This window comes from Tropicimonas aquimaris, from assembly GCF_042676185.1.
GTDB classification, from domain to species: Bacteria; Pseudomonadota; Alphaproteobacteria; order Rhodobacterales; family Rhodobacteraceae; genus Tropicimonas; species Tropicimonas aquimaris.
Window position 1 is genome coordinate 1 of the sequence record NZ_JBHTJT010000035.1, and the last position, 56,392, is coordinate 56,392.

48 protein-coding genes and 2 tRNA genes are annotated in these 56,392 nt (G+C 66.0%); 23 read left to right on the forward strand and 27 right to left on the reverse strand.

Features of this window, described 5'->3' with window-relative positions:
* Positions 1–176: 176 nt before the first annotated feature.
* Complete coding sequence (gene mgrA / locus ACFQ2S_RS16095) at positions 177–1,208, forward strand: L-glyceraldehyde 3-phosphate reductase (protein ID WP_386075992.1); 1,032 nt, start codon at positions 177–179, stop codon at positions 1,206–1,208.
* A gap of 9 nt (positions 1,209–1,217) precedes the next feature.
* Here the strand turns inward: mgrA and ACFQ2S_RS16100 are convergent, their stop codons facing one another.
* Both ACFQ2S_RS16100 and ACFQ2S_RS16105 read right to left on the reverse strand, forming a co-directional pair.
* Positions 1,218–1,883: an SOS response-associated peptidase gene (locus tag ACFQ2S_RS16100; RefSeq protein WP_386075994.1), complete on the reverse strand. Its 666-nt coding sequence runs from the start codon at positions 1,881–1,883 to the stop codon at positions 1,218–1,220.
* A gap of 111 nt (positions 1,884–1,994) precedes the next feature.
* On the reverse strand, positions 1,995–3,593 hold the full coding sequence (locus ACFQ2S_RS16105; protein ID WP_386075996.1) for a bifunctional metallophosphatase/5'-nucleotidase: 1,599 nt from the start codon (positions 3,591–3,593) through the stop codon (positions 1,995–1,997).
* Positions 3,594–3,740: 147 nt separating this feature from the next.
* On the opposite strand from ACFQ2S_RS16105, the gene ACFQ2S_RS16110 reads away from it, so the two are divergent.
* The 3 genes from ACFQ2S_RS16110 (at position 3,741) to ACFQ2S_RS16120 (ending at position 5,578) form a co-directional block, all read left to right on the forward strand.
* Positions 3,741–4,079 carry a DUF952 domain-containing protein gene (locus ACFQ2S_RS16110; RefSeq protein ID WP_386075998.1) on the forward strand — a complete coding sequence of 113 codons (339 nt, stop codon included), beginning with the start codon at positions 3,741–3,743 and terminating at the stop codon, positions 4,077–4,079.
* A complete protein-coding gene (locus tag ACFQ2S_RS16115; RefSeq protein WP_386076000.1) occupies positions 4,076–5,116 on the forward strand; it encodes a quinone-dependent dihydroorotate dehydrogenase in 1,041 nt (346 codons plus the stop codon). Before ACFQ2S_RS16110 ends, ACFQ2S_RS16115 begins: the two co-directional genes overlap by 4 nt.
* 132 nt (positions 5,117–5,248) lie before the next feature.
* The gene (locus tag ACFQ2S_RS16120; RefSeq protein ID WP_386076002.1) at positions 5,249–5,578 is read left to right on the forward strand and encodes a nuclear transport factor 2 family protein; all 330 of its coding nucleotides are present in this window, start codon (positions 5,249–5,251) and stop codon (positions 5,576–5,578) included.
* Positions 5,579–5,596: 18 nt separating this feature from the next.
* On the opposite strand, the gene ACFQ2S_RS16125 is transcribed toward ACFQ2S_RS16120, so the two are convergent.
* The 3 genes from ACFQ2S_RS16125 to ACFQ2S_RS16135 are packed head-to-tail and all read right to left on the reverse strand — an operon-like array spanning position 5,597 to position 7,843.
* Positions 5,597–6,928, reverse strand: a complete 1,332-nt coding sequence (locus ACFQ2S_RS16125; RefSeq protein ID WP_386076003.1) for an MATE family efflux transporter — start codon at positions 6,926–6,928, stop codon at positions 5,597–5,599.
* Positions 6,921–7,430: a PaaI family thioesterase gene (locus ACFQ2S_RS16130; RefSeq protein WP_386076005.1), complete on the reverse strand. Its 510-nt coding sequence runs from the start codon at positions 7,428–7,430 to the stop codon at positions 6,921–6,923. Before ACFQ2S_RS16130 ends, ACFQ2S_RS16125 begins: the two co-directional genes overlap by 8 nt.
* Entirely contained in the window at positions 7,427–7,843 is a 417-nt protein-coding gene (locus ACFQ2S_RS16135) for a PaaI family thioesterase (RefSeq protein WP_386076007.1), read from the reverse strand. The genes ACFQ2S_RS16130 and ACFQ2S_RS16135 overlap by 4 nt, the downstream gene beginning before the upstream one ends.
* Before the next feature lie 187 nt (positions 7,844–8,030).
* Between ACFQ2S_RS16135 and ACFQ2S_RS16140 the strand changes: the two genes are divergently transcribed.
* The 7 genes from ACFQ2S_RS16140 (at position 8,031) to ACFQ2S_RS16170 (ending at position 15,392) form a co-directional block, all read left to right on the forward strand.
* Positions 8,031–8,369 (forward strand): MerR family transcriptional regulator, encoded by a 339-nt coding sequence (locus ACFQ2S_RS16140; RefSeq protein ID WP_386076064.1) that lies wholly within the window; start codon positions 8,031–8,033, stop codon positions 8,367–8,369.
* A gap of 217 nt (positions 8,370–8,586) precedes the next feature.
* Entirely contained in the window at positions 8,587–8,985 is a 399-nt protein-coding gene (locus ACFQ2S_RS16145) for a MerR family transcriptional regulator (protein ID WP_089235460.1), read from the forward strand.
* 33 nt (positions 8,986–9,018) lie between these two features.
* Complete coding sequence (locus tag ACFQ2S_RS16150) at positions 9,019–10,797, forward strand: acyl-CoA dehydrogenase C-terminal domain-containing protein (protein WP_386076009.1); 1,779 nt, start codon at positions 9,019–9,021, stop codon at positions 10,795–10,797.
* 16 nt (positions 10,798–10,813) lie between these two features.
* The gene (locus tag ACFQ2S_RS16155; protein ID WP_089235423.1) at positions 10,814–11,026 is read left to right on the forward strand and encodes a hypothetical protein; all 213 of its coding nucleotides are present in this window, start codon (positions 10,814–10,816) and stop codon (positions 11,024–11,026) included.
* A gap of 262 nt (positions 11,027–11,288) precedes the next feature.
* Positions 11,289–11,924, forward strand: a complete 636-nt coding sequence (locus tag ACFQ2S_RS16160; protein WP_386076010.1) for a glutathione S-transferase family protein — start codon at positions 11,289–11,291, stop codon at positions 11,922–11,924.
* Between the two features lie 15 nt (positions 11,925–11,939).
* Entirely contained in the window at positions 11,940–13,151 is a 1,212-nt protein-coding gene (locus ACFQ2S_RS16165) for an acetyl-CoA C-acetyltransferase (protein ID WP_386076012.1), read from the forward strand.
* Positions 13,152–13,193: 42 nt separating this feature from the next.
* Positions 13,194–15,392, forward strand: coding sequence for a 3-hydroxyacyl-CoA dehydrogenase NAD-binding domain-containing protein (locus ACFQ2S_RS16170; RefSeq protein ID WP_386076014.1), 2,199 nt, complete (start codon positions 13,194–13,196; stop codon positions 15,390–15,392).
* Positions 15,393–15,507: 115 nt separating this feature from the next.
* Here ACFQ2S_RS16170 and ACFQ2S_RS16175 read toward each other — a convergent pair whose 3' ends face one another.
* Positions 15,508–16,188, reverse strand: a complete 681-nt coding sequence (locus tag ACFQ2S_RS16175) for a Hint domain-containing protein (RefSeq protein WP_386076015.1) — start codon at positions 16,186–16,188, stop codon at positions 15,508–15,510.
* Between the two features lie 334 nt (positions 16,189–16,522).
* Between ACFQ2S_RS16175 and ACFQ2S_RS16180 the strand changes: the two genes are divergently transcribed.
* Positions 16,523–17,539 carry a hypothetical protein gene (locus ACFQ2S_RS16180; RefSeq protein WP_386076017.1) on the forward strand — a complete coding sequence of 339 codons (1,017 nt, stop codon included), beginning with the start codon at positions 16,523–16,525 and terminating at the stop codon, positions 17,537–17,539.
* 119 nt (positions 17,540–17,658) lie between these two features.
* Here the strand turns inward: ACFQ2S_RS16180 and ACFQ2S_RS16185 are convergent, their stop codons facing one another.
* The 6 genes from ACFQ2S_RS16185 to ACFQ2S_RS16210 form a co-directional block, all read right to left on the reverse strand.
* The gene (locus tag ACFQ2S_RS16185) at positions 17,659–18,699 is read right to left on the reverse strand and encodes an SPOR domain-containing protein (protein WP_386076019.1); all 1,041 of its coding nucleotides are present in this window, start codon (positions 18,697–18,699) and stop codon (positions 17,659–17,661) included.
* A gap of 94 nt (positions 18,700–18,793) precedes the next feature.
* The gene (upp, locus tag ACFQ2S_RS16190; RefSeq protein WP_089235430.1) at positions 18,794–19,426 is read right to left on the reverse strand and encodes a uracil phosphoribosyltransferase; all 633 of its coding nucleotides are present in this window, start codon (positions 19,424–19,426) and stop codon (positions 18,794–18,796) included.
* The gene (locus ACFQ2S_RS16195; protein WP_386076021.1) at positions 19,419–20,405 is read right to left on the reverse strand and encodes an adenosine deaminase; all 987 of its coding nucleotides are present in this window, start codon (positions 20,403–20,405) and stop codon (positions 19,419–19,421) included. Before ACFQ2S_RS16195 ends, upp begins: the two co-directional genes overlap by 8 nt.
* A complete protein-coding gene (locus tag ACFQ2S_RS16200) occupies positions 20,405–21,616 on the reverse strand; it encodes a phosphopentomutase (protein ID WP_386076023.1) in 1,212 nt (403 codons plus the stop codon). The genes ACFQ2S_RS16195 and ACFQ2S_RS16200 overlap by 1 nt, the downstream gene beginning before the upstream one ends.
* On the reverse strand, positions 21,613–22,923 hold the full coding sequence (locus ACFQ2S_RS16205) for a thymidine phosphorylase (protein ID WP_386076025.1): 1,311 nt from the start codon (positions 22,921–22,923) through the stop codon (positions 21,613–21,615). The genes ACFQ2S_RS16200 and ACFQ2S_RS16205 overlap by 4 nt, the downstream gene beginning before the upstream one ends.
* A 4-nt stretch (positions 22,924–22,927) precedes the next feature.
* A complete protein-coding gene (locus tag ACFQ2S_RS16210; protein WP_089235434.1) occupies positions 22,928–23,326 on the reverse strand; it encodes a cytidine deaminase in 399 nt (132 codons plus the stop codon).
* 174 nt (positions 23,327–23,500) lie between these two features.
* Between ACFQ2S_RS16210 and ACFQ2S_RS16215 the strand changes: the two genes are divergently transcribed.
* From ACFQ2S_RS16215 to ACFQ2S_RS16230, 4 genes are all read left to right on the forward strand, one after another.
* Positions 23,501–25,789: an NADP-dependent malic enzyme gene (locus ACFQ2S_RS16215; RefSeq protein WP_386076027.1), complete on the forward strand. Its 2,289-nt coding sequence runs from the start codon at positions 23,501–23,503 to the stop codon at positions 25,787–25,789.
* Positions 25,790–25,981: 192 nt separating this feature from the next.
* On the forward strand, positions 25,982–27,880 hold the full coding sequence (locus tag ACFQ2S_RS16220; RefSeq protein ID WP_386076029.1) for a propionyl-CoA synthetase: 1,899 nt from the start codon (positions 25,982–25,984) through the stop codon (positions 27,878–27,880).
* Between the two features lie 211 nt (positions 27,881–28,091).
* The gene (locus ACFQ2S_RS16225; RefSeq protein WP_386076031.1) at positions 28,092–29,090 is read left to right on the forward strand and encodes a hypothetical protein; all 999 of its coding nucleotides are present in this window, start codon (positions 28,092–28,094) and stop codon (positions 29,088–29,090) included.
* Complete coding sequence (locus tag ACFQ2S_RS16230) at positions 29,087–30,487, forward strand: sigma-54-dependent transcriptional regulator (protein WP_386076033.1); 1,401 nt, start codon at positions 29,087–29,089, stop codon at positions 30,485–30,487. The genes ACFQ2S_RS16225 and ACFQ2S_RS16230 overlap by 4 nt, the downstream gene beginning before the upstream one ends.
* On the opposite strand, the gene ACFQ2S_RS16235 is transcribed toward ACFQ2S_RS16230, so the two are convergent.
* The gene (locus ACFQ2S_RS16235) at positions 30,484–31,245 is read right to left on the reverse strand and encodes an NAD kinase (RefSeq protein WP_386076035.1); all 762 of its coding nucleotides are present in this window, start codon (positions 31,243–31,245) and stop codon (positions 30,484–30,486) included. The genes ACFQ2S_RS16230 and ACFQ2S_RS16235 overlap by 4 nt on opposite strands.
* Before the next feature lie 197 nt (positions 31,246–31,442).
* Here ACFQ2S_RS16235 and glyA point away from each other — a divergent pair, with 197 nt between their 5' ends.
* On the forward strand, positions 31,443–32,729 hold the full coding sequence (glyA, locus tag ACFQ2S_RS16240) for a serine hydroxymethyltransferase (protein ID WP_386076037.1): 1,287 nt from the start codon (positions 31,443–31,445) through the stop codon (positions 32,727–32,729).
* Positions 32,730–32,799: 70 nt separating this feature from the next.
* Positions 32,800–33,513, forward strand: coding sequence for a glutathione S-transferase family protein (locus ACFQ2S_RS16245; protein WP_386076038.1), 714 nt, complete (start codon positions 32,800–32,802; stop codon positions 33,511–33,513).
* Between the two features lie 5 nt (positions 33,514–33,518).
* Here the strand turns inward: ACFQ2S_RS16245 and ACFQ2S_RS16250 are convergent, their stop codons facing one another.
* The 7 genes from ACFQ2S_RS16250 to ACFQ2S_RS16280 form a co-directional block, all read right to left on the reverse strand.
* A complete protein-coding gene (locus ACFQ2S_RS16250; RefSeq protein ID WP_386076039.1) occupies positions 33,519–34,421 on the reverse strand; it encodes an EamA/RhaT family transporter in 903 nt (300 codons plus the stop codon).
* 493 nt (positions 34,422–34,914) lie between these two features.
* Positions 34,915–39,162, reverse strand: coding sequence for a DNA-directed RNA polymerase subunit beta' (rpoC, locus tag ACFQ2S_RS16255; protein WP_386076040.1), 4,248 nt, complete (start codon positions 39,160–39,162; stop codon positions 34,915–34,917).
* Between the two features lie 75 nt (positions 39,163–39,237).
* Complete coding sequence (gene rpoB, locus ACFQ2S_RS16260; RefSeq protein WP_386076041.1) at positions 39,238–43,374, reverse strand: DNA-directed RNA polymerase subunit beta; 4,137 nt, start codon at positions 43,372–43,374, stop codon at positions 39,238–39,240.
* Between the two features lie 237 nt (positions 43,375–43,611).
* Entirely contained in the window at positions 43,612–43,995 is a 384-nt protein-coding gene (rplL, locus tag ACFQ2S_RS16265) for a 50S ribosomal protein L7/L12 (protein WP_386076042.1), read from the reverse strand.
* A gap of 66 nt (positions 43,996–44,061) precedes the next feature.
* On the reverse strand, positions 44,062–44,580 hold the full coding sequence (rplJ, locus tag ACFQ2S_RS16270; protein ID WP_386076044.1) for a 50S ribosomal protein L10: 519 nt from the start codon (positions 44,578–44,580) through the stop codon (positions 44,062–44,064).
* Between the two features lie 306 nt (positions 44,581–44,886).
* On the reverse strand, positions 44,887–45,591 hold the full coding sequence (locus ACFQ2S_RS16275) for a L,D-transpeptidase (RefSeq protein WP_386076045.1): 705 nt from the start codon (positions 45,589–45,591) through the stop codon (positions 44,887–44,889).
* Between the two features lie 462 nt (positions 45,592–46,053).
* Positions 46,054–47,289, reverse strand: coding sequence for a lytic murein transglycosylase (locus ACFQ2S_RS16280; RefSeq protein WP_386076047.1), 1,236 nt, complete (start codon positions 47,287–47,289; stop codon positions 46,054–46,056).
* Positions 47,290–47,443: 154 nt separating this feature from the next.
* Between ACFQ2S_RS16280 and ACFQ2S_RS16285 the strand changes: the two genes are divergently transcribed.
* Together ACFQ2S_RS16285 and ACFQ2S_RS16290 are read left to right on the forward strand one after the other, a co-directional pair.
* Positions 47,444–47,818 (forward strand): rhodanese-like domain-containing protein, encoded by a 375-nt coding sequence (locus tag ACFQ2S_RS16285; protein ID WP_089235450.1) that lies wholly within the window; start codon positions 47,444–47,446, stop codon positions 47,816–47,818.
* Between the two features lie 94 nt (positions 47,819–47,912).
* On the forward strand, positions 47,913–48,209 hold the full coding sequence (locus tag ACFQ2S_RS16290) for an antibiotic biosynthesis monooxygenase family protein (RefSeq protein WP_386076048.1): 297 nt from the start codon (positions 47,913–47,915) through the stop codon (positions 48,207–48,209).
* A gap of 59 nt (positions 48,210–48,268) precedes the next feature.
* Here ACFQ2S_RS16290 and rplA read toward each other — a convergent pair whose 3' ends face one another.
* The 4 genes from rplA to secE all read right to left on the reverse strand — a co-directional run bounded on the left by rplA (position 48,269) and on the right by secE (position 50,508).
* Complete coding sequence (gene rplA / locus ACFQ2S_RS16295) at positions 48,269–48,970, reverse strand: 50S ribosomal protein L1 (RefSeq protein ID WP_386076049.1); 702 nt, start codon at positions 48,968–48,970, stop codon at positions 48,269–48,271.
* A 3-nt stretch (positions 48,971–48,973) separates the two neighbouring features.
* A complete protein-coding gene (gene rplK, locus ACFQ2S_RS16300) occupies positions 48,974–49,402 on the reverse strand; it encodes a 50S ribosomal protein L11 (protein WP_386076050.1) in 429 nt (142 codons plus the stop codon).
* Positions 49,403–49,565: 163 nt separating this feature from the next.
* Positions 49,566–50,099, reverse strand: a complete 534-nt coding sequence (gene nusG, locus ACFQ2S_RS16305; protein WP_386076052.1) for a transcription termination/antitermination protein NusG — start codon at positions 50,097–50,099, stop codon at positions 49,566–49,568.
* A gap of 217 nt (positions 50,100–50,316) precedes the next feature.
* Positions 50,317–50,508, reverse strand: a complete 192-nt coding sequence (gene secE, locus ACFQ2S_RS16310; RefSeq protein WP_386076054.1) for a preprotein translocase subunit SecE — start codon at positions 50,506–50,508, stop codon at positions 50,317–50,319.
* A 218-nt stretch (positions 50,509–50,726) separates the two neighbouring features.
* On the opposite strand from secE, the gene ACFQ2S_RS16315 reads away from it, so the two are divergent.
* Positions 50,727–52,016: a hypothetical protein gene (locus ACFQ2S_RS16315; RefSeq protein ID WP_386076056.1), complete on the forward strand. Its 1,290-nt coding sequence runs from the start codon at positions 50,727–50,729 to the stop codon at positions 52,014–52,016.
* A 378-nt stretch (positions 52,017–52,394) separates the two neighbouring features.
* On the opposite strand, the gene ACFQ2S_RS16320 is transcribed toward ACFQ2S_RS16315, so the two are convergent.
* Positions 52,395–52,470, reverse strand: a tRNA-Trp gene (locus ACFQ2S_RS16320).
* A gap of 224 nt (positions 52,471–52,694) precedes the next feature.
* Here ACFQ2S_RS16320 and ACFQ2S_RS16325 point away from each other — a divergent pair.
* Positions 52,695–53,489 (forward strand): class I SAM-dependent methyltransferase, encoded by a 795-nt coding sequence (locus ACFQ2S_RS16325; protein ID WP_386076058.1) that lies wholly within the window; start codon positions 52,695–52,697, stop codon positions 53,487–53,489.
* A 10-nt stretch (positions 53,490–53,499) separates the two neighbouring features.
* On the opposite strand, the gene ACFQ2S_RS16330 is transcribed toward ACFQ2S_RS16325, so the two are convergent.
* Together ACFQ2S_RS16330 and ACFQ2S_RS16335 are read right to left on the reverse strand one after the other, a co-directional pair.
* The gene (locus ACFQ2S_RS16330; RefSeq protein ID WP_386076060.1) at positions 53,500–54,390 is read right to left on the reverse strand and encodes a dienelactone hydrolase family protein; all 891 of its coding nucleotides are present in this window, start codon (positions 54,388–54,390) and stop codon (positions 53,500–53,502) included.
* A gap of 450 nt (positions 54,391–54,840) precedes the next feature.
* Positions 54,841–55,050: a hypothetical protein gene (locus tag ACFQ2S_RS16335; protein WP_386076062.1), complete on the reverse strand. Its 210-nt coding sequence runs from the start codon at positions 55,048–55,050 to the stop codon at positions 54,841–54,843.
* 1,015 nt (positions 55,051–56,065) lie between these two features.
* On the opposite strand from ACFQ2S_RS16335, the gene ACFQ2S_RS16340 reads away from it, so the two are divergent.
* Positions 56,066–56,142: transfer RNA gene (locus ACFQ2S_RS16340), tRNA-Met, on the forward strand.
* Positions 56,143–56,392: the final 250 nt, after the last annotated feature.

Below are 56,392 nucleotides of genomic sequence, written 5' to 3' on the forward strand. Positions count from 1 at the left end.
CTATAAACGATACAATACAAAAAACAGCCCCAGTTGGATAATGCCAACCGGGGCTGTTCACGTTTGGGACGCCGTCATCGCACTTCAGGACCAACTTGAAATCCTCCGATGTTTTCGCGAGGGTGCCGCGTGACAGGGTGCGAGTTTCCGCGCCAGCAATCCCGGGAGAGAGAGCCATGACCTATGTCGCCGCCGCCGACCGTTACGAGCGCATGAAATATCGTCGTTGTGGCCAGTCCGGTCTGATGCTGCCCGCGATCTCGCTCGGGCTCTGGCACAATTTCGGACATGACACGCCACACCAGACCAAGCGCGACATCTGCCGCACGGCCTTCGATCACGGGATCACCCATTTCGACCTCGCCAACAACTACGGCCCGCCGCCGGGCTCGGCCGAAGAAGCCTTCGGTGAGTTGCTGCGGACCGATTTCCGCGACCATCGGGACGAGATGATCATCTCCTCCAAGGCCGGCTACCGGATGTGGGACGGTCCCTATGGTGAGATGGGCAGCCGCAAATACCTGATCGCAAGCTGCGACCAGAGTCTGAAGCGGATGGGGCTCGACTATGTCGACATCTTCTATTCCCACCGTTTCGACCCCAACACGCCGCTTGAGGAGACCATGGGGGCGCTGGCCGACATCGTAAGTGCGGGAAAGGCGTTGTATGTCGGGATCTCGTCCTACAATTCGGCGCGGACGCGGGAAGCTGTGGCGATCCTGAAGGATCTCGGCGTGCCCTGCCTGATTCACCAGCCGAGCTATTCGATGCTCAACCGCTGGGTCGAGCGTGACGGGCTCCGGGAGACGCTGTCCGAGCTCGGCGTCGGCTCAATCGCCTTCTCGCCGCTGGCGCAGGGAATGCTGACCAACAAGTATCTCAAGGGCGTGCCCGAGGGGAGCCGCGCGACCAAGGGTGGCTCATTCCGGGACTGGTTCCTCACCGAGAGCGCGCTGCAGAGCATCCGCAACCTCAACGCGCTGGCGGAAAGCCGGGGGCAGACCCTGGCCCAGATGGCGATTGCCTGGGTGCTCCGGGGCGGCGGGATCACCACGGCGCTGATCGGGGCGAGCAAGCCCGAGCAGGTTGTGGATTGTGCGAAGGTGGTCGAGAACCTCGAGTTCACCGACGAGGAACTGGCCGAGATCGACCGCCTGTCCTCGGAAGAGGACATTAACATCTGGGCGCAATCCTCGGAAGGCGTCTGAGGCGTCGCGTCAGGCGGCGAGCGGGGCGATGAGCTCCGCTCCCCGTGCGCGGTTGGAATTGACGATCGGGTCGACGCGGTGCCAGGAGAGGCTGCCTTCGGGTGCCGGTCGCATGAGCCGCGCCGCGCCCTTGCCGGCCTCGCCGAGCCACATCGGCCAATCCGCCGGATCGAGGATCACCGGCATCCGGTGGTGGAGGCTCTCCATTCCGTTGCCCGCCTCGCAGGTCACGATGGCGAGCGTGGTCAGCCGATCGCCCTCCCGCTCCCAGTCCTGCCAGATCCCCGCCATCACCATCGGCACACCGCCGGCGCGGTGGATGTACCAGGGAAGGCGCTCGCCCTCGGGGCCTTTGGTCCATTCATAGAACCCGTCAGCCGGCACCAGGCAACGGCGCTCTCGCACGGCGGTGCGGAAGGCGGGTTTCTCGGCGATGGTTTCGGCGCGTGCATTGATCAGCAGCGGGCCGTCGGTCGGGCTTTTGTACCAATGGGGCAGGAAGCCCCACCGCATGGAGCGGAGCCGGCGCTGGCCACCGTCGGAGACCGCGACGTTGAGCTGGTTGGTCGGGCAGATGTTGTAGCGCGGCTCGTCCGGCAGGTCGTTGGAGGGCACGGCCCCGAAAAGTCGGGCCATGGCATCGACGGGCATGGTGTTCACGAGGCGTCCGCACATGGAGCGCACATTACCCGGTTTCGCCACCGGGGGGAACGGAACCGCCCCTTTGGAATGAAAGGAGCGGCGGGGGTGCCGCCGCTCCGTGTTTCCGACACAAGGATCGAAGGCTCAGTCGACTTCGGTGATGCGGCCGTCGAGATAGGGCGTGTAAGGGCCCTTCTCGGCGAGGTAGTCCGCCACAACGATCTCGAGACCGGGGCCGAAGTCATAGGCGTTCATGCCATTGTCGGCAAAGATCCGGTACCCGTCGCCGCCGGAGCGCATGTAGTTGTTGGACACGACGCCATAGACCTTCTCGGGGTCGAGAGGCGCCCAGGCGTCGCCTTCCATGACCTGCACCTCGAGCACGCGGCTGCCGGGCTCGGCTTCCTTGTCCCAGGAATATTTCAGGCCGGAGACCTGCGGGAAACGGCCGGCGCCTTCCTCGACCTGGCTGAGGCCGTTCTCCAACGCGGCGATCACGTCGGCGCCGGACAGTTCGAAGGTCGCGATGGTGTTCTGGAACGGAAGCACGGTCAGCACCTCGCCCATCGTCACCTCGCCGCTGTCGATCGAGGCCCGCAGGCCGCCGCCGTTCTGGATCGCGATCTGCACGCCCTGGTCGCGGACGCGGTCGAGCATGGCGTCGGCCACCAGGTTGCCCATCTGGCATTCCATGGCGCGGCAGTTCTCGCGGCTGCCGTCGATCATGTCGGCACTCTCTGCGACGACCTTCTGCTTGATCTCCTCGATCGGGCCGGCGAGTTCCTTCACCCGCGCGTCGATCTCGGCGTCCATCTCGACGGAATTGTCGATCAGGATCGTGTCGCCCGCGGCGTAGACGAGCTTGCCGTCGTCATCGAAGGTCGCCTCGAGATGGCCGAGGTATTTCGAATAGGCATAGGCCTGCACGACCGGCACCAGTGTGCCGTCCTCCTGGCTGACCCAGGTCGGGTAGGCGCCCTTGCGGCTGGGGTCGGAGGCCGAGAGATAGGTGTGCGAGTGGCCGCCGACGACGAGGTCGATCCCCGGCACAGCGCGAGCGATTTCGATGTCCTTGGGCAAGCCGACGTGGGTCAGCGCGATGATCTTGTTGACGCCCTCGGCTTCCAGCGCCGCGACATCGGCGGTGAGCGCAGCGATTTCGTCCTCGAAGCCGACATTGGGGCCGGGCGAGGCGGTCTCGGCGGTGTCGGTCGCCAGCGCGGAGACGAGGCCGATCTTTTCGCCGCCCACTTCGAGCACGACGGCGTTGCCGATCTTGTCCTTCAGCAGGTCTTCTTTCGTCAGGTCGAGGTTGCCGGAGATGATCGGGAAGCTGACCTTGTCGGCGAAGGCGGAGAGCGCCGCGGGGCCGTCGTCGAACTCGTGGTTGCCCACGGCCATGGCGTCGAAACCGATGGCTTCCATGAACTCGGCCTCGGCCGCGCCCTTGTAGGTGGTGTACATCAGCGAGCCCTGGAACTGGTCGCCCGCGTCGAGTGTCACGACGTTCTGGCCGTCAAGTTCGGCGCGCTTGCTGTCGATCAGGGTCTTGAGCCGCGCGACACCGCCGAAGCACGCGCCTTCCGCCTCGTCCTCGGCCGAGCAGGTCGAGTCGTACTTGTTGATCGGTTCGAGGCGGCTGTGCAGGTCGTTGATGTGAAGGATGTGCAGCGTGTAATCGGCGGCGGCTGGGCTGGCGAGCAGCGCGGTCGTGGCTACCGTGGTCAGAAAACGCGTGGGCATGAAGAATCTCCCTGTTGAAGTTTTGCTCAGATTGGACGGCCTTGACCGGCGGGTCAAATCCCAAGCGTGTGCGTGACGACAGGGAAAGGTGCCCTGCCCGGGCCGCCGATGCTTGACCGCGCGGCCCGCAGCGGGCAGAGGTCTCGCATGCTGGTATTCAAGATCTTCCGCCGTGCCGAGTGGGAATCCTTTCGCAGGGAAGGGCATACCCTGGGCGCGCCCGTCGACCTCGCCGACGGCTTCATCCACCTGTCCACCGCGAACCAGGTGGCGGAGACCGCGGCGAAACATTTCTCGACCGAGAGCGATCTCGTGCTGGTCGCGGTCGACACCGACCGGCTCGGACCGGAACTTCGCTGGGAGCCGTCGCGCGGCGGGGCGCTGTTCCCGCATCTCTACCGGGCGCTGAAAAGCGGCGACGTGGTCTGGGACAAGTCCCTGCCGCTGGGCGCCAGCGGACATATCTTTCCCGAGGGCGTGGTGTGAGCTGGTACGACGAGGCGGGCCTGCGCCTGATCCGGATGTTCGATCCCGAAACCGGCCACGGGCTGTCGCTGCGTGCGCTCAACGCGGGGCTGGTGCGGCTGCCGGGGCAGATCACATCGCCGCGGCTGCGGGTGCAACTGGCCGGGCTCGACCTGCCGAACCCGGTGGGGCTCGCGGCGGGGATGGACAAGAACGCTGTCGCGCTCGGTCCGCTCTCACGGGCGGGGTTCGGCTTCCTCGAGGTCGGGGCGACGACGCCGCGGCCGCAGCCGGGCAACCCGAAGCCGCGGCTCTTCCGCCTGCCGGAGGACCATGCCGTCATCAACCGGTTCGGCTTCAACAATGAGGGCATGGCGGCGATGGCGGCGCGGCTGGAGAAGCGGCCGCAGGGCACGGTGATCGGGCTGAACCTCGGGGCCAACAAGGACAGCGCCGACCGGGCGGCCGATTTCGCCACGGTGCTGGAGACCTGCGGGCCGATGCTCGATTTCGCGACCGTCAACGTCTCCTCGCCCAACACCGAGAATCTGCGGGACCTGCAGGGCAAGGAGGCGCTCGAGACGCTGTTGCGCGGCGTGCTCGGGGTGCGTGACGGGCTGGCGCGGCCGATCCCGATCTTCCTCAAGATCGCGCCGGACCTGACCGAGGCAGAGATCGCCGACATTGCGACCGTTGCGGGGCAGGTCGGCATCGACGGCATCGTCGCCACCAACACCACGCTCTCCCGCGAGGGGTTGCGCGGGGGCCATGCCGCCGAGACGGGCGGGCTGTCGGGCGCGCCGCTGTTCAAGAAATCCACTGCCGTTCTGGCGCGACTCCACGCGGAGACCGGCGGGGCGATCCCGCTGATCGGCGTCGGCGGCGTCGGCTCGGGCGCGCAGGCCTATGCCAAGATCCGCGCCGGGGCGACGGCGGTGCAGCTCTACACGGCGCTGGTCTATGGCGGGATCGGGCTGGTGGAGACGATCCTGCGCGATCTGGAGGCGCTGCTGGAACGCGACGGCTTTGCCACCGTCGCCGAGGCGGTGGGCGCCTGAGCCCCGCAGGGCGCATATCGGTCCGATACCTCACCTGTGCTATACTTCCCCCGTTGCCACGGCGACGGGCGCGCCCGTCCGTAACGAGTCTCCAACAAGAAGTCGGATCTGACTGGCAAGGGGAGGACCACCATGGCCATATTCGAGAAGATGGCTGCCGCGAGACGCGCTCGCGACGTGAAGGCTTATACCGATCTGATGGCGGAGGATTGCGTTTTCGTGCGGCACCAGAGCGGCACGACGATGAACAAGGCCGAGATCACCGATCTGCTGGACAACATGATGCAGAACGGCGGCAGTTTCGGGGAGGAGCGCTGCGTCTACGAGAACGACGACATCATGGTCGTCCACTCGATCAACGATTATCCCGACGGTTCTCGCGAGGCCGTTCTCGCGGCCTACAGCCTGAAGGACGGCAAGATCACACGGCTCGAGACAGGCGCCACGCCGCTCAAGGCCTGATCGCCGGGCGGGCCGCGGTCAGCCGACGACCGCGGTCCGCTCCAGCGCGCCGTAGCGGGTGCCGAGCGTCGCGCCGCGGGCAACGAAGGAGATCAGCAGCGCCATCCAGAGCCCGTGGTTGCCGAAGGCCGGCATCAGGACGGCCAGCGCGGCGCCGTAGATCGCCACCGAGACGATCATCATGTTGCGCATGTCCCGCGAGCGGGTGGCGCCGATGAAGATGCCGTCGAGCATCCACGCCGGCCCGCCGAGCAGCGGCGCGAGCGCCATCCAGGGCAGGTAGAGCCGCGCCGCCGCGCGCACGTCCTCGGCGGTGGTCATGGTGTCGATGATCGCGCCGCCGAAACCCGCGAAGGCGAGCGAAAGCACCACGCAGCTGCCGATGCCCCATTGGCTCGTCGCGATCGCGCTCCGGCGCAGCAGGTCGCGACGGCGCGCCCCGAGCGCCTGGGCGACCAGCGCCTCGGCGGCGAAGGCGAAGCCGTCCATCGCGTAGGCGGTGACCTCGAGAAATTGCAGCAACACCTGGTTGGCGGCCAGCTCCACGTCGCCCAGATCGGCACCGTAGAACAGGAACGAGACGAAGACGATCTGCAACAGCAGCGAGCGGATCAGGATGTCGGTGTTGACCGAGGCCATGTGGACCAGCCGTTCGCGGTCGAAGACCCGGGCGGGGTCGCGCCAGGAGGGGATCGCGAAGGCGTCGCGGCAGAGCCAGATGGCCAGCGCCATGCCCGACCATTCGGCGATGAAGGTCGCATAGGCCACGCCCTGGACGCCCCAGTCGAAGCCGAGCACGAAGAGGAAATCGAGCCCGATGTTGAGGCCGTTCATGGCGAGCTGGATTGCCAGAACAGAGCGCGTGCGCTCCTGCGCGATCAGCCAGCCGGTGAAGCCGAAGACGGCGATGGCGGCAGGCGAGGACCAGACGCGGATCGACATGTATTGCCGGGCCAGCGTCTCGACCTCCTCCGAGGCGGGCGAGATCATGAAGGCGCCGGCAAAGATCGGCTTTTGCAGCAGGATCAGGACAAGCCCCGCCGTCCAGGCGATCAGGATCGCACGGGTGAGGAGCGCCGCGACCTCGGCCGAATTGCCGGCGCCATGCGCCTGTCCCACCAGCCCGGTTGTGCCCATCCGCAGGAAACCGAAGATCCAGTAGATCGTGGTCAGGATGATCGCGCCGATGCCGACTGCGCCGATCGGGGCAGCTTCGCCGAGCTGGCCCACGACACCGGTGTCGACGATCCCGAGGATCGGCACGGTCGCGTTGGAGAGTACGATGGGCAGCGCCACCGCGAGGATGCGCCGGTGCGAGACCGGTCCCGTTCCGAGCGCCGCGTCAGTCACGGGTGGGCATCAGGAAGTGGCCGGTGGCCTGGGCGAAGAGGCGCGCGCGGTTGTCCTGCCAGGCTTCAACGTGGACGCTGGCGTAGCGGCGGCCGGAGCGGTTGACGCGGGCGCGGGCATAGGCATCGCGCGGCAGGCCGGTGCGCAGGTAGTCGACGGTCATGTCGATGGTCTTGGGCAGGCGCGGCATCCAGTCGGGCCCGATCTCGGCGAGGTCGACCGCGCCGGTCTCGATCTCTTCCCAGAGGATCGACCAGCCGAGGCCGACGATGGCAGTGACCTCCAGGAAGGACGCCGTCGCCCCGCCGTGCAGCGCCGGCAGCACCGGGTTGCCGATATGGGCGTCGCGATAGGGCAGGATCGCGGTGAGTTCGTCGCCCTTGCGGTCGAACTCGATCCCGAGAAACGAGATGTAGGGCACGCCTGCGACCAGCGCATGCAGCGCCCGGTCGCGCCGTTCCTTGATCACCTGGACCGGTTCCGGCCGTTTCGCGCCGCTCATGACCGCGCCTCCTTCCGCTGGAAGGTGAAGGCGCCGACCGAGGAGGCCACAGGCGAACCGTCCTCCTCGTCCGTCGCGGTGGCGCGGACGAAGGCCACGGTGCGGGTGGTGTGGTAGCAGAAAGCCTCGCAGGTGATCCGCTGGCCGGGCCGGGCGGGGCGCATGTAGTCGATCCGCAGGTCGAGCGTCGCGGTCACGCCGGAGCCGCCCTTGGCGGACATCACCGACGCGCCGCTCGTGGTGTCCATCAGGGCCGAGACCGCCCCGCCGTGGATTACCCCGGTCCGCGGATCGCCGATCAGCCGTTCGTCATAGGGCATGGATATGATCGCATGCCCCTCGCCAATCGCCTCCAGCTTCATCCCGAGGGCCTTCGAGAAGGGCAGGGCCTCGATGAAGGTCCGACTGCTCATGGTGCTGTCCATCGGCTCGCTCCGCATTGCGATTCCTCTTGCGCTTATCGAGTTCAGCGAGGCGTCGCGCAAGGGCGGGAATCCTGTTCTTCCCCCATTGAACATTGCTCACGGGAGGCTTACCCTTGGGTAAAGAGGCAGCAGGGAGTGGTTCGGGGTGCCTGGATCTAGGCTCAGTTTCAAGGAAATGTGCGCGAAGTTCGAGGTGACGCCCCGGACGTTGCGGTACTATGAGTACATCGAGCTTCTGCAACCGGAAAAGGACGGCCGCACGCGGTGGTATCACCCGCGCGAGGTGGCCCGGATGACGCTGATTCTGCGTGGGCGGAGGTTCGGGTTCAGCCTTGAGGAGATCCGCCAGTGGCTGCTCATCTACGAGGAACACGGAACCGGCCCGCAGCTCGATGCCTGGGTCGAACTCGCCGACCGGCAGCTTGCCGACCTGCGCCGACAGCAGGCGGAGTTGGCCGAAACCATCGCCGACCTTCAACAGCTTCGGGACCAGACGGCCGGCGTGAAGACATGATCGGACTGCAGCAGTCCGTCATGAGAACGGGCCCCGAAACCCTTTCGGCAAGCAAGACGAACACCCCTGCGGGGTCGGTTCGCCAGCCAGCCAATTCTTGAGAGATGAGGTGTGACGCAGCGTTTGGCTTACGCGCACGTCAAGCCTTGATGTAGGAAGACCCCGAACGCAAACCGGGGTCAAATTGGGAATCCGCGGACGGCGGAGAAAGATGACGATGACCGAAGACCTGATGACAATCCGGGAAATGTGCGACGCTTACGATGTAACGCCGCGCACGTTGCGTTTCTACGAGGCGAAGGAACTGCTGTTCCCGATCCGCCAGGGCACCAAGCGGCTTTTCACCCGCCGCGACCGCGCCCGGCTCAAGCTGATCCTGCGCGGCAAGCGCTTCGGTTTCAGCCTGGAGGAGATCCGGCAGCTTCTCGACCTCTACGACATTGGTGACCAGCAGGTCACCCAGCTCTCCAAGACCTATGAGCTGGCCACCGCACGCCTGGCCGACATGGAGCGTCAGCGCAGCGAGCTTGACGAGGCGATCGACGAGCTCAAATCCCAGTTGGACTGGGGCAAGCAGATGCTCGAGTCGCTGACCTCCAAGGAGGCGGCGGAGTAATCACTGTGATACCCCGAGGGAGGACACCGAGAAATGCCGAGCTACACGGCCCCTGTGAACGACATTCAATTTGTCCTGCACGCGCTGCTGAAGGCATCCGCGCAGGACATTCCCGGCTACGACGAGCTTGAGGCGGACTTCACCGCCGCCGTGCTCGAAGAGGCCGGAAAGATTGCCGGAAACGTGCTCGCACCGCTGAATGCCGTGGGCGACGCGGAGGGCTGTGTGCTCGAGAACGGTGTTGTCCGCACCCCCTCGGGGTTCAAGGACGCCTTCGAGCAGATGAAACAGGGCGGCTGGACCGCGCTGGACTGCGACCCCGAGTATGGCGGGCAGGGCATGCCCGTCCTCCTCGGAACCGCCGTCGGGGAGCTGTTCTCCGGCGCGAACCAGGCCTTCACGATGTACCAGGGCCTGACCCATGGCGCATATTCGGCGATCCATGCCCACGGCACCGATGCGCAGAAGGCCAAGTGGCTGCCGAAGATGGTCTCCTGTGAGTGGACCGGCACCATGAACCTGACCGAGCCGCATTGCGGCACGGACCTGGGCCTCATGCGCACCAAGGCTGTGCCGCAGGAGGACGGGTCCTACCGGATCTCGGGCCAGAAGATCTTCATCTCCGCCGGCGACCACGACATGTCGGAGAACGTCGTCCATCTCGTTCTCGCCAAAATCCCGGGTGGCCCTGAGGGCATCAAGGGCGTGTCGCTCTTCATCGTGCCGAAGTTCCTCGTCGATGACGAAGGCAACATCGGCGCCCGCAATGGCGTGTCCGTCGGCAAGCTCGAAGAGAAGATGGGCATCCACGGCAACTCGACCTGCGTCATGAACTACGACGAGGCCGAGGGCTACCTGCTGGGGCAGGAGCACAAGGGGATGCGGGCGATGTTCACCATGATGAACGAGGCCCGCCTCGGGGTGGCGATGCAAGGCATGGCTCAGGCCGAGGCCGCCTACCAGAACGCGGTGATCTACGCCAAGGACCGGTTGCAGGGTCGTGCCGTCACCGGCGCGGAGAACCCCGACGGGCCGGCCGATCCGCTGATCGTGCACCCCGATATCCGCCGCAACCTGCTTGACCAGAAGAGCTTCGTCGAGGGCGCGCGCGCCTTCATGCTCTGGGGTGCCTATCTGCTCGACAAGTCCCACCGCTCCGGCGATGCCGAGGCCGAGGGGCTGATCTCGCTGCTGACCCCGGTGCTCAAGGGCTTCCTGACCGACAGGGGGCTGGACATGACCGTGCAGGCCCAGCAGGTCTATGGCGGCCACGGCTACATCGAGGAATGGGGCATGTCGCAGTTCGTCCGCGACGCCCGCATCACCCAGATCTACGAAGGCGCCAACGGCGTCCAGGCGCTCGACCTCGTGGGCCGCAAGCTCGCCGCGGACGGCGGCAAACACGTGATGGGCTTCTTCGAGCTGGTGAAGGGTTTCATCAAGGAGAACGAGGGCGACGAGGCGTTGAAGAAGGATTTCCTGGAGCCGCTGAAGTCGGCCAGCAAGGATCTTCAGGCCGCGGGGATGTTCTTCATGCAGAACGGCATGAAGAACCCGAACGCCGCGCTCGCCGGGTCCTATGACTTCATGCACCTTTTCGGCCATGTCTGCCTTGGACTGATGTGGGCGCGCATGGCGAAGGCCGCGACCGAGGCACTCGCCTCGGGCGAGGGCAATGCGTCCTTCTACGAGACCAAGCTGGCCACCGGCCGCTACTACATGGCCCGCCAGCTTCCGGCCACGAAGATGCACCTCGCGCGCATCGAGAGTGGCGCTGCGCCGGTGATGGACCTGGCCGCCGAGGCCTTCTGAACCGGAAAGGACGCACATGCCCAAACGCCTGCACTTCACCCGCCGCCTGAATGTCGCCATGAGCGAGGATGCATACCGCACCCTCCGGCGCTTCTCCGAGGAGGCGGGGCTTTCGCAGGACGAGGCGCTGTGCTTCCTCTTCGAGCATTTCGGCAGCGTCACCGATGACGAGGCGCTGCCGCACCGGCTGCGTCTGTTCAAGGCGGAGCTGCCGGACAGAAAACGCTGACCAAGGAACATCGGATAGGGAGGAACGCCTTCGGCGAGGGTATTTTCGCCAAGAAGACCAAGGATTGCACCCTGCCCCCGGCCGGTTCACGGATCCGGGCCGCACTCGGGGCCTGCGGGGCAGGGCGTCTCCTTGGGCGGTCATCGGCTCCCAAGCCTGTACCGCCCGGTCAGGCTAGACCGAACGCGGTTAACGGCGCGTTTCCCGTTCTTCTTTTTGGTCCAAATACCCAAATCCGACGGCGCGGCCAGGAGAAACGTGCATGACGATCAGACTCTACTGCTTTGGTGAATCCGGCAACGCCTACAAGGCGGCGCTGACGCTGGAGCTGTCCGGGCTCGAGTGGGAGCCCGTCTACGTGGACTTCTTCCACGGCGAGACGCGGACGCCGGAGTACCGGGCGCTCAATCCCATGGGGGAGGTGCCGGTGATGGTGGACGGCGATCTGACGCTGACGCAGTCGGGCGTGATCCAGGATTACGTGGTCGGCAAGTCGGGCAAGCTCGGCTGGCGCGACGAGGCGGAGCGCCGGGAGATCCTGCGCTGGGTGCTGTTCGACAACCACAAGAATTCCGGTGTCGGCGGGCCGGTGCGGTTCAACATGAACTTCCTGCCCGAGGACAAGCGCAACGACGCCGTCAACGCCTACCTCGTCGCGCGGCACGGCTCCGCGATGAAGGTTCTGGACGGTTGCCTCGAGGGGCGGGACTGGCTGGTGGGCAATGGGCCCACGATCGCCGACATCGCCAATTGCGGCTACCTCTTCTATCCCGAGCCCTTCGGTTTCGACCGAAAGGCCTACCCCAACATCGACGCCTGGCTGGACCGCATCGCGGACCTGCCCGGCTGGAAACACCCCTACGACCTGATGCCCGGCTCCCCTGCGGACCGGGCCTGAGAGGAAGGATCAGACATGACCGAAGCCTATATCTACGACGCCGTGCGCAGCCCGCGCGGCAAGGGCCGGAAGGACGGGTCGCTTCACGAGGTGACGGCGGCGCGGCTTTCGGCGCAGATGCTCAACGCGATCAAGGAGCGCAACGGTCTCAAGGGCCATGCTGTGGAAGACGTGATCTGGGGCAACGCGACCCAGGTGATGGAGCAGGGCGGCTGCCTGGCGCGGACCGCCGTGCTGGCCTCCGACCTTGACGAGCGCATCCCCGGCCTCTCGATCAACCGGTTCTGCGCCAGCGGCATCGAGGCGGTGAACCTTGCCGCCAACCAGGTACGCGGCGGCGCGGGCGAGGGCTATATCGCCGGCGGGGTCGAGATGATGGGCCGCGTTGCGATGGGATCGGACGGGGCGGCGATCGCTGTCGACCCCTCCATCGCCATGGAGACCTATTTCGTGCCGCAGGGTATTTCGGCCGACATCATCGCGACCGAGTACGGCTTCACCCGCGATGACGCGGATGCGCTGGCGGTCGAAAGCCAGCGCCGCGCCAAGGCGGCCTGGGACGATGGGCGTTTCGCGAAGTCCATCGTGCCGGTGCGGGATCAGAACGGGCTGACCATTCTCGATCACGACGAGTACATGCGCCCCGGCACAGACATGCAGGCGCTCGGCGCGCTAAACCCCGCCTTCGAGCAGATGGGCAAGATGATGCCCGGCTTCGACAAGGTGGCGCTGATGAAATATCCGCACCTGGAGGAGATCCGGCACATCCACCACGCTGGCAATTCCTCGGGGATCGTGGACGGCTCGGCGGCGATCCTGATCGGCTCCAAGAAGTTCGGCAAGAAGCACGACCTGAAGCCGCGCGCGCGGATCCGCGCCACGGCCAAGATCGGCACCGACCCGACGATCATGCTCACCGGCCCGGTGCCGGCGACCGAGAAGATCCTGGCCGACAGCGGCATGAAGATCGGCGACATCGACCTGTTCGAGGTCAACGAGGCGTTCTCCTCGGTGGTGCTGCGCTTCCAGCAGGCCTTCGACGTCTCGCCCGAGGTCGTCAACGTCAACGGCGGCGCCATCGCCATGGGGCACCCGCTGGGAGCCACCGGCGCGATCATCATCGGCACGCTGCTCGACGAGCTGGAGCGCAGCGACAGGGAGGTCGGCCTCGCCACCCTCTGCGTCGCCTCCGGCATGGGCGCCGCGACGATCATCGAGCGGGTCTGACCCCGCGCAGCCGAAGCGATACAGGATCAAGGAACACGCGAGATGAGCGATTTTTCCATGACTATCGGCGCCGATGGCGTCGCGATCATCACCTGGGACACCCAGGGCAAGTCCATGAACGTGATGAGCGAGCAGGGGTTCATCGACCTCGACGCGCTGATCGACCAGGTGCTGGCCGACGAGGCCATCAAGGGCGCCGTCATCACCTCCGGCAAGGAGGGCAGCTTTGCCGGCGGGATGGACCTCAACGTCATCGCCCGGATGAAGGAAGCCGGCGGCGACGATCCGGCGGCGGCGATCTTTGCCGGGATCATGCAAATCCACACCATTCTGCGGAAGATCGAGCGCGCGGGCATGGACCCCAAGACCAATAAGGGCGGTAAGCCGATTGCGGCGGCGCTGCCTGGCACCGCGCTCGGCATCGGGCTGGAGATCCCGCTCTCCTGCCATCGCATCTTTGCCGCCGACAACCCGAAGGCCAAGATTGGCCTGCCGGAGATCATGGTCGGCATCTTCCCCGGCGCCGGCGGCACGACCCGCCTGGTGCGCAAGCTGGGCGCGATGGGCGCTTCGCCGCTGCTGCTGGAAGGCAAGCTGAACGACCCGAAGAAGGCGAAATCCGCCGGCGTGGTCGACGAAGTGGTGGCTCCCGAGGAACTGCTCGACAAGGCCCGGGAGTGGGTGCTGTCCGAGCCGAAGATCGTCAAGCCGTGGGACGAGAAGGGCTACAAGATGCCCGGCGGCGCGCCTTATCACCCGGCGGGTTTCATGACCTTCGTGGGGGCCTCCGCGATGGTGAACGGCAAGACGCAGGGGGTCTATCCGGCGGCCAAGGCGCTTCTGTCGGCGGTCTACGAGGGGGCGCTGGTACCCTTCGATACCGCGCTGAAGATCGAGGCCCGCTGGTTCACCAACGTGCTCCTGAACCCGTCGTCCTCGGCGATGATCCGGTCGCTCTTCATCAACAAGGAAGCGCTGGAGAAGGGGGCGAACCGCCCCGACCAGCCGGATCAGAAGGTCTCCAAGGTGGGCGTGCTCGGCGCGGGCATGATGGGTGCGGGCATCGCACTGGTCTCGGCGCAGGCCGGCATCGACGTGGTGCTGCTCGATCAGGACCAGGCCGCGGCCGACCGCGGCAAGGCCTATACCGAGAGCTATGCCGACAAGGGCATCAAGCGCGGCAAGACCACTCCGGAGAAGAAGCAGGCGCTGCTCGACCGGATCACAGCGACCACGGATTACAACGCGCTCGCAGGTTGCGACCTGATCATCGAGGCCGTGTTCGAGGATCCGGGCGTGAAGGCCGAGGTCACCGCCAAGGTCGAAGCGGTCGTCGGCGAGGACTGCATCTTTGCCACCAATACCTCGACCCTGCCGATCACCGAGTTGGCCAAGGCCAGCAAGCGGCCGGAGCAATACATCGGCATCCACTTCTTCTCGCCGGTCGAGCGGATGCTGCTGGTGGAGATCATCAAGGGCAAGGAAACCGGGGAGCGCGCTGTTGCCAAGGCGCTCGACTACGTGCGGCAGATCAAGAAGACGCCGATCGTGGTCAACGACGCCCGGTTCTTCTACGCCAACCGCTGCATCATCCCCTACATCAACGAGGGCATCCGCATGGTTGCCGAGGGGGTGAACCCGGCGCTGATCGAACATGCGGCGAAGCTAGTGGGCATGCCGCTGGGGCCGCTGCAGCTGGTGGACGAGACCTCCATCGACCTCGGCGTCAAGATCGCCAAGGCGACGCGGGCGGCGATGGGCGATGCCTATCCCGACGGCGCGGTGGACGAGGTGGTGTTCTGGATGGCCGACGAGGGCCGGCTGGGTCGCAAGGCCAAGGCGGGCTTTTACGAGTATGACGAGGCCGGCAAGCGACAGGGGCTGTGGAAAGGGCTTGAGGATAAATATCCCCGTGCCGAGGAGCAGCCCGAGTTGATCGAGGTGCAGCACCGGCTTCTGTTCATCCAGACGCTGGAAGCGGTCCGGGCGCTGGAAGAGGGCGTGCTGGAGGACATCCGCGAAGGCGATGTCGGCGCGATCCTTGGCTGGGGCTTCGCCCCCTGGTCCGGCGGCCCGTTCTCCTGGCTCGACATGCTGGGAACGCCCTACGCGGCGGCACGCACGGTGGAGCTGGCCGAGACGCATGGCGCGCGGTTCGCGACGCCGGCGCTGCTGGAAGAGATGGGCCGCAAGGGCCAGACCTTCTACGGCAGTTTCGGAGATGCGGCGCGCGCGGCCTGAGGGCCGCGCATATCAGGCACGAGAAACGGCGCGCCGATATGGCGCGCCGCTCCCCATGTGCGGTGTTGGCTGTCGCTGGGCTGCTCGATTGTCTTGCCGGGTAGGTTCTGGTGCCTCAGGCGTGGTGCGGGGATGGGGATCCGCGGAACCGGCCCTTGGCCAGATCCGCTTCCATGCCAGCGCCTGCCACGACCATCTGCGCGGTCTCCTTGGGCAGCACCTTGTAACGAGGTTTCGACGTTCCCCAGATCGCGTCTTCTATCGTCTCGGGCGTCGTTTGGCGGTCCGCAGGGCAGAGCGCAACGGCGTTGCCCTCGATATAGATCATCTGGTCTTCTTCGAAACTCAGGGTGACGAGCACCACCGGATCTTTCGGCAGTACGCGGCGGGCACCCTGCATCCGCATCATGTGGCTGGCGTCGATCAGGGCGAACGGGTCGCCAAGGACGCTCTCGGCCAGATCGCTTTCGATAACCAGTGCCTGGCCTTCCGGCACTAGCAGCCTGCGGCGGTTGCCTACCGCGCCCTCGGGAAGCGACAGGAGCGGCGCGACGGAGTGGATCGGCGACGGTTTCAGGGTGTGCTGGCGGCGGGTGATGCCGGTGACGGTCTGGATGCCATCATCGAAGGTGATCAGCTTGTCGCCTGCCGAGATGGTTTCGGCGAGACGCCAACCCTCGGACGTCGCAACCAGCGTACCGGCTGTCAGCCCCCCCGTCATCTCGGGCATCATGGCCGCCGCGGATTTGCGGGGGGCGGAGGAGTATCCGGACTTTCCGTAAAGCCAATCCAACATGCGTCTCATCCTGTCCTGCGGGTCGGGGGTGGCCGACCGCGGTTAACCTTAAGAAAGCCTTATTGACCCGACGGGAATTCGGTCAGATCACGTCCAAAATGGGGCATTGTTTCCCCTCGCTGGATACTGGGCGGCCAAGGGTGGTTATTGATGCTAAAATCGGCTCGCCAACCTAACCATTGAGTAGGGCCCCCATCGCCCGGGTAGGTAAATCTACCACTCCCGGATGACACAGATTCGCCCGTCTTTTCCGGTGGATCCCGGACGGCATACGGCCGATTGTTCCCGCCTGCCGTGTGGGCTATCCTCGCGGCAACACAGGCAGAGCAGTTCAATGACAGCGCTCAAGCAATACGCCAGGCTGGAATGCCCGGGCGTCTGGCGACCAGACCCTGACGTCCAGAGGCAGAATGTCATCGTCTCCTTCGGCGATGCATCGCTGGTGATTGCCGATCAGAAGGGCATGGCGCTCAGCCATTGGTCGCTGGCGGCTGTCGTGCGGGTCAACCGTGGCGAGATGCCGGCGCTCTACACGCCCTCCGCCGAGGGGACCGAGACGCTCGAAATCGACGACGAGACGATGATCGACGCCATCGAACAGGTGCGCGGCGCGATCCAGAAGTCCAGGCCCCGGCGCGGGCGGCTGCGCCTCCTGCTGCTGGCTGGCCTTGGCGCGGGGATGCTCGCGGCCGGGGCCCTTTGGCTGCCGGGCGCGCTGTTGCGCCATACGCTGAGCGTGGTGCCCGAACCCACCAGGATCGAGATCGGCACGCGGCTGTTCACCGCGATCGGTCGGGTTTCGGGGGCGCCGTGCCGCTCGCCACGGGGCGATCAGGCGCTGGCCCGGCTTTCCTCGCGACTGCTTGCGCCCGGAGGCGGCGGGCTGCTGGTGGTGCCCGGGGGCATTCCCGACACGATCTCGCTGCCCGGTGGGGCGATGCTGGTGCACAGCCGGTTGGTGGAGGATCACGAGACGCCGGATGTCGTGGCGGGGTTCATCCTGGCCGAGGACGTGCGGCGCGGGTTGCATGACCCGCTGGCGGATCTCTTGCGAGGGGCGGGGCCGGGGGCGATCTTTCGCCTGCTGACCACCGGCCATCTGCCCGACGCCGCCCTCAGGGATTACGCGGAGACGCTGACCGCAGCGACGCCGGAGCGCGTGCCCGACGCCCGGCTGATCCCGCGGTTCGAACAGGCGGCGTTGCCCTCGACGCCCTATGCCTATGCGCTGGACGTCACCGGCGAGACGACGCTGAACCTGATCGAGGCCGATCCGATGCGCGGCGGCGGCGCGCGCGCGGTGCTGGACGATGGCGACTGGGTCGCGCTTCAGGGGATTTGCGGCAGCTGACCCGCGGCCGGCACCCACCACCATTAAAGGCGACGCCCCGCCCTCTTTTCGGAGGGCGGGGCGTTAGCCTGGATGAGACCTGCTTTGGTTCTCTGTTCTTCTTCTTGGTTATTTCGGATCTAGTGTCTCGGGAATGCGTCCCCGAACCCGGCCCGGCGGGCGGCAAGCACCGCTGCCTGGACCTGTTGGCCGGTATCGAACGGACCGGCAAGGACGACCTGAAGCTGCCGCCCGTCGCGGGTGACGGGCGCGGTGCTCACGGGCAGTCCGGAATTCTGCAGCCGCAGGGCGGCGGCGCGAACGTTGTCGGGCGAGGCAAAGGTGCCGACCTGGACGTAGCGGTGGCTGGCCGTGGCCGCGGGCGACTTGGACGAGGTGCGCATCTGCGTCTGCGGGGCGGGCTGTGTCAGGTACCGGCCCTTGTCCGGGTCCACGAGGTCCTGCGGCACGTCCCGGGTCCAGACACGGTTCATCTCGGCATCGCCGGTGGCCGTGCGCGGGCCGCGGTTGGGATTGTAGCGACCCTTCTCGAAGGCAAATTTATAGCCGCTCGGCGGGGTCGGGAGGCCGTAGACCGGCTTGGCCGCGCTCGCCGGCGCCGCGGCGGCGACGGGAACCCGGCGCGTGCCGGACTGGTCGAGGTAGACGTAGCTGACCTTTGCGCGGGGCGTCCCCGGCACGTTCGCGCAGAGCAAGGAGACGTTGGGCTTGGCGGTGTAACGATAGGTGACCGGCTGCATGCCCGGGCATTCGACGCGGATCAGTTGCGGCTCCGCTTTGGGTGCTGCAACCGGCGTCGGGCTCGGCGTGGCCTTGGGGGCTGCGGCGACTGTCGTGGTCGGCTTGGCGGTGGCAGTTTTCGCGGGCTGCGGTGCGGGCGCTGCTGCAACCGGCGCGAGTGTGGCCGGAGCCTCGGTAAAGGTCGGCTCCATGCCGCAGACCGGCTGGCGCTCCCGCGTTACGCGCGGCACCCAGGTCACCTGCCCGTCCAGCGTGGCGCGCACGAAGACACAGCCGTCGCTGTCCACGAACTGAGGACCGGTGAAACTGGCAGGCGGCACTTCGGCCGGCGCGCCGACCGCGCCCAACACTGCTACCGGATAGGTACCCACGGCGATGGCAGTCGCCCGCAGGGCCATGGAAATAGCCCGGAATTTCATCACTGTCCCCACAAGATGTTGCGGGCGAGGATGCCGGAGGACCCTATTTGAGTAAAGTCTTTTTTGTTGCGGTTTTGCCGCTGATTCGCAGGTGCTACTTGGTGCCGAACATCCGGTCGCCGGCGTCGCCAAGGCCGGGGACAATATAACCGTGATCGTTCAGGTGGTTGTCGAGCGAGGCGGTGACGATGGGCACATCGGGATGCGCCTCCTTCATCCGGGCGACGCCCTCGGGTGCGGCCAGGAGGCAGAGGAAGCGGATGTTGGTCGCGCCGGCCTTTTTCAGCAGGTCGATCGCCGCGGCCGAGGAATTGCCGGTCGCGAGCATCGGGTCGACCACAATGATCAGGCGGTCGGCCAGATCCTCGGGCACTTTGAAGTAGTATTGCACCGGCTGCAGCGTGTCCGGGTCGCGGTAAAGCCCGACAAAGCCCACGCGCGCACCGGGGATGAGCTCGAGGATTCCGTCGAGCAGCCCGTTGCCGGCCCGCAGGATCGAGATCAGCGCCATCTTCTTGCCCGAGAGCTTGGGCGCCATCATCTTGCAGAGCGGTGTCTCGATCTCGACCTCTTCCATTTCCATGTCGAAGGTCACCTCGTAAGCGAGCAGCTGGCTGATCTCGCGCAGCAACTGGCGGAACTTGGCGGTGGAGGCGTCCTTTTCCCGCATCAACGTCAGCTTGTGCTGCACAAGCGGGTGGTCCACGACGGTCAGGTGGTCATACATCGGCTGCCTCCAGTCTCTTGAGGATCTTGTCTCGCGTCCCGGCATCGCAGAAGGCGGCCTCGGCGGCAACCCGGTTGAGCGCGGCAAAATCCGCCACGTCCCATCCGAAGGCATCGGCAAGGCGCTCGTATTCGTGCGTCATGGTGGTGTGGAAGAAGGGCGGGTCGTCGGTGGAAATCGTGACCTTTACCTCACGCTCCCGCAGCTTCTCGATCGGGTGGGCGCGCCAGTCGGGGTAGAGGCCGAGCGCCACGTTGGAGCCCGGGCAGACCTCGAGAACGATGCCGCGCTCGGCGAGGTCGTCCACCAGCGCGAGGTCCTCGATGGCGCGCACGCCGTGGCCGATCCGCTCGACGCCGAGATCCTCGATCGCGGCGCGCACGCTCTCCGGACCGCCGAACTCGCCCGCATGGCAAGTCAGCCGCAGGCCGGCTTCGCGGGCGCAGTCGAAGGCCCAGGCGAAATCGCCCGGCTTGCCCACGGCCTCGTTGCCGCCCATGCCGAGCCCCACGATCCACTCCCCCGCCGTCTCGGCTGCGCAGATCGCGGGGGCCTTGGCGCGTTCGGGGCCGAAATGGCGGATCGGGGTGACGATGCCTTTCAGGATGATGCCGTCGCGCGTCTCGGCCCGCGCCGAGGCTTCCTCCATCGCGGCGAGATACTCGCGCCAGGCGGCGAGGTCGCCGCCGCCGAAGAAGTCGGGCGAGACGAAGGTTTCGGCATAGATCACGCCCTGGCTGGCCAGTTCCTCCAGCACGGTCGTGACCAGCCGCCCGTAGTCTTCCGGCGTCCGGATCACCGAGGTCGCGGCCTCGTAGACGCGCAGGAAATCGACGAACCCGTCGTAGGCATAGGCGCCGGACTCGCTGAAGATACCGCTCAGGTCCTCCTTCTTCTCGGCCGCGAGGCCGCGCACGAAGGACGGTGGGGCCGCCCCTTCGAGGTGAAGGTGCAGTTCTACCTTGGGAAGATCGCGCATCAGAGGAAACTCCGTCCCGGGCCACGGGAGGGCACGCCGAGATGGGCCGCGACGCTGGCCGCGACATCGGCAAAGGCGACTTGGCCGATGGAGCCCGCGCCGACGCCCGCGCAGAGCACCGGCACGCGCTCCCGCGTGTGGTCGGTGCCTGTCCAAGTCGGGTCGTTGCCGTGGTCGGCGGTGAGCAGCAGCAGGTCGCCTTCGCGGAGTTTCGGCAGCAGCCGCCCGATGCACGCGTCGAACCATTCCAGCGCGGCGGCGTAGCCCGAGACATCGCGGCGGTGGCCGTAGAGGCTGTCGAACTCGACGAAATTGGCGAAGGTCAGGCTGCCGTCCGGGGCCTCGTCGACGAAGTCGAAGAGGTGGTCCATCAGCACTGCATCGCGCCCCTTGCGGACCTCGTCGATGCCCTGCATCGAGAAGATATCGCCGATCTTGCCGACCGCCTGAACGCGCCGGCCCGCGCCCTGCACCCAGTCGCACAGCGTGGGCTCGGGCGGGGCGATTGCGTAGTCGTGGCGGTTGGTGGTGCGGGTGAAGCCCTCTTCCGCGGAGCCGACGAAGGGGCGGGAGATCACGCGGCCGACCTTCATCTGGTGCAGCATCGGCGCGAGGGTCTTGCAGAGGTCCTGCAGCCGCGCCTCGCCAAAGGTTTCCTCGTGGGCGGCGATCTGGAACACGCTGTCGGCGGAGGTGTAGCAGATCGGCCAGCCGGTCCTCATGTGCTCGGCCCCGAGATCGGCGAGGATCTGGGTGCCTGAGGCATGGCAATTGCCGAGGATGCCCTCCGTCCCCGCCGCCGTGCAGGCCGCGCGGGTGACCTCCTCGGGAAAAGCCGGGCGGGTGTTGGGGAAATAGTGCCAGTCCCACGGGACCGGCACGCCGGCGAGTTCCCAATGGCCCGAGGGCGTGTCCTTGCCGGGCGAGACCTCTGTCGCGGCCCCGAAGCGGCCGGTGGGGGCTGCGTCCAGCCCCGGCGCGCTTTCGCCCGAAGCCAGGCGGACCGCATCGCCGAGCCCGAGCGCATCCAGCACCGGCATCTTCAGCGGGCCGCTGCGGCCCTCCTCGGCCCGGCCCTCGGCGCAGGCCTGCGCGATGTGGAGCAGGGTGTTGGCCCCGGTGTCGGGCGTGGCGCCGTTGAAGAACTCCGCCGCATCGGGCGCGCCGCCGCACCCGACGGAATCCATCACCACCAGGAAGGCGCGGGTCATGGCTCGATCCTTTCATGCACCAGTGGGGGCGTGTCCACGCCCGCGTCGCCGATCTCGTAGGCGGCCCGGATCGCCGCCTCGGCGGCATCGGCGTCGGCCTCGCTCGCGGCATGGACCTGTGCCAGCGGCCAGCTCTGCGAGACCTCGGTGCCGATGCGGGTGAGCCGGTCGAAGCCAACCGAGGGGTCGAGCACGTCGCCCTCCCGCAGCCGCCCGCCGCCGAGGTGTACCACCGCCATTCCGACAGCGCGGGTGTCGACGCTCTGAACGATGCCGGCGTGCTCGGGGAAGACGTCGCGCACCACGGGCGCCTGCGCCAGGTAGCGCCGCCATCCGCCGACGAAATCCGAAGGCCCGCCGAGCGCCGCGATCATCCGCTCGAAGCTTTCCACGGCGCGGCCGGAGCGCAGCGCCTCCTCGATCTTCGCCTCGCCGTCCACGCTGTCGTCGGCCAGCCCGCCGAGCGCCAGCAGGCACCCGCCAAGTTGCACGGTGAGCTGCCAGAGCGGCTCGGTCACGGCCTCGCCGGTCAGCAGGCGCATGCATTCGGCCACCTCGAGCCCGTTGCCGGCGCTGTCGATCAGCGGCTGGCTCATGTCGGTGATAAGCGCCGCCGTGCGGCAGCCCGCCCCCGACGCGGTGCCGACCAGCGATTGCGCCAGCGCGCGGGCGCTCTCCGCGTCGGGCATGAAGGCGCCGGAGCCGACCTTGACGTCGAGCACCAGCCCCTCGAGCCCGGCGGCGAGCTTCTTCGACAGGATCGAAGCGGTGATGAGGTCGATGCTCTCCACCGTGCCGGTCACGTCGCGGACCGCGTAGAGGCGCTTGTCGGAGGGCGCGATCTCGGCCGAGGCGCCGACGATGGCGCAGCCGATGTCGCCCACGATCTCGCGCAGGCGGTCCTGCGTGACCTCGGCGGTGTAGCCGGGGATTGCCTCCAGCTTGTCGAGCGTGCCGCCGGTATGGCCCAACCCGCGCCCGGAGATCATCGGCACATAGGCGCCGCAGGCTGCCAGCGCGGGCGCGAGCGGCAGCGACACCGCGTCGCCGACGCCGCCGGTGGAATGCTTGTCGAGGACCGGGCCGGGCATGTCCCAGCTCAGCACCTCGCCGCTGTCGCGCATCGCCTCGGTGAGCGCCACGCGGGCCTTGACCGACAGCGGCGCGCGGCAGATGCCCATGGCAAAGGCGCCGACCTGCGCATCGGTCACGGCGCCCGCGCCGATTGCCTTGCCGAACCAGGCCACCTGCTCCGGCGTGGGCGGCTCGCCCTGGCGGAGATGGCCGAGGATATCCTTGGCGTCCATGATCCTATGTCTCCATGTGCTCGGCCCCGAAGGCGCCGGGCAGAAGTTCGGCCACCGTCATCGTCAGTTCCGCGCCGCCGGTCGTGGCCATGGTCACCCGGACGTCGGGGTCCGCGAATTCCTTGAGCTTCTGGCGGCAGCCGCCGCAGGGGGGCACCGGGCTGGGGCTGTCGGCGATCACGGCGACCTCGGTAATGCGGTATTCGCCCGCCGCCGCCATCGCGGCGATCGCGCCGGCCTCGGCGCAGGTGCCTTCCGGGTAGGCCACGTTCTCGACGTTGCAACCGGAAAAGACGGCGCCGGAAGGCGTGCGAAGAGCGGCGCCGACCTTGAAGTTCGAATAGGGCGCGTAGGCCTTCGGCTGTACCGCCCGCGCGGCGTCCAGAAGCGGGGTGTCGGACATGGGGAACCTCCCTTTTCGGTCACTCTGTTCGGGCGGCGGCGGGGATGCAAGGGCGCGCGCATGGCGCGGGTGACGCTCACCTCGCGTAATCGTGGCGGCTTCCCACGGCGGGCTAGGTGGTCTAAGGCCGGGCCAGCGATCTCCAGGAGGCGCCGGCAAGGGCGGGACGGCAAGATGAACGACAGCGGCAGGAACGGCGAGACCCCGGTGCAGAGCGCACCGCTGCAGTACCACGAATTCCCGAGGCCGGGGAAACTCGAGGTCCGGGCAACCAAGCCGCTGGCCAACGGCCGCGACCTGTCGCTGGCCTATTCGCCGGGCGTCGCCGAGGCCTGCACCGAGATCGCGGCCAATCCGGCGGACGCGACCCGCTACACCGCGCGGGGCAACCTCGTCGCGGTGGTCTCCAACGGCTCGGCCGTTCTCGGGCTCGGCAACATCGGCGCGCTGGCCTCCAAGCCGGTGATGGAGGGCAAGGCGGTGCTCTTCAAGAAATTCGCCAACATCGACTGTTTCGACCTCGAGGTGGACGAGCAGGACCCGGAGAAGCTGGCCGAGATCGTCTGCGCGCTGGAGCCGACCTTTGGTGCGATCAACCTCGAGGACATCAAGGCGCCGGATTGCTTCATCGTCGAGAAGATCTGCCGCGAACGGATGAACATCCCGGTTTTCCACGATGACCAGCACGGCACCGCCATCGTCGTTGGCGCGGCGGCGACCAACGCGCTTCGGGTCGCCGGCAAACGGTTCGATGACATCAAGGTCGTCTCCACAGGCGGCGGGGCGGCGGGCATCGCGTGCCTCAACATGCTGCTGAAGCTGGGAGTGAAGCGGGAGAACGTCTGGCTCTGCGACATCCACGGGCTGGTTCACCAGGGACGCGAGATCGACATGAACCCGCAGAAGGCCGCCTATGCCCAGGCCAGCGACCTGCGAACGCTCGACGACGTGATCGACGGGGCGGACCTGTTCCTCGGGCTTTCCGGGCCTCGGGTGCTGACCCAGTCGATGGTCGGCAAGATGGCGGAACGTCCGATCGTCTTCGCCCTGGCCAACCCGACGCCCGAGATCCTTCCGGACGAGGTGCGGGAAGTCGCGCCGAACGCGATCATCGCCACCGGCCGGTCGGACTATCCGAACCAGGTCAACAACGTGCTCTGCTTCCCGTTCATCTTCCGCGGGGCGCTGGACGTGGGCGCGACCGAGATCAATGACGCGATGCAGCTTGGCTGCATCGAGGGGATCGCGGCGCTGGCCCGCGCCACGACGAGCGCCGAGGCCGCGGCGGCCTACAAGGACGAGCAACTGACCTTCGGGCCGGATTACCTGATCCCCAAGCCCTTCGACCCGCGGCTGATCGGCGTGGTGGCCAGCGCCGTGGCGAAGGCGGCGATGGAGTCCGGTGTCGCCACCCGGCCGCTGGAAGACCTGAACGCCTACAAGGCGAAGCTGGACGGCTCGGTCTTCAAGTCCGCGCTGCTGATGCGCCCGGTCTTTGCCGCGGCCGCCAAGGCGGAGCGGCGGATCGTCTTTGCCGAGGGCGAGGACGAACGGGTGCTGCGCGCCGCCAACGCGATGCTGGAAGAGACGACCGACGTGCCGATCCTGATCGGTCGCCCGGACGTCGTGACCGCGCGTTGCGAACGGGCGGGCCTGTCGATCCGGCCGGATCGCGACTTCCATATCGTCAACCCGGAGAACGACCCCCGCTATCGCGACTACTGGGAGAACTACCACACGGTGATGGCGCGCCGCGGCGTGACGCCGGAATTGGCGCGGACGATCATGCGGACCAACACCACGGCGATTGCCGCCATCATGGTGCACCGCGACGAGGCCGACAGCCTGATCTGCGGCACCTTCGGGCAGTATCGCTGGCACCTGAACTACGTCACCCAGCTTCTTCAGCACGGCACGCTCTACCCGGTGGGCGCGCTGTCGATGATGATCCTCGAGGACGGCCCGCTGTTCATCGCCGACACTCAGGTGCACCACCAGCCGACGCCGCAGCAGATCGCCGAGACGGTTTTGGGCTGTGCACGCCATATCCGCCGGTTCGGCATCGAGCCCAAGATCGCGCTCTGTGCCTTCTCGCAGTTCGGGAACGTCGATGTCGAAAGCGGCCTGCGGATGCGGGAGGCGCTTGCGATCCTGGATCGCTGGCAGCCGGACTTCTGCTACGAGGGCGAGATGCATGTCGACGCGGCGCTCGACCCCGAGATCCGCGCCCGCCTGCTGCCGGACAACCGGATGGACGGCTCCGCCAACGCGCTGGTCTTTGCCAATGTCGATGCCGCGAGCGCGGTGCGCAACGTGCTCAAGTTCAAGGCCGGCGGGCTGGAGGTCGGTCCGATCCTGATGGGCATGGGCAACCGTGCCCACGTCGTGACCCCGTCGATCACCGCGCGTGGCCTGCTCAACATGTCGGCCATCGCCGGCACACCGGTCGCCCATTACGGCTGACGCAGAGGCTCCCGGGGCAGTCGCGCTGCGGCACGGGCCGCAACCGGGAGTGGAAATGCTGCGGTGCGGCGTCATGCCTCGGGTGTCCGGCTTCCGTTAGCGTCCAAACGTGACGAAGTTGCCCGCGCAACAGACTTGCGCGGAAGCCCCCTGTTTGCGTAACTCCTGCGAAGGGTTTCAGGGAGAGAGCATATGGGATATTCCGACATCTATGGTGCGTGGCAGGCCGATCCTGAAGCGTTCTGGATGAAGGCCGCCGAGGCGGTGGACTGGTACCGTCCGCCGTCCAAGGCGTTGTTCGACGACAAGGCCCCGATGTACGAGTGGTTCTCCGACGCGATGGTGAACACGTGCTACAACGCGGTGGACCGGCACGTGGAAGCAGGCCGCGGCGACAACCTCGCCATCATGCACGAAAGCCCAATCACCCATTCGACCAAGGGCATCACCTATCGCGAACTGCGCGACCGGGTGGCCTCGCTGGCCGGCGCGCTCAAGATGCGCGGCATCGAGAAGGGCGACCGGGTGATCATCTACATGCCGATGATCCCCGAGGCGTTGGAGGCCATGCTGGCCTGTGCGCGGATCGGCGCGATCCACTCGGTGGTGTTCGGCGGCTTCGCGGCGAACGAGCTTGCCGTGCGGATCGACGACGCGACGCCCAAGGCGATCATCGCCGCCTCCTGCGGCCTCGAGCCGGGTCGCGTGGTTCATTACAAGCCGTTGCTCGACGAGGCGATCGAACAGGCAAGCCACAAGCCCGAGTTCTGCGTGATCTTCCAGCGCGAGCAGGAGGTGGCCAAGCTGGTGGAGGGGCGCGACTTCTCCTGGCACGGCTTCCAGTACGGCGTGAAGCCGGCCGACTGCCTGCCGGTGGAGGGCAATCACCCCGCCTACATCCTCTATACCTCCGGCACCACCGGCCAGCCCAAGGGCGTCGTACGCTCCACCGCCGGCCACCTCGTGGCGCTGCAATGGTCGATGGAGAACATCTACAACGTCGGCCCGGGCGAGCGGTTCTGGGCGGCATCGGACGTCGGCTGGGTGGTGGGCCATTCCTACATCGCCTACGGCCCGCTGCTGGCCGGGGCGGAGACGCTCGTCTTCGAGGGCAAGCCGATCGGCACGCCCCACGCGGGCGTCTTCTGGAAGATCATCCAGAACCACCGGGTGAAGAGCTTCTTCACTGCGCCGACTGCGTTGCGGGCGATCAAGCGGGAGGATCCGAAAGGCGAGTGGATCAAGCGCTACAAGCTGCATGATCTGCAAGCGCTGTTCCTGGCCGGCGAGCGGGCCGACCCCGACACGATCAAGTGGGCGCAGGAGCATCTGGGCGTGCCGGTGATCGATCACTGGTGGCAGACCGAAACCGGCTGGGCGATCGCTGCCAACCCGATCGGGATCGAGCAGCTTCCGGTGAAGCTCGGCTCGCCGTCGGTGCCGATGCCCGGCTACGAGGTGCATGTTCTCGACGAAGGCGGCCACGAGCTGCCCGCCGGCCAGATGGGCGCCATCGCCATCAAGCTGCCGCTGCCGCCGGGCACCTTGCAGACGCTGTGGAACGCAGAGGAGCGCTATCGCAAGTCCTACCTCAGCCACTTCCCCGGCTACTACGAGACGGGCGATGCCGGTTACAAGGACGAGGACGGCTATCTCTACATCATGGCGCGCACCGACGACGTCATCAACGTCGCAGGCCACCGGCTCTCGACCGGCGCGATGGAAGAGGTCTTGGCCGCGCATCCCGACGTCGCCGAATGCGCCGTAATCGGTGTGGCGGATGCTCTCAAGGGGCAACTGCCGCTCGGCTTCCTGTGTCTCAACTCCAGCCACGAACGTTCGCCGGAAGAGGTGATCGCCGAATGCGTGGGCATGGTCCGCAAGCAGATCGGGCCGGTCGCCGCGTTCAAGCTCGCCTGCGTGGTCGATCGTCTGCCCAAGACCCGTTCCGGCAAGATCCTGCGGGGCACGATGCAGAAGATCGCAGATGGCGAGAGCTTCAAGCTGCCGGCGACGATCGACGATCCGGCGATCCTCGACGAGATCGCCGAGGCGCTCAAGAAGGCCGGCTATGCCAAGCAACCCGCCTGAACGTAAGGAATTCCTGACCTGTCACCGCCCGGCCACGCGCCGGGCGGATCCTCGGGGCTGAGGAATTTGTGAGTTGAGAGCAAGCGCCTGAACATGTTTCGTTCCGGCGAGCAAAGCGTCCGCTGCCGAGACATACGTGAGTCCGAATTCGCCTCCAGAACCGTCCCGCCCGGCCGAAACCGCCTCGGCGTCGGGCGAGGAAGCGCCGTGTGTGGACGACATACGCCAGGGCCTCGAAGCCGCGAGCCGTTCCATTCTTGCGTTGAGAGACCGGCCGCTCGCCCAGGGTGCGCGTCGGGACCTCGAAATGCTTCGCGGCCGTGCTGCGGACCTCGCCCGGGCAATTGGCGAGGTGCTAGACGAGACACGGACGCCGGAGCCGGCGGGCTGGCCGGCCGAGACACCGTACTGTGCCCTCCCTGCCACCACATCCGGCGACGCGGACATCTCGGGCAGTCGCATTCTGCTCTGCAGATCCGAAGGTTTCGGGCAGGGGGCGCTCTGCCAGATGCTCCGCCATCTCGGCGTGGTCGTGACGCTCGCGACCGACGCCGCTGACGCATTGAAGCGGCTCGCATCGCAGCATTTCGACGCGATGATCCTGCAGCTCCCGGATTGGCCGGAGGCCGTCGACGCCCTGCTCGGCGAGATCCGCCGAATGGATGGTCCGCAGGCGGCGGTTCCGGTGGTGGCGGTTGCCACCGGTCGCGTCGTGCCGGACCCTGAAATGCTCCGGATTCTGGGCATCGGCGCGGTGCTGGAAACTCCGATCATGGATGTCGGGGTGCTGAGCCGGACGCTTGCCCGCGTGCTTGGACGAGAGAACGGAACCGCATCCGACGCCTCGTGCGCCCAGCGGCTCGAGCACCTGCTCCACGTTTCCGGGGACGGACCTCGGACGGAGATCCTGGTTCAACTGGAGAGTGACTTCGCCGTCACCCACGGGACGCTGCACGAGGCAGTGGAGGCCGGCGCAAGTGATGAGATTCGGAAGGCGGCGCATGTTCTGGTGGCACTGGCGGGCACGGCTGGCGCGCTTGCGCTCGAGGATGCCGCGCGGGACATCGGCCGGCTCGCGCGGGATGCGGGCGCGATGCCGGAAGTCCGGGCGCTTGCCGGCAGGATCCTGCAGGACATCGATGCGCTGCGGGAGCGCATCCGCAAGTGCGTGGAACGCCACGGACAGGCCGGGTCGGGCGGCTGCCAATGACGGATGTGCTCGCCGTCGAGGATAGCAAGACCCACTGCCTCCTCTACAAGGCCGTCCTGCAACGTGCCGGCCATCGCCTGTTTTGCGTGAGCACCATGGCGGAAGGGTTGGCGGAGATCCGCAGACGGCCGTTCGACGTGATCCTGCTCGACCTCGGCCTGCCGGATGGCGACGGGCTGGAACTCATGCGGCAATGCCTGGCGCTCCGCCCGAACAGCAAGGTCATCGTTGTCACCGCAAATGGCTCGGTGACGGGCGCCGTGCAGGCGATGCGGGATGGCGCGTTCGACTTCCTGTTGAAGCCCTTCGACGAACGCCACCTGCTGAACGCGGTGGAGAACGCGGCTCGCAGGCCGGGTTGGACCGAAGGAGAGGCAAGCGAGCTCAAGGCCCGGCTGTTCCGGCTTGGCGGGCTGACTGGAAGCGCGCCGGAGATCGCGGCGATCCGCGAGACGGTGGAGGCGGTGGCCCGGTCCATGGCGACGGTGTTCCTGTCCGGCGAGCCGGGCACCGGAAAATACTTCAGCGCCCGCGCGATCCATGCCGTTTCAAGCCGCGGAGAGGGGCCCTTCGTGGCGTTGGATTGCAAGGGCGTCTCCTCTGAGGAAACCGAAGTCGAGCTGTTCGGCCGGGTCGGGGCCGCCGGTGTGCCGGATACGGACGGTGCCATCGCCGCCGCCGACGGGGGAACGCTCTATCTGGGCGGGATCTGCGCGCTGGACAGCAGCTTGCAGTTCAAGCTCCTGCGTTGCCTCGAATCCGCGACCATCCGGCCCGTTGGGTCTCCGTTCATGCGAAAGGTGAACGTGCGCCTGATCTGCGGCACCCATCTTGATCCTCTCGAAGAGATGCGCGCCGGCCGTTTCCGCAAGGATCTCTTCTACCACTTGCATGTGATCCCGCTTCATCTGCCGTCGTTGCGGGACCGGAACGGCGACATCGTCGAGATAGCGGAAGACCTGCTTGGAGAATTCGCCCGGGAGGAGGGCAAGCAGTTTACAGGATTTTCCGGCCGGGCGAGGCAGGCGCTGCTTGACTGCCCCTGGCCCGGAAATGTCCGGCAGCTGACGAATGCGCTGCAGGCGGTGGTGGCGCATCATGACGGGTTCGTGGTGGAGCCGGAAATGTTTCCGAGCGGCATGGGCTGTGCAACGCCAATCCCGTTGGCCCCGGGCAATGGCACGGAGATCGGTGGCGGGATGGACAGCGCGCTGGCCGGGCGCACCCTGGCCGAGATCGAGCGCATCGCCATCGAGGCTGCCATTGGCCGCAATGGCGGATCGGTGCCGCAGGCAGCGCGGGAACTCGATGTGGCTCCCTCGACAATCTATCGCAAGCGGGAGGCCTGGGGGCGCGGGGAGGCTCACGAAGAGGTGCTGCCGTCAGGGGGCGACTAGACGAACTGCTCGCGGATCAGCCGTTCCTCGAGTCCGTGACCGGGATCGAACAGGATCCGATGACGGATCTCGGGACGGCTCCGGATCACCACTGTCAGAACGTTGCGCACCGCCGAGCGGCTGTCGGCCTCGGCCATCACCGGACGCTTCTCATGCTGCAGCACGTCGAACCGGACCTCGGCCGCGCTTGGCAACAGCGCACCGCGCCAGCGGCGTGGGCGGAAGGCCGACATCGCGGTCAGCGCAAGCACCTGGCTGCCGATCGGGACGATGGGGCCGTGTGCGGAATAGTTGTAGGCGGTCGAGCCCGCCGGCGTGCTGACCAGCGCGCCGTCAGCCACCAGCTCCTCCATCCGCACCCGGCCGTCGACGGAGATCCTGAGCTTGGCGACCTGCGGCCCCTGTCGCAGCAGCGAGACCTCGTTGATCGCCAACGCGTCGTGCACGTCGCCGTCCGGCGTGACCGCGCGCATCGCCAGCGGGTGGATCACCTCCTCCTCCGCCACGTCGAGCCGTTCGATCAGCCCGCCGGGGGCGTATTCGTTCATCAGGAAGCCGACGGTGCCGCAGTTCATCCCGTAGACCGGGGTGTCGAGATGCTGGGTGTCGTGGAGTGTCTGCAGCATGAAACCGTCGCCGCCGAGGGCGACGACGAAATCGGCGTCTTCCGGATCGTGGTTGCCGTAGGCATCGGTCAGCGTCTTGCGCGCCGATTCCGCGATCTCCGCACGGCTGGCCATGAAGGCGATCTTGGTCATGTGGCGCTCCCGGGCGAGTGGCGGAGGTTTCCGCATCATTGGTCTCCTGCTGGGATCGGAAACGCAAGCCTTGCATATTGACGCGCACCAGCCCCTGTCGGTCGGTTCGGGGCCTTTTGTCCTCGGCCGGCTTGGGCTACATCCCCCCCAAGGAAACATCGCCCGCAGATCGGGCGCCTGAGCTGGAGAGCCTGCCAATGAGCCTTGATACCGGATTCTTCACCGAGACCCTTGCCGACAGCGATCCCGAGATCGCAAAGGCCATCCAGCTGGAGCTCGGTCGCCAGCGTGACGAGATCGAACTGATCGCCTCGGAGAACATCGTCAGCCGCGCGGTGATGGAAGCCCAGGGCTCGGTGATGACCAACAAGTATGCCGAAGGCTACCCGGGTCGGCGCTACTACGGCGGCTGCCAGTTCGTCGACATCGCCGAGAACCTCGCCATCGAGCGCGCCAAGGAGCTTTTCGGTTGTGCCTTCGCCAACGTGCAGCCGAACTCGGGCAGCCAGGCCAACCAGGGGGTGTTCACCGCGCTGATCAAGCCGGGCGACACGATCCTCGGGATGAACCTCGCCTCCGGCGGCCACCTGACCCACGGTGCGGCGCCCAACCAGTCGGGCAAGTGGTTCAACGCCATCCAGTACGGCGTGCGCCAGCAGGACAGCCTGATCGACTACGACCAGATCCAGCAACTGGCGACCGAGCATCAGCCCAAGCTGATCATCGCCGGCGGCTCCGCCATTCCGCGCCAGATCGACTTCGCGCGCTTCCGCGAGATCGCCGACAGCGTCGGCGCCTACCTGCTGGTCGACATGGCCCACTTCGCCGGCCTCGTGGCCGCGGGCGAGCACCCGTCGCCCTTCCCCTATGCCGACGTCGCCACCACGACCACGCACAAGACCCTGCGCGGCCCGCGCGGCGGCATGATCCTCACCAACGACGAGGCGATCGCCAAGAAGGTCAACTCGGCGATCTTCCCCGGCATCCAGGGCGGCCCGTTGATGCATGTAATCGCCGCCAAGGCCGTGGCCTTCGGCGAGGCGCTGCGTCCCGAGTTCAAGGCCTACCAGCGCCAGGTGCGCGCCAACGCCGTGGCGCTGGCCGACGAGCTGATGAAGGGTGGGCTGGATATCGTCACCGGGGGCACCGACACCCATGTCATGCTGGTCGACCTGCGTCCCAAGTCGGTGAAGGGCAACGCCACCGAGAAGGCGCTAGGCCGCGCGCACATCACCTGCAACAAGAACGGCATCCCGTTCGATCCCGAGAAGCCTATGGTCACCTCCGGCGTCCGCCTCGGCACGCCCGCCGGCACCACCCGCGGCTTCGGCGAGGAAGAGTTCCGCCAGATCGCCCGGATGATCGTCGCGGTGGTCGATGGCCTCGCGGCCAACGGCGAGGACGGCAATTCCGAGGTTGAGGAGAAGGTGAAGGCGGAAGCGATGGAGCTCTGCGCCCGCTTCCCGGTCTACCCGAGCCTCTGAGACAGACCGCCGCTCCCGGGGTGTTCCTGGGGGCGGTGCCGCGCCGGAGGACGGGCGCAGGGAGGGAAGAATGGTGGCCGATTACACGCTCTACTACTGGCCCATCCCGTTCCGGGGGCATTTCATCCGCTACGTTCTGGCCCACGCCGGAGCAATCTGGGAGGAAGCCCCGACCGAGGCGCTGCTGGCGCTGAAGGAGGCGCCGGCCTCCGAGCAGCCGATCCCCTTCATGGCGCCGCCGTTTCTGCACGATCACGGTGCCGGGCTCTGGCTCTCCCAGCTTCCGGCGATCCTTGCCTATCTCGGGCAGAAGCATGGCCTGCTGCCGGAGGCTCCGGAGCTGCGCGCTCTGACGCTCAAGGTTCTTGGCGACGCCAATGACGTGCTTGAGGAGGTCACCTGCAACTGCGGTCGCGAGATGTGGACGCAAGAGGCGTGGGACGACTTTGCGGAAAGCCGCCTGCCGCGCTGGATGGAGATCTTCGAGGTGACCGGGCGTTGGCACGGGCTGACGGTGGGCGGCGGCAGCTTGCTTGGCACCGACGCGCCGACGCTGGCCGACCTTGCGACGGCGGCGCTCTGGGTCACCATGACCGAACGGCTTCCCGCCCTCGCGCCCTTGCTCGACACGCACGCCCCGGCCGTTGCGGCGCTGTCACGACGGGTCGCCGATACGCCCCGCATTGCGGAGATGCGACGCGATTTCGATAGGCGCTTCGGGGGCTCGAGCTATTGCGGCGGCCATATCGAGGCGTCGCTGCGCGAGGTGCTTGCGGAGAGCTGACCGCGTCAGCGGGCCTGGGTCGTGCGACGCGGCCGCACCGGCCAGACCTCCAGGATACCGGCGCAGAGCACGAGCGCGCCGCCCACGATCTCCAGCGGATGCAGGGTTTCCCCGGCGAGCACGGCGGCGGAGACCGCGCCCACGAGGACTTCCATCATCAGCAGGAGGCCGACCCGCGCCGGCTCCAGCCGGACCGCGGCCCACATCAGCCCGGCGAGCGACAGGCCCCACCAGAGGCCGCCGGTCAGCAGGGCGATGCCGGTCGCCTTCAGCAGATCCGTGCCCTGGGGCAGGGTTGGCAGCGGCGAAAGCGCGAGGGCGAGGATGAGCGACGCGGCGAGCCCGCCAAGCGCGAAGACGAAAGAGGAGGCGGCGGCGCCGAGCTCGGATTTCGCGCGGATCCCGGTGGTGGCGACAGACCAGAGAATGCCGGCGGCAAGCGCCATCCACTCGCCCAGCCCGCGCGGGATCGGCACGACTCCTTCCGCGCCGAGCATCACCCCGAGCCCCAGCAGGCCCACGCCGATGGCGACGTAGCGCAGGCGCGGCGTCATCCAGCCCATGACGAAACGGCCGATCAGCGTGCTCCAGACCGGTGTCAGGAAGTAGAGCAGGATGATGATGGCGACCCGGCCATAGACGAATCCGATGGAATAGAGCGCGAAGGCCGCGCCGCCGAGCGCGATGGAGATCAGCACCACCGGTCCGGCGCGAGCGATCTGCCGGAGATCGGCGAGCGCCAGCGGGGCGAGCAGCAGTGCGGCCCCGAGCGTGATCGCGACCGTTCCCCAGGCACCGCCGAGACCCAGATCCATCAGGCTGCGCACCGGGAGCCAGTAGAAGCCCCAGAGCGCGCCGGTCGCGATGACGATGGCCGTAGCCACGGCGGTGATGCGGTTCTCGAACATGCTCAAGGGCCTAGCGGATCGGCCGCCAATGACAAGCCGCGCCGTGCCAGGGCGCACAATCGATCCGCACAGACCGGGGGGCATCCATTGAGAATGGGCAGTCATCAATCCGACTCGCGGGGTGACGGGCGCGAAAGGTGCGCCAAGTCTCGGATGCGTATCTGCCGATCCTGAAGGCATGAGTGTCCGGCGCAATGAGCCGACAGGGGGCTATCCGACCCCACGCGATGTCGCGGCGGTCGTGCTGCACGACATGGAAAGGGGTCAACCGGCGCTGCCCTGCCGGACCTCGGAACGGGGCGAGGAATTCTCTCGAGCCAAGTCTGGTCCGGATCCGGATGGACGCAACCAACGGCGGTTGGCGACGAGTAGGTCGGGGTGCAAGCCAGTCGCGAAAACAGAAAGGACGGCGAATTTCTTCGCCGTCCCAGTCTGTTGTTCAAAGTGCCTCGGTCGAAGAGGCCCAGGCATGAGCCGTTACCGGGCGTCGCGATCAGAGATCGCGGCTCTCCGGCGTGTCGACGATGAAGGCATCGTCGAGATCGCTGCCGGCCATGTCGTCCACCGGCGCGGCCAGGGCCGCAGCGGCTTCGGCCTCGGCCTGGCGCGCCTCGATGACCTTCTGGTCCCGCTCCTGGGCGATGCGGCGCACGCGCTGCGTGGCCCCACCGGTGCCCGCCGGGATCAGGCGGCCGACGATGACGTTCTCCTTGAGGCCCACCAGCTTGTCGCGCTTGCCCTGGACCGAAGCCTCGGTGAGCACGCGGGTGGTCTCCTGGAAGGACGCCGCCGAGATGAACGACCGGGTCTGGAGCGAAGCCTTGGTGATCCCGAGCAGGATCGGCTCGCCCTCGGCCGGGCGACGCCCGTCCTTCATCGCCTTCTCGTTGGCCGCGTCGAACTCCGACTTGTCGACATGTTCGCCCTTGAGCAGCGTCGTCTCGCCAGAGTCGAGGATCTCCCACTTCTGCAGCATCTGGCGAACGATCACCTCGATATGCTTGTCGTTGATCTTCACACCCTGGAGCCGGTAGACGTCCTGCACCTCGTCGATCATGTAATCGGCGAGCGCCTCGACACCCATGATCGACAGGATGTCATGCGGCGCCGGGTTGCCGTCCATGATGTAGTCGCCCTTCTGCACGAAGTCGCCTTCCTGCACCGGGATGTGCTTGCCCTTGGGCACCATGTACTCGACGGGTTCCAGCGTGTCGTCGGCGGGTACGATCGAGATCCGGCGCTTGTTCTTGTAGTCGCGCCCGAACTTCACGTAACCGTCGGCTTCGGCGATGATCGCGTGGTCCTTCGGACGACGCGCTTCGAAGAGCTCGGCCACACGCGGCAGACCGCCGGTGATGTCCTTTGTCTTCGCGCCTTCGCGGGGGATCCGCGCCACAACGTCGCCGGCCTTGACCTGCGTGCCTTCCTCGACCGAGAGGATCGCGTCCACCGACATCGGGTAGGTCACCGGGTTGCCGGCCTCGTTGCGAACGGGTTCACCGGTTTCCGGATCGACGATGATGATCTCCGGCTTCAGCTCGTTGCCCTTGGGCGCGGAACGCCAATCGGAAACGATCTTCTGGGTCATGCCGGTCGCTTCGTCGGTGTCCTCGCGGACCGAGATGCCGGAGATGAGATCGACGAACTTCGCGGTGCCGGCCTTCTCGGCAATGATCGGCAGGGTGTACGGGTCCCACTCGTAGAGCTTGTCGCCCCGAGCCACCTTGGCGCCTTCCTTGACGAAGACCTTGGTGCCGTAGCCGATCTTGAAGCTGCCCCGCTCCACGCCGTGATCGTCCATGATGGCGATCTGCATGTTGCGGCCCATGACGATCTGGTCGCCGGCCTCGTTTTCCAGAAGGTTCGGGTTCCGGAACTCGATGATGCCGTCCTGGTTGGCTTCCTGGAACGACTGCTGACCACCCTGGGCAACGCCGCCGATGTGGAAGGTCCGCATCGTCAGCTGGGTGCCGGGTTCACCGATCGACTGCGCGGCGATGATGCCGACCGCTTCGCCGATGTTGACCATGGTGCCGCGTGCAAGGTCGCGCCCGTAGCACATGGCGCAGACGCCTTCCTCGGCCTCGCAGGTCAGCGGGCTCCGCATCCGGATGCTGGCCAGACCGGACTGCTCGATCTCGTCGGCCTTGCGCTCGTCGATCAGCTCGTTCTTGGCCACGATCACCTCGTCGGTGCCTGGACGCAGGATGTCGTCCGCGGCGACCCGGCCGAGGATGCGCTCGCTCAGCGAGGAGACCACTTCGCCATCGTTGACGGCCGCTTCGGCGGTGATCGCCTTGTCGGTGCCGCAATCGTTCTGACGCACGATGCAGTCCTGCGCGACGTCCACCAGGCGGCGGGTCAGGTAGCCCGAGTTCGCGGTCTTGAGCGCGGTGTCCGAAAGACCCTTCCGGGCGCCGTGGGTGGAGTTGAAGTACTCCAGCACGGTCAGACCTTCCTTGAAGTTCGAGATGATTGGCGTCTCGATGATCTCGCCGGACGGCTTGGCCATCAGGCCGCGCATGGCGCCAAGCTGCTTCATCTGGGTCACCGAGCCCCGCGCCTTGGAGTCGGCCATCATGTAGACCGAGTTGGGCTCGAGTTCGGCGCCGTTCTCGTCGAACCGCTTGGCCGAGATGGTTGACATCATGGCTTCGGTGACGCGGTCGTTACACTTCGACCAGGCATCGACGACCTTGTTGTACTTCTCACCTTGGGTGATCAGGCCGTCCATGTACTGCTGTTCGAAGTCCTTGACCTGCTCCTTGACGCTGTCGACGATCTCCCATTTGTTGTCGGGGATCACCATGTCGTCCTTGCCGAAGGAGATGCCGCCCTTGAAGGCCTCCTTGAAGCCCATAGACATGATCTGATCGCAGAAGATGACCGATTCCTTCTGGCCGCAATAGCGGTAGACGGTGTCGATGACTTTCTGGACTTCGCCCTTCTTCAGGAGCTTGTTGACGAGGTCGAACGGCGCCTTGGCGTTCTTCGGCAGCAGCGCGCCAAGCCGCACTCGCCCGGGCGTGGTCTCGTAGCGCTTCAGCACTTCCTGGCCATGCTCGTCGATCTGCGGCACGCGGCACTGGATCTTGGCGTGCATGTGCACTTCGCCGGCGTTGAGCGCGTGCTCGACTTCCTCGATGCCGCCGAAGATCATGCCCTCGCCCTTCATGCCTTCGCGCATCAGCGAGACATAGTAGAGACCGAGGATCATGTCCTGCGACGGCACGATGATCGGCGCGCCGTTGGCGGGCGACAGCACGTTGTTGGTCGACATCATCAGAACGCGCGCTTCCAGCTGGGCTTCCAGCGAGAGCGGCACGTGCACGGCCATCTGGTCACCGTCGAAGTCGGCGTTGAAGGCCGAGCAGACCAGCGGGTGAAGCTGGATCGCCTTGCCCTCGATCAACACCGGTTCGAAGGCCTGGATGCCGAGACGGTGCAGCGTGGGCGCGCGGTTCAGCAGAACCGGGTGCTCGCGGATCACCTCGTCGAGGATGTCCCAGACTTCCGGACGCTCCTTCTCCACCAGCTTCTTCGCCTGCTTCACGGTCGAGGACAGGCCCTTGGCCTCCAGCCGCGAGTAGATGAACGGCTTGAACAGCTCGAGCGCCATCTTCTTGGGCAGGCCGCACTGGTGCAGCTTGAGTTCAGGGCCCGTCACGATGACCGAACGGCCCGAGAAGTCGACGCGCTTACCCAGAAGGTTCTGGCGGAAGCGGCCCTGCTTGCCCTTGAGCATGTCGGAAAGCGACTTGAGCGGACGCTTGTTGGCACCGGTGATGACCCGGCCGCGACGGCCGTTGTCGAACAGCGCGTCGACCGATTCCTGCAGCATCCGCTTTTCGTTACGGATGATGATGTCCGGCGCGCGCAGCTCGATAAGCCGCTTGAGGCGGTTGTTCCGGTTGATCACCCGGCGATACAGGTCGTTGAGGTCCGACGTGGCGAAGCGGCCGCCGTCGAGCGGCACCAGCGGGCGCAGTTCGGGCGGAATGACCGGTACGACGGTGAGGATCATCCATTCCGGACGGTTGCCGGATTCGATGAAGTTCTCGACGATCTTCAGGCGTTTGATGATCTTCTTGGGCTTCAGCTCGCCGGTCGCCTCCTTGAGCTCCTCGCGGAGCTGCTCGGCGGTGGCTTCGAGGTCGATCATGGATAGCATCTCGCGGATCGCCTCGGCGCCGATGTTCGCCGTGAAGGCGTCCATGCCGTAGGTGTCCTGGGCGTCCATGAACTCTTCCTCGGTCATCAGCTGACCATAGGTGAGGTCCGTGAGGCCCGGCTCGATCACGACGTAGTTCTCGAAGTAGAGAATCCGCTCGAGGTCGCGCAGGGTCATGTCCAGCATCAGGCCGATGCGGGAGGGCAGGGACTTCAGGAACCAGATGTGCGCGACGGGCGCGGCCAGTTCGATGTGGCCCATGCGTTCACGGCGCACCTTCTGCAGCGTAACTTCCACGCCGCATTTCTCGCAGACGACGCCGCGATACTTCATGCGCTTGTACTTGCCGCAAAGGCACTCGTAGTCCTTGATCGGGCCGAAGATCCGGGCGCAGAACAGGCCGTCGCGCTCGGGCTTGAAGGTCCGGTAGTTAATGGTCTCGGGCTTCTTGATCTCGCCGTAGGACCAGCTGAGAATCCGTTCCGGGCTCGCCAGCGACACCTTGATCTCGTCGAAGACCTTCGGCGGGGTAAGCGGGTTGAACGGGTTGTTGGTCAGTTCCTGGTTCATCTTCAAATCCTTGAAATGGTGCGGGCAGGGAGGAGCCGGGCGACCGTCAGGCCGCCCGTTTCGGGCGAGAGGCCGTTATTCCTCTCCCTCCGCATCCAGGAGTTCCATGTTCAGGCCAAGGCCGCGCACTTCCTTGACGAGAACGTTGAACGATTCCGGCACGCCGGCCTCGAAGTTGTCCTCGCCCTTGACGATGCTCTCGTAGACCTTGGTCCGGCCCGCCACGTCGTCCGACTTGACCGTCAGCATCTCCTGCAGGGTGTAGGCGGCGCCATAGGCTTCCAGGGCCCAGACCTCCATCTCCCCGAAACGCTGACCGCCGAACTGCGCCTTGCCTCCGAGCGGCTGCTGGGTGACGAGCGAGTACGGGCCCGTGGAGCGGGCGTGGATCTTGTCGTCCACCAGGTGGTGCAGCTTGAGCAGGTACTTGACGCCCACGGTGACCTTGCGGCTGAACTTCTCGCCGGTCCGGCCGTCGTAGAGGTCGGACTGACCGGACAGATCGAAGCCCGCCCGCGCGAGCGCGTCGTTGACGCCCTCTTCCCGGGCACCGTCGAAGACCGGCGTCGCGATCGGAACACCGTTGACGACGTTGCCGGCGGCTTCGACGAGGCGCGCCTCGTCCATGTCGGCGATGCCCTCTTCATAGACGTCGTCGCCATAGACGATCTTCATCGCGTCGCGCACCGGGGTCAGGTCGCCCGACCGGCGATATTCGTCGAGCGCCTCGTCGACCTTCAGGCCGAGGCCGCGCGCGGCCCAGCCCATGTGGGTCTCGAGGATCTGTCCGACGTTCATCCGGCTCGGCACGCCGAGGGGGTTGAGCACGAAGTCGACCGGCGTGCCGTCCGCGAGGAACGGCATGTCTTCCATCGGGACAACGCGGGAAATGACGCCCTTGTTGCCGTGACGGCCGGCCATCTTGTCGCCCGGCTGAAGCTTGCGCTTCACCGCGATGAAGACCTTGACCATCTTCATCACGCCCGGCGGCAGGTCGTCGCCGCGGCGGACCTTCTCGACCTTGTCCTCGAAACGGGCCTCGAGCGCGCGTTTCTGCGCCTCGTACTGCTCGTTCAGGGCCTCGACGATCTGCGCGTCGGCCTCTTCTGCCAGCGCCAGCTGCCACCACTGGCCCTTGGACAGGGTGCCCAGCAGGTCTTCGGTGATCTGCGAGTTCGCCGGAACGCCCTTCGGACCCTTCACCGCGGTCTTGCCGAGGATCATGTCCTTGAGACGTGCGTAGATGTTGCGATCCAGGATCGCCATCTCGTCGTCGCGGTCACGGGCGAGGCGCTCGACCTCTTCCCGCTCGATCTGCAGGGCACGCTCGTCCTTGTCGACGCCGTGACGGTTGAACACGCGGACCTCGACCACCGTGCCGAAATCGCCCGGCGGCAGGCGGAGCGACGTGTCGCGCACGTCAGAGGCCTTTTCGCCGAAGATCGCGCGCAGCAGCTTCTCTTCCGGGGTCATCGGGCTTTCGCCCTTGGGCGTGATCTTGCCCACGAGGATGTCCGCAGGTCCGACCTCGGCGCCGATGTAGACGATGCCGGCCTCGTCGAGGTTGCGCAGGGCTTCCTCGCCGACGTTCGGGATGTCGCGGGTGATCTCTTCCGGGCCGAGCTTGGTGTCGCGGGCGGCCACTTCGAATTCCTCGATGTGGATGCTCGTGAACACGTCATCGCGGGCGATGCGCTCGGAGATCAGGATCGAGTCCTCGTAGTTGTAGCCGTTCCAAGGCATGAACGCGACGATCACGTTCTTGCCGAGCGCCAGTTCGCCCAGATCGGTCGACGGGCCGTCGGCGATAACCTCGCCCTTGCCCACGGTGTCGCCCACCTTCACCAGCGGACGCTGGTTGATGCAGGTGTTCTGGTTCGAACGCTGGAACTTGCGCAGGCGGTAGATGTCCACGCCCGGATCACCCACTTCGAGGTCTTCCGTAGCGCGGATAACGATCCGCTGTGCGTCCACCTGGTCGATGATGCCGGCACGCTTCGCCATGATCGCGGCGCCGGAATCCCGGGCCACGACTTCCTCGATGCCGGTGCCGACCAGAGGCGCGGTGGCCTGCAGGAGCGGAACCGCCTGACGCTGCATGTTCGAGCCCATCAGAGCGCGGTTGGCGTCGTCGTTCTCGAGGAACGGGATCAGCGAGGCAGCGACCGAGACCAGCTGCTTGGGCGACACGTCGATCAGGTCGACGCTTTCGCGCGGGGCCATGGTATATTCACCGGCCTGGCGGGTGTTCACCAGCTCGTTCTCGAAGCAGCCCTGGTCGTCGAGATGCGCGTTGGCCTGGGCGACCGTGTGGCGCATTTCCTCGGTGGCGGACATGTAGTGGACCTCGTCGGTCACCTGCCCGTCCTTGACCACCCGGTAGGGGGTCTCGATGAAGCCGTACTTGTTGACGCGGGCGAAGGTGGCCAGCGAGTTGATCAGACCGATGTTCGGGCCTTCCGGCGTCTCGATCGGGCACATCCGGCCGTAGTGGGTCGGGTGCACGTCGCGGACCTCGAAGCCGGCGCGCTCGCGGGTCAGACCGCCCGGGCCAAGCGCCGAAAGGCGACGCTTGTGCGTCACTTCGGAGAGCGGGTTGGTCTGGTCCATGAACTGCGAGAGCTGCGACGAGCCGAAGAACTCGCGCACCGAGGCGGCGGCGGGCTTGGCGTTGATCAGGTCCTGCGGCATCACCGTGTCGATCTCGACCGAGGACATGCGCTCCTTGATCGCGCGCTCCATGCGGAGCAGGCCGACGCGGTACTGGTTTTCCATCAGTTCGCCGACCGAGCGGACACGGCGGTTGCCGAGGTGGTCGATGTCGTCCACTTCGCCCTTGCCGTCGCGCAGTTCGACCAGCGCCTTGATGCAGGCGATGATGTCTTCCTTGCGCAGGGTCCGCTGGGTGTCCTCGGCGTCGAGGTCCAGACGCATGTTCATCTTCACCCGGCCGACGGCCGAGAGGTCATAGCGCTCGCTGTCGAAGAACAGGGTGTCGAAGAGCTGGCTCGCGGCTTCGACGGTGGGCGGCTCGCCCGGACGCATGACGCGGTAGATGTCCATGAGCGCGCCGTCGCGGCCCATGTTCTTGTCCATCGCCATGGTGTTGCGGATGTACGGGCCGACGTTGACGTTGTCAATATCGAGCACCGGGACGTCGGTGATGCCGGCGTCAAGCAGCTCCTTGAGCGTACCGCCGGTCACGTCGCCATCCTTGTCGACTTCCCAGGTCAGTTCGTCACCGGCCTCGACATAGATCGCGCCGGTGTCCTCGTTGATGATGTCCTTGGCCACGTAACGGCCGACAATCTGGTCGAAGGGCACGAGCAGCTCGGTGATCTTGCCTTCCTCGAGGATCTTCTTGACCGCCCGCGGCGTCACCTTCTCGGCGGCTTTGCAGATCACTTCGCCGGTGCCGGCGTCCACCAGGTCGAATGTCGGACGGGTGCCGCGCACGCGCTCGGGGAAGAACTTGGTGACCCAGCCCTTGCCCTTCTCCAGCTTGTAGGAAACCGTGTCGTAATAGGCGTCGCAGATGCCTTCCTGGTCAAGACCGAGCGCATAGAGCAGGGTCGTGACCGGCAGCTTCCGGCGACGGTCGATACGGGCAAAGACGATGTCCTTGGCGTCAAACTCGAAGTCGAGCCAGGAGCCGCGGTAGGGGATGATGCGGCAGGCGAAGAGCAGCTTGCCCGAGCTGTGCGTCTTGCCCTTGTCGTGGTCGAAGAACACGCCGGGCGAGCGGTGCATCTGGGAAACGATAACGCGCTCGGTGCCGTTGACGATGAAGGTGCCGTTCGGGGTCATCAGGGGCATGTCGCCCATGAAGACGTCCTGCTCCTTGATGTCCTTGACCGACTTGGCGCCGGTGTCTTCGTCGATATCGAATACGATCAGGCGAAGCGTGACCTTCAGCGGGGCGCTGTAGGTCATATCGCGCTGCATGCACTCCTCGACGTCGTATTTCGGCTTTTCCAGCTCGTACTTGACGAATTCAAGCACGGCGGTCTCGTTGAAATCCTTGATCGGGAAAACCGACTGGAAGACGCCCATGATGCCTTCGCCGTCGCGCGGCTGCTCGCCGTCGCCGGACTTCAGGAACAGGTCGTAGGAGGATTTCTGAACCTCGATGAGGTTCGGCATTTCCAGGACTTCCCGGATCTTGCCGTAATATTTGCGGAGTCGCTTCTGGCCGAGGAAGGTCTGCGCCATGTGGTCTATGCACCTTTCGTCTTTTGCGGGTCACACGCGCCGTCGGGTTCGGCCGCGCGCCGCTCACGAATGAAGGGGGCCAGGTTCCATTCATGTTGCCGTCCCACCGGCAACTCCCGAACCTGTTGAACCGCGCCTTGGAGAAGCTCCGCGGGCACCCCCTCCGGGGCCTCTCCAAGACACATTCGGCCGGGCCCGGAATACCGGACCCGGCCCGCAACCGGGATCACAATCCGATTACTTGAGCTCGACTTCGGCGCCAGCCTCTTCGAGCTTTTTCTTGATGTCCTCGGCTTCGGCTTTGGAGACCTGCTCCTTGACAGCCTTGCCACCGGCTTCGACGAGTTCCTTGGCTTCCTTGAGGCCCAGGCCGGTGATGGCGCGGACTTCCTTGATCACGTTGATCTTCTTGTCGCCAGCGGACTTGAGGATCACGTCGAACTCGGTCTTTTCTTCCTCGGCAGCGCCAGCGCCAGCGCCGTCGGCCGGACCAGCCATCATCACGGCGCCGCCGGCGGCGGGCTCGATGCCATACTCGTCCTTGAGGATGGTTTTCAGTTCCTGGGCTTCGAGGAGCGTGAGGTTCACGATCTCTTCGGCAAGTTTCTTCAGATCAGCCATTTTATGGTTTCCGTTTTCCTAGATGTGTTCCAACGTCGGGATTGCAACCCCGCGAAGGTCTCGCGATCAGGCGGCCTCGCCGCGCTCCTCGATGGTGCTGAGAATGCTCGCGATGTTCGAAGCAGGTGCGCCAATGGCCCCGGCAATGTTGGATGCAGGCGCGCCGATGCAGCCGACGATGGAGGCAATGAGCTCCTCGCGCGACGGCATTTTCGACACGGCCGTGACACCAGCACGGTCCAGGGCGTTCTCCCCCATGGCACCGCCAAGGATTTCGAACTTCTGGTTCGACTTGGCGAAGTCCTCGGCAACCTTGGCCGCAGCCACAGGATCCTCGGAGAAGGTGAGAACGGTCATCCCCGTCAGATACTCGCCGATGCTTGCGCAGGGCTTTCCTTCGAGGGCGATCTTGGCGAGCCTGTTCTTGGCAACGCGAACGGACGCTTCGGCACCGCGGGCGCGGGCGCGAAGATCCTGCATTTCTGCAACCGTGAGACCTTCGTAGCGGGCAACCACCACGACGCCAGAGCTTTCGAAGATCTGGCCGAGTTCGTCGACCACTTTCTCTTTCTGGGCTCTATCCACAGTTTCACTCCAAGTATGGGAGGCTTTTGACCCCCCGGCTCATGTTTGCCGGATGTCTCCGGCGTTCAGGTCCGTTTACGGGTCTGCGCCAAACCGCCCGAGGAAACCCTCTGGCCAATCTTGTCGTATCCCGTCTCGGGCAGGGTATTAAGGCACGGGTGCCACCCACCGTCTTGGACGAAACGCAAATCAGCGCACGACGAATCGCACGCTGATCAGCGAGAGGCTTATTTAGTCGGAAACACGGCGCTTGCCAAGGGCAGAAGTTCCTCCGAGGACGCCTAGCTAGCCGCCCGGATCCCCGTTTCAGTAGAGCGCGCCCAGCCTCTGGGGTTTCAACGACGGGAGAACCCAGACACGCGTACCCTGCTTTGCGCGATCGTACAGGTCGATCGCGTCCTGGTCCAGCAGGCGGATGCAGCCCGAGGACACGGCCTTGCCGAGGTGTTCCGGCTCGCAGGCGCCGTGGATGCGGTAGAGCGTGTCCTGACCGTTCTGGAACAGGTAGAGCGCCCGCGCGCCCAGCGGGTTGCCGGGGCCGGGGTCCATGCCGCCATTGGCCACGGTGTAGGGTTCGAGTTCGGGACGGCGCTCCGCCATCGAATCCGGCACCTTCCAGCGGGGCCATTCCCGCGAGTATTGTAACCGTGCGATGCCGCTCCACGAGAAGGCGGCCGCGCCGGTGCCGGCGCCATAGCGCAGGGCGCGTTCCGGGCAGAGGACGAGGTGCAGGTAGCCCGCGTCCGGATCCACGATGATCGTGCCCTCGGGCTCCTGCGGGTAAGGGTTGTCCACCTCCTGCCGCCAGAGCCGTTGCGGGACGATGCCTTCGGGAACGGCGGGCACGGGATAGGGCTCGCCCTCGACCGCCCCGTAGAATGCCGGCAGCGGCGGGATCGGTTCGGTCACCGGGGAGGGGACGCGGGTAACGGCCTCCGCGGTCGGTTGCGTGCAGGCCGCGAGCGATGCCGCGGCGCCTGCAGCGAGGAAGCTGCGTCGGTTCATTGACATTGGATTGGTCCATTCTTCGTTGATCGGGCGCCGGATGGCGGGGAGGCGATCAGACGTCTCTGGGCGGATCGAGGAGGCCGGGCGGATGCAGGCCGCGCCGCAGGGTTCCGGGCGCCGGGCGCAGCGGGGCCGCCCGTGCGATGTACGGCCATGCAGCCAGGGCCGAGGCTAGGGCGAGGTCCGGCCCGCAGGTGGTGACGGGCAAGTTGGCGATCCGGCATTCGTGGGGCGGTAGAGATGCTCGGGCGGTGCCCGGGTCATCCGTCGGGCCTGGCAGCACCTGCGCCTGCCACGCCGCCGTGCCGGCTGCGTGCGCGCCGGTATAGGCGCCCCACGGAAGCAGGCAAAGCATGAGGAAGAGCAGGGGGATCAGACGCCACGGTCGCATGGTTCGAGCCTGCCAGAGCTCCGCGGCCCGGTCGAGCCGGGCTGCGAGCAACTTGCCGTGAGCGCCTGCCGCTGTCAGCGCAAGCGACGCAGGAGGTCCATCGAGGGCTGCCCGGTGACCGGTAGCCCCACGCTGCGCTGGTAGGCGGAGATCGCGGCCTCGGTGTTTGAGCCGATCACGCCGTCGGTGCCCTGGGTGTCGAAGCCTTTGGCAGTCAGCAGCCGTTGCAGTTCCTTGCGGTCGTCGATGGTCATGCCCAGCGCATCGGGCGGGAAGGTGGCCTGGATCGGCGCGCCGCCGAGGATGCGGTCGGACAGATGCCCCACGCCCAGGGCATAGCTCTCGGCATTGTTGTAGCGCAGGATCACGCTGAAGTTCCGGTAGACGATGAAGGCGGGGCCGGCGGCGCCATCGGGCATCAGGATCGAGGCACTGCCGTGGTTCGGCACTGGCCGGCCGCGGGTGTCGGTCACGCCCATCCCGGCCCAGCTTGCGGCGCTGCGGGCGTTGCCGCGCCCGGCGAGGCCGGTGCTGAACCCGGCCGGCAGGCGCACCTCCATCCCCCAAGGCTGCCCCTTCTGCCAACCGTTGCGCTGCAGGTAGGCGGCGGTGGAGGCCAGCGCGTCGGCGGGATTGTCCGACCAGATGTCACGCCGCCCGTCGCCGGTGAAATCCACCGCGAAGGCCTCGAAGGAGGTCGGGATGAACTGCGTGTGGCCCATGGCGCCGGCCCAGCTGCCGACCATCCGGTCGGCGGTGATGTCGCCGCGCTGCAGGATCCGCAGCGCCGCCATCAGCTGCTTCTCCATGAAAGCACCGCGGCGGCCGTCGTAGGCCAGGGTCGAAAGCGCCGAGATGGTCGGGATGTCGCCCCGACGGGTGCCGTAGCGGCTCTCCAGCCCCCAGATCGCGGTCACTACCTGCCGCTCGACCCCGTAGCGCGATTCGATCGCCGCGAGGGTGCTGCCGTGCTGACGCAGCGCCGTCTTGCCCATGCTGACCCGCTCGTCGGAGGCGGCGATCGCCATGTAGTCCTCGAGGGTGCGGGTGAACTCGGTCTGGTTGCGGTCGCGCTCGATCACGCCGGGCAGGTAGCCGACATTGCGGAACGCCTGGTCGAGCGTCGCCTGCGAGATCCCGCCCGCGGCCGCGCGCTGCCTGAAGCCCGCCACCCAGCTGTCGAAGGCCGGGTTCGGCACCGCGGGCATGCTGGAGGACGTGTCGCGGCTGCTGGAGACCCCGCCGCCCGAACAGGCCGACACGAAGGTTGCGAGAAGGCTGAGGGAAATGGTGCGTCTGGAAATCTGCATGGGACTGCTCCGCCCGGTCTTGGTTCTGTTTCCCCCTCCATACCGGAGCGCCGGGGCCGATCAAAGCGTCGTGAGCGGCGGCAGCGGAAAGCCGCGTTGACGGATCGCTCGCGCATGCCCAGTTTACGGGCGGGAAACAGCGAAAGGACGGGCCATGAAAAGCGCCAACGACTACCTCGAAGAGGCACATGCGGTTGTGCCGAAGATCACGCCGGAAGAGGGGATCTCGCGCCATGCGGAAGGCAAGTCCGTCTTCCTCGACGTGCGGGATTCCTCCGACATCGCGCATTCGGGCACGATTGCCGGGGCCGTGCGCGTTCCGCGCGGCATGATCGAGTTCGCCGCCGACCCGAACACCCCGTTCCACGAGACCCGGCTGCACTACGACGCCGATATCGTGCTCGTCTGCGGGGCCGGTGGTCAGGCGGCCCTGACCGGCAAGACCCTGCTCGACATGGGCTACAAACACGTGTCGAACGTCGGCGGGTTCAACGCCTGGAAAGAGGCCGGCGGGCCGACCGAGGGCTGAGACGGCCCCGGATATGGTATCATTGCCCCGCGCGGCCGGAGATGCCGCGCGGGGCGGTCATGCGGCGGAAACCCTGCAAAAGGGAGGCTCTTGCATGATCATGCGCATCTTTCAGGTCGTCACGCGCCCGGGAAAGGAGGCGGAGTTCAGCCGCTTCTTTCACGAGACGGCCATTCCGCTGATGAAATCGACCGACGGCTGCCTGACCGTTCTTCCCGGCGCGGCGCGCCCCGAAAGCCCGCGCGAGTTCAGCTTCGTCATGGTCTGGCGCGAACTCGAGGCGCTGAAAGCCTTCGTGGGCGAGGATTACCGTTCCGCGCATGTCGATCCGGCCGAGGCGGAGATCGTCGAATCGCGGACCATCCACCATTACGATCTGGTCGAGACCTGAGGCCTCCAACGAGAAAGGGCGCCCGCAGGCGCCCTTTTCGAATTTCTTCAGGCCGACGGTCAGGCCTGTGCGGTCGTGGAAGCCACGTCGATGGTCACGCCCGGACCCATGGTGGAGCTCAGCGAGACCTTTTCCATGTAGGTGCCCTTGGCGCCCGACGGCTTGGCCTTGGCCACGGCGTCGCAGAAGGCGCGGATGTTCTCGACCAGCTTCGCCTCGTCGAAAGACGCCTTGCCGACGCCGGCGTGAACCACGCCACCCTTTTCGGCGCGGAACTGCACCTCACCGCCCTTGGCGGCCTGAACGGCGGCTGCCACGTCGGGGGTCACGGTGCCGACCTTCGGGTTCGGCATCAGGTTGCGCGGGCCGAGGATCTTACCCAGGCGGCCGACGATCGGCATCATGTCCGGGGTCGCGATGCAGCGATCGAAATCGATGGTGCCGCCCTGGATGGTTTCCATCAGGTCTTCGGCGCCCACGATGTCGGCGCCGGCGGCCTTGGCTTCATCGGCCTTGTCGCCACGGGCGAACACGGCGACGCGAACGCTCTTGCCGGTGCCGTTGGGCAGCACGACAGTGCCGCGAACCATCTGGTCGGCGTGGCGGGTGTCGACGCCCAGGTTCATCGCGATCTCGACGGTCTCATCGAACTTCGCCTTGGCGTTGCCCTTCACGAGCGCAACGGCTTCCTCGACGCTGACGTCTTCCTTGCCGGCGAATGCCTCACGGGCGGCGCGGGTACGTTTTCCAAGCTTGGCCATGACTTACCCTTTCACCTCGATACCCATCGACCGGGCGGAGCCCAGGATGATCTGCATTGCAGCCTCGACGTCGTTGGCGTTGAGGTCCTTCATCTTGGCTTCGGCGATTTCCTTGACCTGAGCCACGGTGACGGTCCCTGCGGTCTGCTTGCCGGGGGTGTTGGCGCCCGACTTCAGCTTCGCGGCCTTCTTCAGGAAGTACGACGCCGGGGGCGTCTTGATGTCCATCGTGAAGGACTTGTCCTGATAGTAGGTGATGACGGTCGGGCAGGGCGCGCCCGGATCCATGTCCTGCGTCTTGGCGTTGAACGCCTTGCAGAATTCCATGATGTTGATGCCGCGCTGACCGAGGGCGGGGCCAACGGGCGGGGACGGGTTCGCCTGACCGGCGGGCACCTGCAATTTCATCTTGCCGGCGAGTTTCTTGGCCATCTGGCCTCTCCTTCTTCATCGGCGCTCAAGTTGAGCACCCTACCGAGACACGACGCGTCGCGCCTCGCTGGTTAGCGTGGTGTGGTCCGGACGCGCGCGTCCTCGCCTCCCACGAACGAATGGCGTTTCCGCCAAGAGGTGCGTGCTGCCACGCACCGGTCGCTCAGGTCTCCTTGGACACCTGAGAGAATTCCAGTTCCACCGGCGTTGCCCGGCCGAAGATCGACACCGTCACCTTCAGGCGCTGGTTGTCGTCGTCCACGTCCTCGACCATGCCCGCGAAGCCCTCGAACGGACCGTCGGTCACGTTGACCTGCTCGCCCACCTCGTAGGTAATCAGCGAGCGCGGCGCCTCGATGCCTTCTTCGACGCGGTTGAGGATCTGGTTCACCTCGGAGTCGCGCATCGGCATCGGCTTGCCCTGCGGGCCGAGGAACCCGGTGACCCGGTTGATCGAGTTGATAAGGTGATAACCGCGGTCGGTCATCTCCATGTGCACCAGCACATAGCCCGGCATGAACCGGCGCTCGGCCGTCACCTTCTTGCCGCGGCGTACCTCGATGACCTCTTCGGTCGGCACCAGCACTTCGTCGATCTCTTCCTCGAGACCGGCCTGGGCCACGTCGTGACGGATCTGTTCGGCGATCTTCTTCTCGAAATTCGAGAGGACGCTAACCGAATACCAACGCTTCGCCATGCCGTGCCTTGTCCTTGCTTCATGCCCGGGCCCGCTGGCTCAGGCGAATTCCTGTTGTCCCTGTCCCCGGACCATCGGGATGGCCCATCCCAAAAGAAAAGCGGCGTGCGACCCGAATCGATGCACGCCTGCTGGGGAGAGTTCGGCTGCTTTAGCGCCGGGACCGTCCGTTTTCAAGGGCGGATCGACCGCCCCGTTCCTTGTTCGCCTGCCGGATTCAGCCGAAGAACCGGAGCACCTGCGTCAGGCCGCTGCGGATCAGAAGGTCGACCAGGAAAAAAAAGATCGCGGTCAGCGTTGCCAGGGCAAAGACCATCATGGTGGTCAGGAACACTTCCCGACGGGTCGGCCAGACGACCTTGCCGACTTCGGTGCGCACCTGCTGCATGAACTGGAGGGGGTTGGCCATCTGTCTTCCCGAACTGTCGCGATATCTGCTTCGAGCGCTGCACATACGCGCCCCGTGCGGCGAATTCAAGCCGGCTGCCGAAAACGCGACCGGCAAAGATCCGCCGGTTTCGGGACGCGCCTCACCCGATCCGGCCGATTGCCCACTTTGTGCCATGATGTTCCGCCAAATCTCCAATGAGTGCAAAACGACCGAATTGTTGCGATTGGAGGATTGTCATGTTCGGTGGGACGTTTCGGATGCCTTGGCACGGGTACCTGCTGCTGTCTCTGATTGTCGCTGCGTTCGCCGTGTGGATGCACAGCGATCTGGTGCGGGTAGAGCAGGAAAAGAAGGCTGCGCTTGCGCAGCCGGCACCGGCGCCCGTGGCTCTGGCGGACTTCCGAAAGGCGCACGACATCCACCTCGCCGGCGAGATCAACGTGCTTGGCTGGATAAACCCAGACTTCAACACCCATCTCGTCAAGGACGACGGCGGGCAGGGCGACGAACGTCTCATGTTCGTCCTTTTCGACGGCGCGGAGGACGAGACAGCACGCGTGGGACGCGCGGCGATCCTCGTTCCGTCGGTTCTGGAGCAGAAGTTCCGCGGCTGGGTCGCCAGCTCGAATCCGGCTCAGGATGTTTGGCAGACCCGCCTTGCGTGGGGCTACGAAAGAGACGTCTACCACTTCAACGGTCGCGTGGCGCCGTCGCCGGAACTGGGCGACCTGGCCATTGCTGCAATGCAAGGGGCCGGCCTGACGCCCGCGTCCGACTTCATCTTCATCGAGCCGTTCCTCGACGGACGCGAGGTCGCGCTGGCGGCCGATCCGGCGACGTCGATGCAGCTCACGGCCGTGGTCGGCGCATTGAGCATGGTTCTCCTGTTCGCGGCTATTTCCAATTTCGACCGGAGCCGCGCAGCTTCCCAGGCGCACGATGTCGCTGAGGGTGAGCCGGACGATCTGGCCCGCATCGGCGCGTCGCAGGTCCGTGTGGTGGCCGAGGCGCGCGTCCCGATGCTGCCGGAACTCGAGGACGCGCCAGACGGCTCCGACACCTCTGCGCAGACCGGCGCGGCCAGCTGGCTTCGTTCGCCGCTCGTGCTGATCCTGCTGGCCTTCATCGGAATTGCGTCCGCGACCGGCGCGCCGCCACAGGTCATCCTGATCTCGCTTGTGCCTGCCTTCTTCACGGCGGCCGTGGTCTGGGCGGTGCTGCGAATGATCTGCACTGCGGTTCGTGCGGCCCGCGAGGCCCGCACCGTCACCCGCGCCAGCCTTTTTGGCGAGCGCAAAGTCTTCGAGTCGGATGAGTCCGACGAAATCGTGGCGAAACCCGATGTCTCTAGCGCGATGCCGGCCAGCATGCCCATACGTCAGGTGGCTCAACGAGGGGCGGAGCCCACCGTCCGGCCGCGTCGGCGCAAGGGCCCGAAGGGATTGGGTATCAATGCAACCGACGTGCGTTCTGCCGGGCAATCTGCCTCGGGAACGGCGCGGCATCGGCATCCCGAGCGGGCCTGAAAGGCCTGCCTCGGAAATCTCATTAACTCTCCGAACCGTTGCCACCATTCCGCCATTTGGAAGTGGGACAAGCATGGTGTGTCCACCGGGGTAATAATGATTTTGACAGGCAGTTGGCTGTCGCTGGTAATGGTTTCGCCTCTGGTGGGCACACGTTTCATCGTGTCTCGTTGTGTTCGGCGCGTTTTTGGTTGCGCCACCCAGGAACAGATTGCACGGCCTGTAGCTGCCGCACCGGCCGTGCGCGCCTTCTGTCATTCCGCTCTTCACAGATACGGTCCGAATTTCCGCAACGAGCGTTCCGAAACCGATGACGCGTGGACGCACGGGAGGCGGGATACTGCCGTATTGCGACCGGGTCTGTCTAAAGATGGGAAGTGGCAGGGGCAGCAGGGTTCGAACCCGCGACCTACGGTTTTGGAGACCGTCGCTCTACCAGCTGAGCTATACCCCTACGGCCAGCGTTTCTTAGGTATTCCGCCCGGGACCGTCAAGCGCATATCACAACGGCCAGCAGTTTGCCCTTCGGCCGCTCCGGATGGCAGGGACGCCACCTCGGGCATGGCCTTGGAGACAGGCCTTTGGTAACGCCATTTCATGCAGACACCGCCACGCCCCTCTGTCCAAGACGCCCGTTTCGACACGGCAACGAAGGCCCTCGCTGACCGGCCATGGTCGATGTTGATGGATCGCGCGCTCGGCAAGGCGCGCGCCGTCCCCACGATGCTCGGCGCCGAAGAGCAGCGTCTATACTTCTGGCTTGCCGCCTTCTGGGCAGAAGGCACCGGCGAGATTGTCGATCTGGGATGCTTCGCGGGAGGCTCCACGGCGCGACTGGCCGAGGGGCTGGATGTCTCCGGCCACGATGCGCGTGTGCATGCCTTCGACCGTTTCACCGCGGGCGAGGACGTGAAGCGCTCGATCCTCTACCCACAGGGAATCACCCCGTTCGAAGGTGCAGATATCCTGCCACTTGCGCAGGACTTACTGGCACCCTGGGGAGACCGGATCCGGTTTCATCGCGGCGAGATCGACGAGATGGCGTGGTGCGGCGATCCGATCGAACTGCTGATCATGGATGCGTCCAAAGCGGCCGATACGATGGACCGCATGGCGGAAGCCTTCCTGCCGCATCTGGTGCCGGGACGGTCGCTGCTGGTTCAACAGGACTTTCTTCACTGGAGCCAGCCGTGGGTGCCGGTGCAGATGGAGCGGCTTTCCGAGTTCTTCACACCGCTTGTGCATGTGCCGCGCGACACGCTGGTCTTCCTGTGCCACCGCACGCCGACACGGCAGGATCTGTGCCGCTCCCGGACCGCGGATCTTTCCGACAAGGACCTGCTGGGCTACCTTGAGATGGCGCACGAGCGCTATGCCGACTGGGGGCTGGCGGCGCGGCTGGACGAAACGATACGCGGGCTGCGGGCCAACCCCGGAAAACGGCGGGCGTTCCAGTTCAGGCGCCCTGGATAGCGCTCGCGCGTCACCGGGGCGACAGCCGCTCCAGGAAGCTCTCGACGGCCATCTGCGCCGCGCGGGTTGCCTCGGGCGAGAACTCCAGAATGCTGAACGGGCTCTTCTCGGCCTGATCGAACCCATGGGTCGCGCCGTCCAGCACGAGCGACGTGACGTCGTTGCCCTGCGCCGCCATGCGCGCAACAAGATCCTCGCAGGAGGTCTCGTCGGCGATAGTGTCGCCCTCGACCAGCAGGAACAGCGTCGGCACATCGGTCGTCCAGCCGAACCGCGCCACCTGACTCCCGGCGCCGCAATAGGGATAGAACAGAACGGCGCCGAGGATCCCGGTCAGACCTCTTTCCGAGATCGACGGAGGCCAGCGTGACAGCCCGTGCGGTCGTTCCCCGCGATCGTACAACGCCAACATGTCGAGAATCGCCCAGCCCCCGTGCGACGCTCCAAGCAGGAGCAGGCGGTCAGGATCGACCCCATCCATCGCCCGCGCGTCCTCGATTGCGACCGCAACATCTCCGGCACGCTCCGCACCGGTGAGCAACTGCCCGGCGCAGATCAGCCGCCAGATGCGGGCATCCATATAGCCACGAGGACCATGGCTGTCGACGATGACGGAGGCCCAGCCCGCCGTCGCCAATGCCTCCGCCCACCGATCCATGTTGTCCCTTGGTCCGTCACAGCCGGAAAACAGCAAGGCGGTAGGCCAGGGGCCTGTCCCGTCTGGCAAGGTCACGCGGTAATACGAGGCGATCATGCGTGACACGGCCTCTGGGCTCTTCGCCGGTGACAGCAATCCGAAGTATCTCGAGAGCGTGTTGCCTGCCAGCATGAGGCCAAGCACCGCAATTGTCCCGGCGACCCAGATGTGCCAGCGAAGCCCCCACCGTGCGGGCGCCTTCATGGACCGCCTCCGGCGACGGTCCGGATCGCTGATATTTGGCGTCGGCGCCCAACCGCAACATGGGCGTCTGACCACTGCTCGGGAGGCCCTGAAGCGTTTGCCTGTTCCAGCGGGTGTCTAGGGGGATGCAAGGGGCGTGAGACTGATGCTCCGACCGGGGTGAGTGCAACGCTGCGGGCCCGGTCCCCTTCGTCAACCTGCGTTTGCCCGCGAGAGTCCTCAGTGGACAGAGCCATTCCGGTGTTTCGGCGCGCCAGAATGTCTTGGGACGCGAACAGAGCGCCTGTTCCGGTCATTGTTTCAGGAGATATTTCCATGGCGATTCCCCGGATCACAGGGTTCCCTACCATGATGATCTCGCAGCCCAAAGCTCCGGCCGTTGGGTCGTCACGGCGCCGGATGGATCAGTGCAGGAGAACCAGTGCATCGACCCGGTGGAGTCTGCTCAGGTCAGGTTACAAATGTGAATGCCCGGGCAGGCGTGCGCATGGCAAGCGCCTGATCCGGGTGGCGGCGATTGCAGAAGCTGACCCAGTCATCGATGGAGTGGGTCGCGTGCTGGATGCCGTCGAAGCGATGGCGATGGATATACGGCTCCTGCAAAGTTGGATGACGCGCGAAACCATGCCATCCTGCTGCGGGCAGTGCGGCGTTATGCATGCCTGCTTCAGGCCGTAACTCCGGACCAATGCGGTGTCGCGACGCGTGGTGAAGACCAGGCCGTGGTCGGTCCTCAACGGGAACTCGCGCGTCGCCTTGCCCAAGAAGTCGAACAGGAGGATTGGCGCGTGCTGCTGGGCACTGGCAGCAGCCTGGCCTTGTCGAAGCGCGACAGGCGCCAGCCCGGAAACGCGCTGCAGTCGATGACAGGAACGAGCGTTGTCCAGCCGTCTCGATCTGCCCAGACACGGCAGAGGTCCGTCGACAAGCGTTCGTTTGGCGCAATCGCGCCCGACGGCACAGACTCGAGGCGGGGCCGCATGCTCACGGCGCACTTGCGGACCTGCCAGCCCTTGATCCGGAAGGAGGACGCAAACGCCACCGGTTCGTGAAAGCGTCCGACCGAGCTGCACGTTGTTCATGTTGAAGCCCTTGAGCGAGGCCATCGTCCGGTAGCCAATCGATGGCTCCTTCTCGATCATCGCCCTGATCGGCTCGGTAGAGCGGAGATCGACCTTCGGCACTGCCCTGGTCAGCCTGAAATTGACGGGCCTCCGCAGCAGGCCTTGGTCAGGGCGCCTCGATCCCGTCCGCCAGCAAGCTCTCATGGAGCGTCCGGATAAAGTGCCGTCTTTCCGTAGCATGAGGGCCTGCCGTTTTTGTCGAGCGGGCGGCACGCAGGGAGTTCACCATGCCGCGCTCCGAGTCTTCGACCCAACCCTCGATCTCGGAGGACGACGACTTGAACGAACAGCTCGCTGCGACAGAGGTTGTCCTGGCCAGAATGATCTCAAGCACCGGCGAAATCTTACGCTTCGCCGTCCATCACTTGACGCAGTGGTCCTTCGTCATTCGCATCGCTACGTTCTCCCTCGCAGCATGAGCAGGATTTCACCGAGGCGATACAGCAAGAGCTGTCGGATCTCCTTCACTGAGAAGATGAAAGTTTTTTGACGATCACCCCCATTTTTCTCTTGCGGCCGATTCAGACCGGGCCTAGATAGGCACCTCTTGGCGCGGGGTGGAGCAGCCCGGTAGCTCGTCAGGCTCATAACCTGAAGGTCGTAGGTTCAAATCCTACCCCCGCAACCAAATTTTCTGTTTTTATACAGTTGCTTAAACGCCGCCATCTTGGCGGCGTTTTGCATTTTTGAAGGTAGCTGGAAGCACTGTGGAAGCATGTGAAGCCGTTTCGCGCATGTGTCATCTAAAGCACACCGGGGCTGTCATGCTTCTCACAAGGTGGAGCGCTGAGGAACGTCCATACGTCGATGTCATTGTGATTTGAGGGTTCGGCCATGCCGCTGTCGGTCGTAGGGCGTCCCCAATGGCAGTTGCCTGC

Bases quoted from the DNA above. Each gene is read 5' to 3' on its own strand.
- mgrA (WP_386075992.1), top strand. From the start codon at position 177: ATGACCTATGTCGCCGCCGCCGACCGTTACGAGCGCATGAAATATCGT.
- ACFQ2S_RS16100 (WP_386075994.1), bottom strand. From the start codon at position 1,883: ATGTGCGGACGCCTCGTGAACACCATGCCCGTCGATGCCATGGCCCGA.
- ACFQ2S_RS16105 (WP_386075996.1), bottom strand. From the start codon at position 3,593: ATGCCCACGCGTTTTCTGACCACGGTAGCCACGACCGCGCTGCTCGCC.
- ACFQ2S_RS16110 (WP_386075998.1), top strand. From the start codon at position 3,741: ATGCTGGTATTCAAGATCTTCCGCCGTGCCGAGTGGGAATCCTTTCGC.
- ACFQ2S_RS16120 (WP_386076002.1), top strand. From the start codon at position 5,249: ATGGCCATATTCGAGAAGATGGCTGCCGCGAGACGCGCTCGCGACGTG.
- ACFQ2S_RS16130 (WP_386076005.1), bottom strand. From the start codon at position 7,430: ATGAGCGGCGCGAAACGGCCGGAACCGGTCCAGGTGATCAAGGAACGG.
- ACFQ2S_RS16135 (WP_386076007.1), bottom strand. From the start codon at position 7,843: ATGAGCAGTCGGACCTTCATCGAGGCCCTGCCCTTCTCGAAGGCCCTC.
- ACFQ2S_RS16140 (WP_386076064.1), top strand. From the start codon at position 8,031: ATGTGCGCGAAGTTCGAGGTGACGCCCCGGACGTTGCGGTACTATGAG.
- ACFQ2S_RS16145 (WP_089235460.1), top strand. From the start codon at position 8,587: ATGACCGAAGACCTGATGACAATCCGGGAAATGTGCGACGCTTACGAT.
- ACFQ2S_RS16150 (WP_386076009.1), top strand. From the start codon at position 9,019: ATGCCGAGCTACACGGCCCCTGTGAACGACATTCAATTTGTCCTGCAC.
- ACFQ2S_RS16155 (WP_089235423.1), top strand. From the start codon at position 10,814: ATGCCCAAACGCCTGCACTTCACCCGCCGCCTGAATGTCGCCATGAGC.
- ACFQ2S_RS16160 (WP_386076010.1), top strand. From the start codon at position 11,289: ATGACGATCAGACTCTACTGCTTTGGTGAATCCGGCAACGCCTACAAG.
- ACFQ2S_RS16165 (WP_386076012.1), top strand. From the start codon at position 11,940: ATGACCGAAGCCTATATCTACGACGCCGTGCGCAGCCCGCGCGGCAAG.
- ACFQ2S_RS16170 (WP_386076014.1), top strand. From the start codon at position 13,194: ATGAGCGATTTTTCCATGACTATCGGCGCCGATGGCGTCGCGATCATC.
- ACFQ2S_RS16175 (WP_386076015.1), bottom strand. From the start codon at position 16,188: ATGTTGGATTGGCTTTACGGAAAGTCCGGATACTCCTCCGCCCCCCGC.
- ACFQ2S_RS16180 (WP_386076017.1), top strand. From the start codon at position 16,523: ATGACAGCGCTCAAGCAATACGCCAGGCTGGAATGCCCGGGCGTCTGG.
- ACFQ2S_RS16185 (WP_386076019.1), bottom strand. From the start codon at position 18,699: ATGAAATTCCGGGCTATTTCCATGGCCCTGCGGGCGACTGCCATCGCC.
- upp (WP_089235430.1), bottom strand. From the start codon at position 19,426: ATGTATGACCACCTGACCGTCGTGGACCACCCGCTTGTGCAGCACAAG.
- ACFQ2S_RS16195 (WP_386076021.1), bottom strand. From the start codon at position 20,405: ATGCGCGATCTTCCCAAGGTAGAACTGCACCTTCACCTCGAAGGGGCG.
- ACFQ2S_RS16200 (WP_386076023.1), bottom strand. From the start codon at position 21,616: ATGACCCGCGCCTTCCTGGTGGTGATGGATTCCGTCGGGTGCGGCGGC.
- ACFQ2S_RS16205 (WP_386076025.1), bottom strand. From the start codon at position 22,923: ATGGACGCCAAGGATATCCTCGGCCATCTCCGCCAGGGCGAGCCGCCC.
- ACFQ2S_RS16210 (WP_089235434.1), bottom strand. From the start codon at position 23,326: ATGTCCGACACCCCGCTTCTGGACGCCGCGCGGGCGGTACAGCCGAAG.
- ACFQ2S_RS16215 (WP_386076027.1), top strand. From the start codon at position 23,501: ATGAACGACAGCGGCAGGAACGGCGAGACCCCGGTGCAGAGCGCACCG.
- ACFQ2S_RS16220 (WP_386076029.1), top strand. From the start codon at position 25,982: ATGGGATATTCCGACATCTATGGTGCGTGGCAGGCCGATCCTGAAGCG.
- ACFQ2S_RS16230 (WP_386076033.1), top strand. From the start codon at position 29,087: ATGACGGATGTGCTCGCCGTCGAGGATAGCAAGACCCACTGCCTCCTC.
- ACFQ2S_RS16235 (WP_386076035.1), bottom strand. From the start codon at position 31,245: ATGACCAAGATCGCCTTCATGGCCAGCCGTGCGGAGATCGCGGAATCG.
- glyA (WP_386076037.1), top strand. From the start codon at position 31,443: ATGAGCCTTGATACCGGATTCTTCACCGAGACCCTTGCCGACAGCGAT.
- ACFQ2S_RS16245 (WP_386076038.1), top strand. From the start codon at position 32,800: ATGGTGGCCGATTACACGCTCTACTACTGGCCCATCCCGTTCCGGGGG.
- ACFQ2S_RS16250 (WP_386076039.1), bottom strand. From the start codon at position 34,421: ATGTTCGAGAACCGCATCACCGCCGTGGCTACGGCCATCGTCATCGCG.
- rpoC (WP_386076040.1), bottom strand. From the start codon at position 39,162: ATGAACCAGGAACTGACCAACAACCCGTTCAACCCGCTTACCCCGCCG.
- rpoB (WP_386076041.1), bottom strand. From the start codon at position 43,374: ATGGCGCAGACCTTCCTCGGCCAGAAGCGACTCCGCAAATATTACGGC.
- rplL (WP_386076042.1), bottom strand. From the start codon at position 43,995: ATGGCTGATCTGAAGAAACTTGCCGAAGAGATCGTGAACCTCACGCTC.
- ACFQ2S_RS16275 (WP_386076045.1), bottom strand. From the start codon at position 45,591: ATGTCAATGAACCGACGCAGCTTCCTCGCTGCAGGCGCCGCGGCATCG.
- ACFQ2S_RS16280 (WP_386076047.1), bottom strand. From the start codon at position 47,289: ATGCAGATTTCCAGACGCACCATTTCCCTCAGCCTTCTCGCAACCTTC.
- ACFQ2S_RS16285 (WP_089235450.1), top strand. From the start codon at position 47,444: ATGAAAAGCGCCAACGACTACCTCGAAGAGGCACATGCGGTTGTGCCG.
- ACFQ2S_RS16290 (WP_386076048.1), top strand. From the start codon at position 47,913: ATGATCATGCGCATCTTTCAGGTCGTCACGCGCCCGGGAAAGGAGGCG.
- rplA (WP_386076049.1), bottom strand. From the start codon at position 48,970: ATGGCCAAGCTTGGAAAACGTACCCGCGCCGCCCGTGAGGCATTCGCC.
- rplK (WP_386076050.1), bottom strand. From the start codon at position 49,402: ATGGCCAAGAAACTCGCCGGCAAGATGAAATTGCAGGTGCCCGCCGGT.
- nusG (WP_386076052.1), bottom strand. From the start codon at position 50,099: ATGGCGAAGCGTTGGTATTCGGTTAGCGTCCTCTCGAATTTCGAGAAG.
- secE (WP_386076054.1), bottom strand. From the start codon at position 50,508: ATGGCCAACCCCCTCCAGTTCATGCAGCAGGTGCGCACCGAAGTCGGC.
- ACFQ2S_RS16315 (WP_386076056.1), top strand. From the start codon at position 50,727: ATGTTCGGTGGGACGTTTCGGATGCCTTGGCACGGGTACCTGCTGCTG.
- ACFQ2S_RS16325 (WP_386076058.1), top strand. From the start codon at position 52,695: ATGTTGATGGATCGCGCGCTCGGCAAGGCGCGCGCCGTCCCCACGATG.
- ACFQ2S_RS16330 (WP_386076060.1), bottom strand. From the start codon at position 54,390: ATGAAGGCGCCCGCACGGTGGGGGCTTCGCTGGCACATCTGGGTCGCC.
- ACFQ2S_RS16335 (WP_386076062.1), bottom strand. From the start codon at position 55,050: ATGCATAACGCCGCACTGCCCGCAGCAGGATGGCATGGTTTCGCGCGT.